The organism is Mesorhizobium sp. B2-8-1 (assembly GCF_006440955.1).
Taxonomy (GTDB): Bacteria; Pseudomonadota; Alphaproteobacteria; order Rhizobiales; family Rhizobiaceae; genus Mesorhizobium.
In genome coordinates, this window is record NZ_VFTX01000004.1 from 478,367 (window position 1) to 536,037 (window position 57,671).

The 57,671-nt window shown below is 64.1% G+C and carries 49 protein-coding genes (1 of these 49 cut by a window edge); 24 read left to right on the plus strand and 25 right to left on the minus strand.

The features are described from left to right. The 7 genes from FJ428_RS14170 to FJ428_RS14200 form a co-directional block, all read left to right on the plus strand. On the plus strand, positions 1-661 hold the 3' portion of the coding sequence (locus FJ428_RS14170) for an ABC transporter ATP-binding protein (RefSeq protein ID WP_140657414.1). 434 nt of this gene lie to the left of the window's left edge; 661 of the gene's 1,095 nt are visible here — the last part of the coding sequence; the start codon falls outside the window, past its left edge; the stop codon is at positions 659-661. Then, entirely contained in the window at positions 661-1,581 is a 921-nt protein-coding gene (locus tag FJ428_RS14175; protein WP_140522306.1) for an ABC transporter permease, read from the plus strand. Before FJ428_RS14170 ends, FJ428_RS14175 begins: the two co-directional genes overlap by 1 nt. Continuing rightward, on the plus strand, positions 1,574-2,374 hold the full coding sequence (locus FJ428_RS14180) for an ABC transporter permease (protein WP_140496194.1): 801 nt from the start codon (positions 1,574-1,576) through the stop codon (positions 2,372-2,374). The genes FJ428_RS14175 and FJ428_RS14180 overlap by 8 nt, the downstream gene beginning before the upstream one ends. Positions 2,375-2,397: 23 nt before the next feature. Continuing rightward, the gene (locus FJ428_RS14185; protein ID WP_140879595.1) at positions 2,398-3,432 is read left to right on the plus strand and encodes an extracellular solute-binding protein; all 1,035 of its coding nucleotides are present in this window, start codon (positions 2,398-2,400) and stop codon (positions 3,430-3,432) included. A 64-nt stretch (positions 3,433-3,496) separates the two neighbouring features. After that, positions 3,497-4,693, plus strand: a complete 1,197-nt coding sequence (locus FJ428_RS14190; RefSeq protein WP_140761438.1) for a serine hydrolase — start codon at positions 3,497-3,499, stop codon at positions 4,691-4,693. A 33-nt stretch (positions 4,694-4,726) separates the two neighbouring features. Then, positions 4,727-5,905, plus strand: coding sequence for a serine hydrolase (locus FJ428_RS14195; RefSeq protein ID WP_140624270.1), 1,179 nt, complete (start codon positions 4,727-4,729; stop codon positions 5,903-5,905). A gap of 121 nt (positions 5,906-6,026) precedes the next feature. After that, entirely contained in the window at positions 6,027-8,336 is a 2,310-nt protein-coding gene (locus FJ428_RS14200) for a Tex family protein (protein ID WP_140879617.1), read from the plus strand. Here FJ428_RS14200 and FJ428_RS14205 read toward each other — a convergent pair whose 3' ends face one another. Beyond that, positions 8,337-9,248 (minus strand): LysR family transcriptional regulator, encoded by a 912-nt coding sequence (locus tag FJ428_RS14205; protein WP_140496190.1) that lies wholly within the window; start codon positions 9,246-9,248, stop codon positions 8,337-8,339. It abuts the gene before it with no gap. 104 nt (positions 9,249-9,352) lie between these two features. Here FJ428_RS14205 and FJ428_RS14210 point away from each other — a divergent pair, with 104 nt between their 5' ends. The 8 genes from FJ428_RS14210 to FJ428_RS14245 all read left to right on the plus strand — a co-directional run bounded on the left by FJ428_RS14210 (position 9,353) and on the right by FJ428_RS14245 (position 21,967). After that, positions 9,353-10,549 carry an acyl-CoA dehydrogenase gene (locus FJ428_RS14210; protein ID WP_140496189.1) on the plus strand — a complete coding sequence of 399 codons (1,197 nt, stop codon included), beginning with the start codon at positions 9,353-9,355 and terminating at the stop codon, positions 10,547-10,549. 104 nt (positions 10,550-10,653) lie between these two features. Next, entirely contained in the window at positions 10,654-14,013 is a 3,360-nt protein-coding gene (locus FJ428_RS14215; protein ID WP_140879596.1) for a transglutaminase family protein, read from the plus strand. 6 nt (positions 14,014-14,019) lie between these two features. After that, on the plus strand, positions 14,020-16,431 hold the full coding sequence (locus FJ428_RS14220; protein WP_140879597.1) for a circularly permuted type 2 ATP-grasp protein: 2,412 nt from the start codon (positions 14,020-14,022) through the stop codon (positions 16,429-16,431). Between the two features lie 14 nt (positions 16,432-16,445). Continuing rightward, the gene (locus FJ428_RS14225) at positions 16,446-17,330 is read left to right on the plus strand and encodes a transglutaminase family protein (RefSeq protein ID WP_140879598.1); all 885 of its coding nucleotides are present in this window, start codon (positions 16,446-16,448) and stop codon (positions 17,328-17,330) included. A gap of 129 nt (positions 17,331-17,459) precedes the next feature. Next, entirely contained in the window at positions 17,460-18,563 is a 1,104-nt protein-coding gene (locus FJ428_RS14230; RefSeq protein ID WP_140879599.1) for a DNA topoisomerase IB, read from the plus strand. An 84-nt stretch (positions 18,564-18,647) separates the two neighbouring features. Next, complete coding sequence (locus FJ428_RS14235; RefSeq protein ID WP_140496184.1) at positions 18,648-19,022, plus strand: YciI family protein; 375 nt, start codon at positions 18,648-18,650, stop codon at positions 19,020-19,022. Continuing rightward, the gene (locus FJ428_RS14240; protein ID WP_140496183.1) at positions 19,019-20,281 is read left to right on the plus strand and encodes an RNA polymerase sigma factor; all 1,263 of its coding nucleotides are present in this window, start codon (positions 19,019-19,021) and stop codon (positions 20,279-20,281) included. The genes FJ428_RS14235 and FJ428_RS14240 overlap by 4 nt, the downstream gene beginning before the upstream one ends. Positions 20,282-20,452: 171 nt before the next feature. Further along, positions 20,453-21,967, plus strand: a complete 1,515-nt coding sequence (locus tag FJ428_RS14245) for an aldehyde dehydrogenase family protein (RefSeq protein ID WP_140496182.1) — start codon at positions 20,453-20,455, stop codon at positions 21,965-21,967. Between the two features lie 188 nt (positions 21,968-22,155). Here the strand turns inward: FJ428_RS14245 and FJ428_RS14250 are convergent, their stop codons facing one another. The 18 genes from FJ428_RS14250 to FJ428_RS14335 form a co-directional block, all read right to left on the minus strand. Further along, complete coding sequence (locus tag FJ428_RS14250; RefSeq protein WP_140879600.1) at positions 22,156-23,010, minus strand: hypothetical protein; 855 nt, start codon at positions 23,008-23,010, stop codon at positions 22,156-22,158. 381 nt (positions 23,011-23,391) lie between these two features. Continuing rightward, the gene (locus FJ428_RS14255; RefSeq protein ID WP_140879601.1) at positions 23,392-26,283 is read right to left on the minus strand and encodes a nitrate reductase; all 2,892 of its coding nucleotides are present in this window, start codon (positions 26,281-26,283) and stop codon (positions 23,392-23,394) included. A gap of 3 nt (positions 26,284-26,286) precedes the next feature. Continuing rightward, positions 26,287-26,616, minus strand: a complete 330-nt coding sequence (gene nirD, locus FJ428_RS14260; protein ID WP_140522291.1) for a nitrite reductase small subunit NirD — start codon at positions 26,614-26,616, stop codon at positions 26,287-26,289. Positions 26,617-26,824: 208 nt separating this feature from the next. Then, positions 26,825-29,275: a nitrite reductase large subunit NirB gene (gene nirB / locus FJ428_RS14265; protein ID WP_140522289.1), complete on the minus strand. Its 2,451-nt coding sequence runs from the start codon at positions 29,273-29,275 to the stop codon at positions 26,825-26,827. A gap of 4 nt (positions 29,276-29,279) precedes the next feature. Beyond that, positions 29,280-30,077: an ABC transporter ATP-binding protein gene (locus FJ428_RS14270; RefSeq protein WP_140560351.1), complete on the minus strand. Its 798-nt coding sequence runs from the start codon at positions 30,075-30,077 to the stop codon at positions 29,280-29,282. A gap of 10 nt (positions 30,078-30,087) precedes the next feature. Continuing rightward, positions 30,088-30,978, minus strand: a complete 891-nt coding sequence (ntrB, locus tag FJ428_RS14275; protein WP_140560352.1) for a nitrate ABC transporter permease — start codon at positions 30,976-30,978, stop codon at positions 30,088-30,090. A gap of 80 nt (positions 30,979-31,058) precedes the next feature. Then, positions 31,059-32,375 (minus strand): CmpA/NrtA family ABC transporter substrate-binding protein, encoded by a 1,317-nt coding sequence (locus FJ428_RS14280; RefSeq protein WP_140560374.1) that lies wholly within the window; start codon positions 32,373-32,375, stop codon positions 31,059-31,061. Positions 32,376-32,710: 335 nt separating this feature from the next. Further along, entirely contained in the window at positions 32,711-33,937 is a 1,227-nt protein-coding gene (locus tag FJ428_RS14285; RefSeq protein ID WP_181167297.1) for a CmpA/NrtA family ABC transporter substrate-binding protein, read from the minus strand. Positions 33,938-33,939: 2 nt separating this feature from the next. Further along, the gene (locus FJ428_RS14290) at positions 33,940-34,542 is read right to left on the minus strand and encodes an ANTAR domain-containing response regulator (RefSeq protein ID WP_140496174.1); all 603 of its coding nucleotides are present in this window, start codon (positions 34,540-34,542) and stop codon (positions 33,940-33,942) included. A 125-nt stretch (positions 34,543-34,667) separates the two neighbouring features. Continuing rightward, positions 34,668-35,000 (minus strand): hypothetical protein, encoded by a 333-nt coding sequence (locus tag FJ428_RS14295; protein ID WP_140496173.1) that lies wholly within the window; start codon positions 34,998-35,000, stop codon positions 34,668-34,670. 112 nt (positions 35,001-35,112) lie between these two features. Continuing rightward, positions 35,113-35,913 carry an endonuclease/exonuclease/phosphatase family protein gene (locus FJ428_RS14300; RefSeq protein WP_140549708.1) on the minus strand — a complete coding sequence of 267 codons (801 nt, stop codon included), beginning with the start codon at positions 35,911-35,913 and terminating at the stop codon, positions 35,113-35,115. A gap of 107 nt (positions 35,914-36,020) precedes the next feature. Next, positions 36,021-37,484 carry a phosphatidylserine/phosphatidylglycerophosphate/cardiolipin synthase family protein gene (locus FJ428_RS14305; RefSeq protein WP_140560354.1) on the minus strand — a complete coding sequence of 488 codons (1,464 nt, stop codon included), beginning with the start codon at positions 37,482-37,484 and terminating at the stop codon, positions 36,021-36,023. A 120-nt stretch (positions 37,485-37,604) separates the two neighbouring features. Beyond that, a complete protein-coding gene (locus FJ428_RS14310) occupies positions 37,605-38,630 on the minus strand; it encodes an ABC transporter ATP-binding protein (RefSeq protein ID WP_140496170.1) in 1,026 nt (341 codons plus the stop codon). Positions 38,631-38,638: 8 nt separating this feature from the next. After that, complete coding sequence (locus tag FJ428_RS14315) at positions 38,639-39,481, minus strand: carbohydrate ABC transporter permease (protein WP_140496169.1); 843 nt, start codon at positions 39,479-39,481, stop codon at positions 38,639-38,641. After that, positions 39,478-40,398 (minus strand): sugar ABC transporter permease, encoded by a 921-nt coding sequence (locus FJ428_RS14320; RefSeq protein ID WP_140496454.1) that lies wholly within the window; start codon positions 40,396-40,398, stop codon positions 39,478-39,480. The genes FJ428_RS14315 and FJ428_RS14320 overlap by 4 nt, the downstream gene beginning before the upstream one ends. 23 nt (positions 40,399-40,421) lie before the next feature. Continuing rightward, a complete protein-coding gene (locus tag FJ428_RS14325) occupies positions 40,422-41,666 on the minus strand; it encodes a sugar ABC transporter substrate-binding protein (protein ID WP_140496168.1) in 1,245 nt (414 codons plus the stop codon). 79 nt (positions 41,667-41,745) lie between these two features. After that, positions 41,746-42,534: an SDR family oxidoreductase gene (locus FJ428_RS14330; RefSeq protein WP_140496167.1), complete on the minus strand. Its 789-nt coding sequence runs from the start codon at positions 42,532-42,534 to the stop codon at positions 41,746-41,748. Beyond that, positions 42,531-43,289 (minus strand): FadR/GntR family transcriptional regulator, encoded by a 759-nt coding sequence (locus FJ428_RS14335; RefSeq protein WP_140496166.1) that lies wholly within the window; start codon positions 43,287-43,289, stop codon positions 42,531-42,533. The genes FJ428_RS14330 and FJ428_RS14335 overlap by 4 nt, the downstream gene beginning before the upstream one ends. A gap of 133 nt (positions 43,290-43,422) precedes the next feature. Here FJ428_RS14335 and FJ428_RS14340 point away from each other — a divergent pair, with 133 nt between their 5' ends. The 4 genes from FJ428_RS14340 to FJ428_RS14355 are packed head-to-tail and all read left to right on the plus strand — an operon-like array spanning position 43,423 to position 46,659. Continuing rightward, a complete protein-coding gene (locus tag FJ428_RS14340) occupies positions 43,423-44,562 on the plus strand; it encodes a mandelate racemase/muconate lactonizing enzyme family protein (RefSeq protein WP_224518899.1) in 1,140 nt (379 codons plus the stop codon). 52 nt (positions 44,563-44,614) lie between these two features. Further along, on the plus strand, positions 44,615-45,481 hold the full coding sequence (locus FJ428_RS14345; protein ID WP_140632677.1) for a DUF6772 family protein: 867 nt from the start codon (positions 44,615-44,617) through the stop codon (positions 45,479-45,481). Beyond that, positions 45,481-45,816, plus strand: a complete 336-nt coding sequence (locus FJ428_RS14350; protein WP_140496164.1) for a hypothetical protein — start codon at positions 45,481-45,483, stop codon at positions 45,814-45,816. The genes FJ428_RS14345 and FJ428_RS14350 overlap by 1 nt, the downstream gene beginning before the upstream one ends. A 54-nt stretch (positions 45,817-45,870) precedes the next feature. Continuing rightward, complete coding sequence (locus tag FJ428_RS14355; RefSeq protein WP_140658511.1) at positions 45,871-46,659, plus strand: SDR family oxidoreductase; 789 nt, start codon at positions 45,871-45,873, stop codon at positions 46,657-46,659. Between the two features lie 141 nt (positions 46,660-46,800). Here the strand turns inward: FJ428_RS14355 and FJ428_RS14360 are convergent, their stop codons facing one another. From FJ428_RS14360 to FJ428_RS14385, 6 genes are all read right to left on the minus strand, one after another. Then, complete coding sequence (locus FJ428_RS14360; protein ID WP_140496450.1) at positions 46,801-47,103, minus strand: DUF982 domain-containing protein; 303 nt, start codon at positions 47,101-47,103, stop codon at positions 46,801-46,803. A 153-nt stretch (positions 47,104-47,256) separates the two neighbouring features. Next, positions 47,257-47,724 carry a hypothetical protein gene (locus FJ428_RS14365; protein WP_140879602.1) on the minus strand — a complete coding sequence of 156 codons (468 nt, stop codon included), beginning with the start codon at positions 47,722-47,724 and terminating at the stop codon, positions 47,257-47,259. Between the two features lie 66 nt (positions 47,725-47,790). After that, entirely contained in the window at positions 47,791-48,255 is a 465-nt protein-coding gene (locus FJ428_RS14370) for an Hsp20 family protein (RefSeq protein ID WP_140879603.1), read from the minus strand. Between the two features lie 353 nt (positions 48,256-48,608). Then, entirely contained in the window at positions 48,609-50,378 is a 1,770-nt protein-coding gene (locus FJ428_RS14375; RefSeq protein WP_140566319.1) for a thiamine pyrophosphate-dependent enzyme, read from the minus strand. A gap of 49 nt (positions 50,379-50,427) precedes the next feature. Next, the gene (locus FJ428_RS14380) at positions 50,428-50,868 is read right to left on the minus strand and encodes a DUF2267 domain-containing protein (RefSeq protein WP_140879604.1); all 441 of its coding nucleotides are present in this window, start codon (positions 50,866-50,868) and stop codon (positions 50,428-50,430) included. A 147-nt stretch (positions 50,869-51,015) separates the two neighbouring features. Beyond that, entirely contained in the window at positions 51,016-51,618 is a 603-nt protein-coding gene (locus FJ428_RS14385; RefSeq protein WP_140879605.1) for an alpha-ketoglutarate-dependent dioxygenase AlkB, read from the minus strand. A gap of 164 nt (positions 51,619-51,782) precedes the next feature. Here FJ428_RS14385 and FJ428_RS14390 point away from each other — a divergent pair, with 164 nt between their 5' ends. The 5 genes from FJ428_RS14390 to FJ428_RS14410 all read left to right on the plus strand — a co-directional run bounded on the left by FJ428_RS14390 (position 51,783) and on the right by FJ428_RS14410 (position 57,648). After that, positions 51,783-54,170: a phosphoketolase family protein gene (locus tag FJ428_RS14390; protein WP_140879618.1), complete on the plus strand. Its 2,388-nt coding sequence runs from the start codon at positions 51,783-51,785 to the stop codon at positions 54,168-54,170. A 27-nt stretch (positions 54,171-54,197) separates the two neighbouring features. After that, entirely contained in the window at positions 54,198-55,379 is a 1,182-nt protein-coding gene (locus FJ428_RS14395) for an acetate/propionate family kinase (protein ID WP_140879606.1), read from the plus strand. A gap of 106 nt (positions 55,380-55,485) precedes the next feature. Continuing rightward, a complete protein-coding gene (locus tag FJ428_RS14400; protein WP_140556674.1) occupies positions 55,486-55,944 on the plus strand; it encodes a DUF2231 domain-containing protein in 459 nt (152 codons plus the stop codon). Further along, complete coding sequence (locus FJ428_RS14405; protein ID WP_140665759.1) at positions 55,931-57,277, plus strand: sorbosone dehydrogenase family protein; 1,347 nt, start codon at positions 55,931-55,933, stop codon at positions 57,275-57,277. The genes FJ428_RS14400 and FJ428_RS14405 overlap by 14 nt, the downstream gene beginning before the upstream one ends. 173 nt (positions 57,278-57,450) lie before the next feature. Beyond that, a complete protein-coding gene (locus FJ428_RS14410) occupies positions 57,451-57,648 on the plus strand; it encodes a hypothetical protein (RefSeq protein ID WP_140496155.1) in 198 nt (65 codons plus the stop codon). Positions 57,649-57,671: the final 23 nt, after the last annotated feature.

Below are 57,671 nucleotides of genomic sequence, written 5' to 3' on the forward strand. Positions count from 1 at the left end.
CGGCGGCCAGCAGCAGCGCGTGGCGCTGGCCCGGGCGCTCGCGCCGCAACCGAAGGTGCTGCTGCTCGACGAACCGCTCTCCGCCCTCGACTACAAGCTGCGCAAGGAGATGCAAATCGAGTTGAAGCGGCTGCAGCACGAGACCGGCATAACCTTCATCTTCGTCACCCATGACCAGGAAGAAGCGCTGACGATGTCGGACCGCATCGCGGTGATGTCGTCGGGCAAGATCCTGCAAGTCGGCTCGCCGTGGGATATCTACGACAAGCCTGCCGAACGCTTCGTCGCCGACTTCATCGGCGAGACCAATTTTCTCACCGCGGCCATATCAGGCACCGGCAACGGCAAGGCGCGCGCGACGCTCAAATCCGGCACCACCATCGAGGCGACCGTCGCCGAAGGTTTCCAGCCGAAGGACAACGCCACCGTGGTGGTGAGGCCGGAGCATGCCAAGCTGACCAAGAGTAAGGGCGACCTGTCGGGCACGGTCGACAACATCGTCTATTTCGGCACCGACACGCATATCCATGTCCAGCTCGACAGCGGCGAAGCCTTCACCGTGCGCCAGCAGAACACGCGCAGCGCCGGCTGCGGTTTCGAGCGCGGCGACAAGGTCGGCATCCTGATCGGCAACGACGCCGCGCAAGTGCTGAGGGACTGATGGCCACCGCCGAAGAAGTCGCCAAGGCAGCGGAGCGGCGCGACGTCCGCGCCCGCTGGTTGCTGTCAGCGCCGGCGCTGCTGGTCATTCTGCTCGCCGCGACCGGCCCGTTGCTGATCGTGCTCGTCTATTCGTTCCTGACGCCCGGCGCCTATGGCGACGTGAAGTGGCAATTTTCGCCGGAAGCCTGGGTGTCGGTGTTCATGGAACGCGACATTTTCGACGACACGCTGTCGCTGGCGGCCGCCCACGTCACCATCTTCCTGCGCTCGATCAAGCTCGCGGTGGTGACGACGCTGGCGACTTTGGCGCTCGGCTTCCCGACCGCCTATTTCATGGCGACGCGCAGTGAAAAGACCAGAGATCTCTGGCTGTTCCTGATCACCATCCCGTTCTGGACTAACCTTCTGATCCGCACTTTCGCTGTTCTGCAGATCATCCGCAACGAAGGCATCGTCAATACCATCCTTCTGAAGCTCGGCATCGTCTCGGCGCCGGTGCAGATCCTCTACACCGACACGGCGATCCTGATCGGCATGGCCTATGTCTACCTGCCGCTGATGGTGCTGCCGATCTATGCCAGCATGGAAAAACTCGATTTCCGGCTGGTCGAGGCCGGCTACGATCTCTACGCGACACGCTTCAAGGTGCTGCGCAAGATCATTTTCCCGCTGGTCAAACCCGGGGTCATCGCCGGCTCCATCCTGGTCTTCATTCCGGCCCTTGGCGCCTATGTGACGCCGAGCGTGCTTGGCGGCGGCAAGAACATGATGCTGTCCAACCTGATCGAATTGCAGTTCGGACAGGGCCGCAACTGGCCGCTTGGCTCGGCGCTGTCGATCACGGTCATGATCATCGTCATGGTGGCGCTGCTGGCCTATGTGCGCAACGCCGGCAAGTCGGGGGTGCGTCATGGCTAGCAACTTCTCCATCAAGCACCAGCCTGGCTTCACCGCGATCGCGGCAACCTGTTTCGTCGTGCTCTATTTGCCGATCATCGTGCTGGTCATCTACGCCTTCAACGCGGCGAGCTCGACCTCGGAATGGGGCGGGTTTTCGCTCAAATGGTTCCAGTCGGCCTGGCAGAACACGCAGGTCATCGATGCGACGATGCGTTCCTTCCAGATCGGCGCCATAGCGGCGGCCCTTGCCACCATCTTCGCCACAATGGCCGCGCTCGCCACCACGCGCACACCGCCCTATCCCGGGCTGACCTTCAAATACGCGGCCATCAACCAGCCGCTGATGGTGCCCGAAATCGTCACCGGCGTGGCGCTGCTGATCTTCTTCTCGCGCATCAAGATCTTCACCGGCTATTCCGGCCTTGGCTACCTGATCGCCGCGCATACGGCGTTCTGCATCCCGTTTGCCTACCTGCCGATCCGGGCGCGGCTGGAGAATATGGACCTGACGCTGGAACGCGCCGCTGCCGACCTCTATGCGACGCCGTGGAAGACCTTCCGCCGCATTACGCTGCCGCTTTTGTGGCCCGGCATCCTCGCCGGCCTGATGCTGGCTTTCGTCATCTCGCTCGATGACGTCGTCATCACCGAATTCGTCAAGTCGGGCGGCCAGGACACGCTGCCCACCTACATGCTCGGCCAGATCCGCCGCGGCATCACACCCGAGATCAACGCGATATCGACCGCCTTCCTGCTGCTTTCGGTCGCGATCGTCACGTTGTTTTTCTTTGTCAGCAGGAAACGAGACTGAAACCGATAATGGGAGTTAAAACGATGAACTGGAAGACAACAGCGGCCGCCATGGGGTTGGCGTTGCTCGCTTCGACGGGCCTTGCCCGCGCCGACGGCGTGCTCAACATCTACAATTGGGGCAATTACACCAGCCCCGACGTGATCAAGAAGTTCGAAGCCAAATACAACGTCAAGGTGACCATCACCGACTACGATTCCAACGATACCGCGCTTGCCAAGGTGCGCCAGGGCGGCACCGGTTTCGACATTGCCGTGCCTTCGCAGACCTATGTACCGATCTGGATCAAGGAAGGCCTCGTTCAGGAAACCGATCCGGGCAAGATGGAGAACTTCAAAAACGTGGCGCCGGAATGGGCCAATCCTGAGTTCGATCCGGGCCGCAAATACACGGTTCCGTGGGCCTGGGGCACGATCGGCGTCGTCGTCAATACCGACGCCTACAAGGGCCCGGCCAACACGTGGGGCATCATCTTCAACACGCCCGACGAGTTGAAGGGTAAGGTCAACGTCGTACCGGAGATGGGCGACGTGATGTTCGCCGCGATCAAGTATGTCGGCGGCCAGCAATGCACCAACGACAAGACGGTGCTGAAGAAAGTACGTGACCTGCTGGTGGCGGCCAAGCCGAACTGGATCGCCATGGAATACAACACCATTGAGAAGATGGGCGCCGGCGACTTCAAGGCAACCAGCGACTGGAATGGCTCGGCTTTGCGTCAGCGCCTCGCCAACCCGGCCATCCACTTCAACTACCCGAAGGAAGGCTATGGCCTGTGGAGCGACAACGTCGTCGTCCTGAAAGAGGCCAAGAATGTCGAGAACGCCAAGCTGTTCCAGAACTTCATCATGGATCCGGAAAACGCGGCCGGCCTCTCGGCCTTCCATCGTTACGCCAATGCCATCGCCGGTTCGGACAAATACATGCCGGCCGACATGAAGGACGCGCCGGAAGTCGTCATTCCGGCCGACGCCAAGCCGCTTGGCGAACTGCAGCAGATGTGCGCGTCAGAGACGCAGGAACTCTACACCAAGATCTGGACCGAACTGCAGAAGTAATCGCCGTATGACGGACCCGGCGGCACATGCCGCCGGGTCTTTTCCGTTTCCGGGAATGGCTTTCATGGACTCCTATCGCAACAGCGATCCGCGGCCGCCGATCATGCAGGGCTCGCCGCCCGCCATGGTGCCACCAAGGCTCGACTGGGACAGGCCGCCCTGGAACCGCTGGGCTTTCCAGCACATCAGGGAAATTCTGCCGACCGTCGAAGTCTGGCGCGGCAACGGCCACCGTCACCGCCTCGAACGCGCCGAGGTCGATCTCGACGGGCTGCCGGTCGAGGACAGCACGGGACGGAAGACGACGCTCGCGGGCCTGCTGGACGAGACCTATACGGATGGCTTCCTGGTGCTCAAGGACGGCAAGATAGCCTATGAGCGCTACTTCAACGGCATGGACGAGCGCACGCTGCATCTGTCGCAGTCGATGGCCAAGTCGGTCACCGGCTCGGTGTTCGGCATACTGGCCGGGCGCGGGCTGGTCGATCCGGCGAGGCCGGTGACGGACTACCTGCCGGAATTGAAGGCAACCGGGTGGGCCGGCGCCAACGTCCAGCACGTGCTCGACATGACGACGGGCGTGTGTTTCTCGGAGGAATATAACGACCGTTATTCCGACATAGGCCAGGTCGATGTCGCCACCGGCTGGAAGCCGGTGCCGCCGGGCAGCGATCCGGACTTTCGCTGGCCCGCGCACATGTTCGAGCTGATCCTGGGCTTGAAGGACATTGTCCGGCCACATGGGGCGGCATTCGAGTACCGCTCGGTCGAAACCGATGTGCTCGCGTTCATCCTGGAGCGGGTGACCGGCAAGCGGCTGGCGCAACTGGTCTCGGAAGAACTCTGGCAAAAGCTCGGCGCCGATGAAAGCGCCTGCTTCACAGTCGACAGCGCCGGCTACGCGCTGGCCGATGGCGGCTTCAACGCGACGCTGCGCGATTATGCCCGCTTCGGCCAGCTGATCCTCGATAATGGCGGCGGCATCGTGCCGGCCGACTGGATCGAGGCGACGCGCAGCGGCAGCCACGGACCGGGCTTCAGTCCAAGCCTGCCAGAGGGCAGCTACCGCAACCAGTTCTGGATCGAGAATCCCCATTCGCGGGCGCTGATGTGCCGGGGCGTGTTCGGGCAGATGATCCACATCGACTGGAATACGCGGATGGTCGTGGTGAAGCTTTCGACCTGGCCGGATTTCAGCAATGTCGCCTATTCCATGGCGACGCTGAAGGCCGTGCATGCCATCGCCGCCGCGCTGAGCTGAACCCCCACAAGACACGACCTGGAAGGAAATGCCATGACCGGCAAGACCGCGTTCGAGACCCGTTACGGCTTCCGCCGCAACCAGGTGCTGCTCGCCAACTGGCGGGAAAATCCGTTCAACCGATGGTCATTCCAGAACGTCGGCGAGCTGGTGCCGAGCGCGCGTGTCGCCGCCCTGCCGGTCAACGAGGCGCCGGCCGAGGATTTCGGCGGATTGCTCGACGAAAAGATCGCGGTGGCGAGCACGCCGGAAACCGTCGCGGCTTTTCTCAGCCGCTCGCACACGGATGCGCTGACCGTCATGAGAGGCGGCAGGATCGTCGGCGACTGGTTTGCGCCGCATATGGATTTCGGCGCCCGCCACATCATCTTTTCGATCAGCAAGTCGGTGACCGCGATCATGGCCGGCATATTGGAAGGCGAGGGCGTGTTCGATCCGGAAGCGCCGGTGACGGCCTACATGCCGGAAGCCGGCGGTTCGGCCTATGGCGAGGCTACCGTGCGGCATGTGCTCGATATGAGTGTCAGCCTCGATTTCGAAGAAGCCTATCTCGATCCCGAAAGCGCCTTTGCCCGCTACCGGCGCGCCACCTTGTGGAACCCCGGCGGCGGCACGGAAAGCCTGCGTGAATTCCTCCTGACGCTGCAGCGTCTCGCCGAGCCGCATGGCCAGACCTTCCGCTACCGGTCGCCCAATTCCGACCTGCTTGGCCTGCTGCTCGAACGGGCGTCCGGCCAGCGCTTCGCCGACCTGATGTGCGAGAAACTGTGGCTGCCGCTGGGCGCCGCCAGCGAAGCTTCGGTGGCGGTCGACATGGAGGGCACGGCGCGCACTGCCGGCGGCATCTCGGTGACGCCGCGCGATCTGGCGCGCGTCGGCGAGATGATGCGGCAAGGAGGCACTGCGAATGGCCGCCGCATCGTGCCCGAGGCCTGGGTGCGCGACACCACGGTAACCGGCGGCAGTTCTGAAGCCTGGCAGCGTGGCGCCATGCTGCCGCTGTTTCCCAAGGGCCGCTACCGCAACAAATGGTACCAGACAGGACATGAGAACGGGGCCTATTGCGGCATCGGGATCCATGGCCAGTGGCTCTATGTCGACCCCCGGACGGAAGTGGTGATCGCCAAGATGTCGTCGCAGCCCGAGCCGGTCGACGATCCGCTCGATCTCGAGATCGTCGCATTCTTCGAAGCGCTGAGCCGGATGGTCTGAGCGGCCGCAACATTAGGGCGCGCTTTCCTGTGGACCTCTGTCGCCGGCGAAACCGCGAAGGTTGGCGGGCAGGATATCTGCGCCTATGGTCGCCGCTCTTTTCGAGAAGAGCAGGAACGGCATGGCATCCGACATCAAGCGCATCGCAGCCATTATCGCGACCGAGATTACAGCGCGGCCCGAACAGGCTGCCGCTGCCATCGGGCTGCTCGACGAAGGCGCGACCGTGCCGTTCGTGGCGCGCTACCGCAAAGAGGTGACGGGCGGGCTCGACGACACGCAACTGCGCCTGCTGTCGGAGCGTCTTGCCTATCTGCGCGAGCTCGACGCGCGGCGTGACACCATCCTTGGCTCGATCCGGGAGCAGGGCAAGCTGACCGACGAGCTTGAAACCAAGCTCGCCGCCGCCGTCACCAAGGCCGAGCTGGAGGACATCTACCTGCCCTACAAGCCCAAGCGCCGCACCAGGGCGGAGATCGCCCGGGAGCGTGGGCTGGGACCCCTGGCGGAAGCCATCCTGGCCGACCGTTCGCTGGTGCCGGCGGAACTCGCACTGGCCTATCTGACCGAGGACGTGGCCGACGCCAAGGCGGGACTTGAGGGCGCGCGCGACATAGTGTCGGAGCAGTTCGCCGAGAATGCAGACCTGGTCGGCAAGCTGCGAAGCTACATGAAGGAACGCGCCTTCATGCGCGCCAGGGTGGTCGACGGCAAGCAGGAGGCGGGTGCGAAATTCTCCGATTATTTCGACCATGTCGAGCGCTGGGCCACCGTGCCGAGTCACCGCGCGCTGGCGATGCTGCGCGGCCGCAACGAGGAGGTGCTGTCGCTCGACATCGAGGTCGATGCCGACGACTCTTCACCGGTGAAGCCGGTAGAGCGGATGATCGCCAATGCCTACGCCATCGGCGGCAGCCTGCCGGGCGATCGCTGGCTGATGGAGGTCGCAGGCTGGACCTGGCGCATAAAACTATCCCTGCACCTGACGCTCGATCTGATGCGCGACCTGCGCGAACGGGCCGAGGAAGAGGCGATCCACGTCTTCGCCCGCAATTTGAAGGATCTGCTGCTCGCCGCCCCCGCCGGATCGCGGCCGACGATGGGGCTCGACCCTGGCATCCGCACCGGCGTCAAGGTCGCGGTGGTCGACGGCACCGGCAAGCTGGTGGCGACGACAACGGTCTATCCGTTCCCGCCCAGGAACGATGTGCGTGGCACGCAGGCGGAGCTCGCCAAGCTCGTTCGCCTGCACAAGGTCGAGCTGATCTCGATCGGCAATGGCACCGGCAGCCGCGAAACCGAGAAGCTGGTGTCCGACATGCCTTCCGACGGCGGGCCGAAGCCGCTCAAGGTGATCGTCAGCGAGGCCGGCGCTTCGGTCTATTCGGCTTCGGCGACGGCGGCGGCGGAATTCCCCGGTCTCGACGTATCATTGCGCGGTGCGGTGTCGATCGCGCGCCGCTTGCAGGATCCGCTGGCCGAACTGGTCAAGATCGAGCCGAAATCGATCGGCGTCGGCCAGTATCAGCACGATGTCGACCAGTACCGGCTTGGCCGCTCGCTGGAGGCGGTGGTCGAGGACGCCGTCAACGCGGTTGGCGTCGATCTCAACACGGCTTCGGCGCCGCTTCTGGCGCGGGTTTCAGGGCTCGGGGCGTCGCTCGCAGACGCCATCGTTGCGCATCGCGATGCCACCGGCCCTTTCGCCAGCCGCAAGGATTTGCTCAAGGTCTCCCGCCTCGGGCCGCGTGCGTTCGAGCAATGCGCCGGCTTCCTGCGCATCCCGAACGGCTCCGAGCCGCTCGACGCCTCGGCCGTGCATCCGGAAGCCTACGGCGTGGCCAAAAAGATCGTCGCCGCCTGCGGGCGCGATGTGCGTTCGCTGATGGGCGACAGTGCGGCGCTGAAGGCGCTCGATCCGCGCGTTTTCGTGGACGAGCGGTTCGGCCTGCCGACAGTGCGCGACATTTTGGCCGAACTGGAAAAGCCCGGCCGCGATCCGCGCCCCGGCTTCAAGACGGCAACCTTCGCCGATGGCATCGACGACATCAAGGATCTGAAGCCCGGCATGCTGCTGGAAGGCACCGTCACCAATGTCGCCGCCTTCGGCGCCTTCGTCGACATCGGCGTCCACCAGGACGGGCTGGTGCACGTTTCGCAACTGGCCGACCGTTTCATCAAGGACGCGCATGAGGTGGTCAAGGCCGGCGACGTGGTCAAGGTGCGGGTCGTCGACGTCGACATCAAGCGCAAGCGAATCGCGCTTTCCATGCGCAGGGATGGTGGCGAGGGCGGCGCATCGCGCGGCCCGCGCGACAATGGCGGCGGCAGGCCGGCGCCACGCTCGCCAGCGCCGCAGCGCCAGCCGGAGCGACCGGCGCAGCAAGGTGCGTTCGGCGCGGCGTTGGCGGATGCGCTGAAACGGAAGTAGCTACCACGCCAGAACAGCCGGGTCCTTTTCAACCTGGCTCGTCAGCCAATCTCGAAAACTCGCGACCGGCGGATGGCCGCGCTTGTCGTGCGGGACGACTAGATAATAGGCGCTGCGGCTGTGCATAGGCTGGCCGGGCGCGGGCACTAGCTGGCCGCGCTGCAACTCGCCTGAGATGAGGATTTGCGGCAGCAGAGCCACGCCCAGACCCGCCATGCAGGCCTGGGCGGCGGTGCCGAACTGTTCGAACTGCATACCCGGTCCGGTCGGCGCGCTCAGGCCCTGATGCTCAAACCATTCTGTCCAGGCGCCAGGCCGCGTCGCCATGTGCAGCAGCGGCAGACGGCCGATGTCGGCCGGCGTGGCGATGGAGCGCTCGGCGAGAAATTCGGGCGACACCACCGGGGCCACCACCTCCCGCACCAGCAGCGTCGAGTCTGCCTCGGGCCAGTCCGGCAGGCCATAATGGATGGCGGCGTCCAGCCGCTCTCTGGCGAAGTCGAAGCGGCCGACGCGGGTGACGAAGTTGATGGTGATGTCGGGATTGTTGTCGACGAAGTCTGGGATCATCGGCATCAGCCAGCGCGTGCCGAAGGTCGGCAGGATTGCGAGGTTCAGGATGCCGCTATGCCGATTACTCATCAATCCAAGCGCTGCGTCGCGCAATTGGCCAAGTGCCGAACGGACCACTTCGGCGTAGGTTTCGCCCGCCGCCGACAGCCGGACATTGCGGCTGTCGCGCTCGAACAGCCGGCGGCCAAACTGGTCCTCGATCAGCCTGATCTGCCGACTGACGGCGCCCTGGGTTAAATCCAGCTCCTGGGCTGCAGCGGTGAAACTGCCAAGCCGGGCCACCGCTTCGAAGGCGGCAAGCGCGTTGATGTTAGGCAAAAGACGACGTTGGACGCTCATGATCTATTCCTAACGCTCATTGATCGGTGAAGCAATTTCGTTTGATTTTTTCAGGCCGTGGGCCGATAAGCCGGGCTTCACCCGTTTTTAAGGATCGAGACGCCATGGCTGCCGACAAGAATGCATTCGTCTGGGAAGACCCGTTCCTGATCGAGGACCAGCTTTCGGAAGACGAGCGCATGGTGCGGGACGGGGCGGCGGCCTTCGCCGCCGACAAGCTCGCGCCGCGCATCGAGGAGGCCTATCTCAACGAAACCTTCGACACGGCGATTTTTCGCGAGATGGGCGAGGCCGGCCTGCTCGGCATCAACATTCCGGAAGAATTCGGCGGCCTCGGCGCCAACTATGTCACCTACGGCCTGGTCGCCCGCGAAGTGGAGCGCGTCGATTCCGGCTATCGTTCGATGATGTCGGTGCAGTCGTCGCTGGTGATGTATCCCATTTATGCCTATGGCTCGGACGAACAGCGCAGGAAGTATCTACCCAAGCTCGCCAGCGGCGAGTGGATAGGCTGTTTCGGCCTGACCGAACCGGATGCCGGCTCCGACCCCGGCGGCATGAAGACGCGCGCCGAGAAGACCGCCAATGGTTACAAGCTTACCGGCTCCAAGATGTGGATCTCCAATGCGCCCGTCGCCGACGTGTTCGTCGTCTGGGCGAAGCTGAAGGGCGAGAACGGCAAGGATGAGATCCGTGGCTTCGTCCTGGAAAAGGGCATGAAGGGGCTTTCGGCGCCGAAGATCGGCGGCAAGCTGTCGCTGCGGGCGTCGATCACCGGCGAGGTGGTTATGGAAGGCGTCGAGGTCGGCGAGGATGCTCTGCTGCCCAACGTGTCGGGGCTGAAGGGGCCGTTCGGCTGCCTCAACCGGGCTCGCTACGGCATTTCCTGGGGCTCGATGGGCGCGGCCGAAGATTGCTGGCATCGCGCGCGCCAGTATGGCCTCGACCGCAAGCAGTTCGGCAAGCCGCTGGCCAGCACGCAGCTCTACCAGAAGAAGCTCGCCGACATGCAGACCGAGATCGCGCTCGGGCTGCAGGCCTCGTTGCGCGTCGGGCGGCTGCTCGACGAAGGCAAGATGGCGCCGGAGATGATCTCGATCGTCAAGCGCAACAATTGCGGCAAGGCGCTCGACATCGCCCGCCAGGCGCGCGACATGCATGGCGGCAACGGCATCCAGATCGGCTATCACGTGATGCGCCATGCGCAGAATCTGGAGACGGTCAACACCTATGAGGGCACGCATGACGTGCACGCGCTGATCCTGGGACGGGCGCAGACGGGGATCCAAGCGTTTTTCTGAGGTTCGGTAGCCGTTTAAGTTAGGTGCAGCGCAACATCCGCTTGGAGAATGACGGCCAGATGTGTCAGGGTTCGGCCAGCTAAACGCCGATCTTCCGGGGCTCCATGGCAATTCTGGCCGCCGTCTATCACCTGACCCATTACAAATACGACCGGCCGGTGGTTCTTGGTCCCCAGGTGATCAGGCTCCAGCCGGCGCCACATTCGCGCACCAAAGTGCTCAGCCATTCGTTGAAGGTCGAGCCGGCGAACCACTTCGTCAATCTCCAGCAGGACCCCTACGGCAATTTCCTCGCCCGTTTCGTCTTTCCCGACCCGGTGAGCGAACTCAAGATCGAGGTCGACCTCGTCGCCGACATGACGGTCTACAACCCGTTCGATTTCTTCGTCGAGGAGACGGCGGAAAATTTCCCGTTCGAGTATCCGGAAGAGACACGCAACGACCTCGCCATCTATCGCACACCGGAACCGGCAGGCCCGCTGCTGTCGGCGTTCCTGAAAACCATCGATACCAGCCCGAAAAACACGGTCAATTTTCTCGTCGACCTCAATGCCCGGCTGCAGCGCGAAATCGCCTATATCGTGCGCATGGAGACCGGCGTGTTCTCGCCGGAGGAAACGCTGGCGGCCGCCAAAGGGTCGTGCCGCGATTCGAGCTGGCTGCTGGTGCAGATCCTGCGCAATCTAGGCATCGCCGCGCGCTTTGTCTCGGGCTATCTGATCCAGCTCAAGCCCGACCTCGTCGCGCTCGATGGGCCGGCCGGTACATCAGTGGATTTCACTGACCTGCACGCCTGGTGCGAGGTCTATCTTCCCGGCGCTGGCTGGATCGGTTTCGACCCGACTTCGGGCCTGCTTACCGGCGAGAGCCATGTACCGCTTGCCGCCACCCCGCATTTTCGCAATGCAGCGCCCATTTCCGGCATGGCGAGCTTTGCCAATGTCGAGTTCGGCTTCGACATGCGGGTCGACCGCATCGCGGAGCATCCGCGCATCACCAAGCCGTTCTCGGACGAAAGCTGGCATGCGCTTGATGCGCTCGGCAACAAGGTCGATGCGGCGCTGGCGGACGGGGATGTACGGCTGACCATGGGCGGCGAGCCGACCTTCGTGTCGATCGACGATTTCGAGTCCGCCGAGTGGAACACCGCCGCCGTCGGCCCGACAAAACGCGAAAAGGCCGATGCGCTGATCCGGAGGCTGCGCGAGCGCTTCGCGCCTGGCGGCTTCCTCCATTATGGCCAAGGCAAATGGTACCCCGGCGAAAGCTTACCGCGCTGGACCTTTTCGCTCTACTGGCGCACCGACGGCCAGCCGGTGTGGAGCGACCCGTCGCTGATCGCGCGGGAGAAAAGCGAAGCCGATATCGGTCCGAAGCAGGCCGAGAGCCTGCTGACCGCGATCGCCGGCGAGCTCGGCATCGAAACATCCATGGTCAGCGAAGCCTATGAGGATCCGGCCGAGTGGCTGCTCAAGGAAGGCAAGCTGCCGGAGAATGTCGATCCGTCCAATTCGAAGCTGGAGGATCCCGAAGAGCGCAGCCGCATGGCGACGGTGTTCGAACGCGGGCTGACCAAGCCGTCGGGCTATGTGCTGCCGGTGCAGCGCTGGAACAGCCAGGCGTCGGACCAGCGCTGGCGCTCGGAAAAATGGACGACGCGGCGCGGGCGGCTGTTCCTGGTGCCGGGCGATTCACCGGTCGGCTACCGCCTGCCGCTCGGCACGCTGCCTCACGTGCCGCCGGAGCAGTTTCCCTATATCGTTCCGGTCGATCCGTCGCAGCCGCGCGGTGCGCTGCCCGTGCGGGAGGCGATCTTGCCCATGGCGGCTCCGGCCGATCCTCAGGGCGCCGATGAAATGGCACGCCGCCAGCAGGCGGCATCGTTCACGGCCGCGACCGCCCAGCAGGACCGGGTCGAGCAGGAGATCACCGAGATCGGCGGCGCGGTGCGTACCGCGCTTTCGGTCGAGCCGCGCGAGGGACGGCTCTGCGTGTTCATGCCGCCGGTCGAGGCGCTGGAGGATTATCTTGAGCTGGTGGCAGCAGCCGAGAACGCGGCCAAGGCGATCAGGTTGCCAGTGCATATCGAGGGCTACGGCCCGCCGCATGATCCGCGCCTCAACGTCATCCGCGTCGCGCCGGACCCTGGCGTCATCGAGGTCAACATCCACCCGGCTGCCAACTGGCAGGATTGCGTGGCGACGACCACGGCGATCTACGAGGAGGCGCGGCAAACGCGGCTTGGCGCGGATAAATTCATGATCGACGGCCGCCACACCGGCACCGGCGGCGGCAACCATGTTGTGGTCGGCGGCGCGACGCCCAATGACAGCCCGTTTCTGCGCCGCCCCGATCTTTTGAAGAGCCTGGTGCTGCAATGGCAGCGGCATCCCTCCCTGTCTTATCTCTTCTCCGGCCTGTTCATCGGCCCGACCAGCCAGGCGCCGCGCTTCGACGAGGCGCGCCACGATTCGCTCTACGAGCTTGAAATCGCCATGGCGCAGGTGCCGCGTCCGGACCAGGGCAACGTGCCTTTGCCATGGCTGGTCGACCGGCTGTTCCGCAACCTTTTGACCGACGTCACCGGGAATACGCATCGCTCGGAAATCTGCATCGACAAGCTGTTTTCGCCTGATGGACCGACCGGACGGCTGGGCCTGGTGGAATTCCGTGGCTTCGAGATGCCGCCCAATGCGCGCATGAGCCTGGCGCAGCAACTGCTGGTCAGGGCGATCATCGCCCGTGCCTGGAAGAACCCGCTCGACGGCCGTTTCGTGCGCTGGGGCACGTCGCTGCACGACCGCTTCATGCTGCCGCATCATGTCTGGGCGGATTTTCTCGACGTTCTCGACGACCTCAAGCTCAACGGTTTCACGTTCCGCCCCGAATGGTTCGACGCGCAGCTCGAGTTCCGCTTTCCCTTCTGCGGCGAGGTCCAATATGCGGGCGTCAAGCTGGAACTACGGCAGGCCCTGGAGCCGTGGCATGTCATGGGCGAGCAGGGGGCCATCGGCGGGACCGTGCGCTTCGTCGATTCTTCGGTCGAAAGGTTGCAGGTCAAGACCGAGGGGCTCAATCCGGAGCGCCATGCCGTCGTCTGCAACGGCCGCATCGTGCCGATGAAGGTTGCCGACAACAGAGAAGTCGCGGTGGCGGGCGTGCGCTTCAAGGCGTGGCAGCCCGCTTCGGGCCTGCATCCGGCACTGCCGGTCAATACGCCGCTGGTGTTCGATATCTACGACCGTTGGTCGGGTCGGGCGGTTGGCGGCTGCGTCTATCATGTCGCGCATCCGGGCGGGCGCAGCTACGACACTTTTCCGGTCAACGGCAACGAGGCGGAAGCGCGCCGGCTCGCCCGCTTCGAAGCGCGCGGCCACACGCCGTCGGCCTATGTGTTGCGCGAGGAACAACCCACGGAAGATTTCCCCATGACGCTTGACCTTCGGCGTCCACCAAGATTCTGATCTGACATGGCAAAGGGGAATCACAAGCGGGTACGCGGCAAGGCGCAGATCCATCGCCTGCTGGAGCACTACCAGCCGATCGACGGCGTCGTCGACGAGATGGTCGACGCTTCGGGCAATCCCCGTCCGGCCTGGAAGCATTTCATCGAGGCGCTCGACGATCTCGGCGCCGAAGAACTCGCCCAGCGTTTTGCCCGTGCCGACCAGTATCTGCGCGACGCCGGCGTCTATTACCGCGTCTACGACAAGGCCGGCGCCAACGAGCGCGAATGGCCGCTGGCGCATGTCCCGGTGCTCATCGAGGACGCCGAGTGGGCAGCGATCAGCGCCGGCCTGGCGCAGCGCGCCGAGCTGTTCGAGGAGATCATCGCCGATATATACGGGCCGAACCGGCTGGTCGAGAAGGGCATCCTGCCGGCCGGACTGATCGCGGCGAGCCCCGAATATTTGCGGCCCGTGGTTGGCACTCGTCCGGCCGACGGCCATTTCCTGCATTTCTGCGCCTTCGAACTCGGCCGCGGGCCGGACGGCCGCTGGTGGGTGTTGGGCGACCGTACTCAGGCACCATCCGGCGCCGGTTTCGCGCTGGAGAACCGCGTCGCCACGACCCGCGCGCTGTCGGACATCTATGGCGAGATGCATGTGCATCGCCTCGCCGGCTTCTTCCGGCGCTTTCGCGATGCGCTGATCGGCATGGCCAGGGAAGCTGACGGCCGCGTCGCCATATTGACGCCTGGGCCGCTCAACGAAACCTATTACGAACACGCCTATATCGCCCGCTATCTCGGCATCATGCTGCTCGAAGGCGAGGACCTGACCGTTTCCGGGGGCAGGCTGATGGTGCGCACCGTTTCCGGGCTGATGCCGATCAGCGTGCTGTGGCGACGGCTGGACGCGGCGTTCGCCGATCCGTTGGAACTGCGCTCGGAGTCGCAAATCGGTACGCCGGGCCTGGTCGAGGCGATCCGGCAAGGCAGCCTCTCCACCGTCAATGCGCTCGGCTCGGGCCTGATGGAAACGCGCGCGCTGCTTGCCTTCCTGCCCAAGATCGCGCGCGAATTGCGGGGCGAGGAACTCGAGCTGCCCACCGTCGCGACATGGTGGTGCGGTCAGGCATCCGACCGAGCGCATGTGCTCGCCAATATCGACCGCATGGTGATCGGGCCGGCGCTGTCGACGAGGCTGGCCTTCGAGGACGACGACCAGACTAGGCTTGGCTCCGCGCTGTCGGCCGGGGAGCGGGCGGACCTGGTGGCGCGCATCGAACGCGACGGCGACGCTTTCGTCGGCCAGGAAGCGGTGACGCTTTCGACGACGCCCGTCTATGTCGGCGGCTGGCTGGAGCCGCGGCCGGCAAGCCTGCGTGTCTACCTGGCGCGCACGCCCGAGGGCTGGACGGTGATGCCGGGCGGGTTCGCCCGCGTCGGCCTGTCGCTCGATCCGACGGCGATCGCCATGCAGCGCGGCGGCCAGGCGGCCGACGTATGGGTGGTCAGCGACCGGCCGGTGGAGCGCGAGACGCTGCTGCCACAAGAGGGCGACAGCTTCAGCCGCACCAGGCCGGGCAGCCTGCCCAGCCGCGCAGCGGAAAACCTGACCTGGCTCGGCCGCTACATCGAACGCTCGGAAGACACGGTGCGCATCCTGCGCGCCTATCATGTGCGGCTCGCCGAAACTTCCGATCCGGATATGCCGCTGCTGGCCGACATCAGGGATCATCTCGAACCGTTCGGCATCGATGTCGAAACAGCGATCCCATCGGGGCTGATCGGCACGCTGGACAGCGCGGTCTACAGCGCCGGCCAGATCCGCGACCGTTTCTCGCCGGACGGCTGGCTGGCGCTCAAGGACTTGTCGAAGACCATCCATCAGTTCGCGACGACGGTGGCGCCGGGGGATGACGCGACGCGGGCGATGACCGTCATCCTGCGCAAGCTCGCCGGTTTTTCCGGCCTGCTGCACGAGAACATGTACCGCTTCGCGGGCTGGCGGTTCCTGGAGATCGGCCGGCGGCTGGAACGCGGCATACAGATCGCCAGCACGCTCGCCCGGCTGACCAGCGACAAGGCGCCGGACGGCGCGCTCGACATGATGCTGGAGATCGGCGACAGCGTCATGACTCACCGGCGGCAGTACCCTGTGCAAGCCGGCCGCCGCACGGTGATCGACCTTCTGGCGCTCGATCCGCTCAATCCGCGTTCCATCCTGTTCCAGCTCGAACGGCTGAAGGCCGAGATCGGGCTGCTGCCGGCGATCGGCGGCGAGGGGCACATGTCGCCTGCGGCCAAGGAAATCCTGCAGCTCAACACAGCCATCGCCATCAAGGAGCCAGCGGACATGACTGTGAAGGCGCTGAACGATCTCGCCGGCGAGATAGGCGGGCTCTACAGCAGCCTCGCCAAGGCCTATTTCGGTTAAGGCGACGCTCCGGCATGCTCTACGACATCAGGCTTCACCTTCACTACGACTACGCCGCCGTCGCCGGCGGCGGCCGTCACCAGGTCCGCGTGTTGCCGCCGACCATCGACGGCGTGCAGCGCGTCGTCGCAGCGTCGCTATCCTTCGCGCCGGCGCCAAACGAACGCTCGGATTTTTCCGATTTCTTCGGCAACAACGTCACCTCGATCGCCTTCCGCGACGCGCATGACGCGCTCGACATCAGGATGAGCGCGCGCGTGGCGGTGTCGCGACCGGAACCCGGGCTCGACGTGTCGCCCGATCTTAGCCGGCTGCGTCAGGAGCTCGCCGCCGTGCGCTCGCTGGCACCGGATACACCGCACCATTTCCTGGCCCCCAGCGGTCACGCCGGCATCGATGCGGCGATCACCGCCTATGCGCGCGATAGCGTCGGCGGCTCGGCCGCCGGTACGGCGATGAACCTCTGCAATCGCATCCACCGCGATTTCACCTATGATGGCGAGGCGACAACCGTGCGGACCCTGGCTGGCGACGCATTCCGGCTGAAGCGCGGGGTGTGCCAGGATTTCTCGCATATCATGATCGCCGGCCTGCGCGGGCTCGGCATACCGGCCGGCTATGTCAGCGGCTTCCTGCGCACCATTCCGCCCAAGGGCAAGCCCAGGCTGGAGGGCGCCGACGCCATGCATGCATGGGTCAAGGTGTGGTGCGGGCGCGATGCCGGCTGGCAGGAGTTCGACCCGACCAACGGCATGCGGGCCTCCAACGATCACATCACCGTCGGCTATGGCCGTGACTATTCGGATGTCGCGCCGATCGTCGGCGTTCTCAAGACCACCGGCGGACAGGTCGGAGAGCAAGCCGTCGACGTTATTCCGGTGGTGCTGGAGAAGACCTGACGTCAGGCCTGCTTGCGCAAAGCGCCTTGCAGGGTTCCGCCCCGGCGTGGCTGGCCGCCGACTTTTCGGACAGGAATGGAACCAGTGCTCGGCCCAGAGGCTTATCTACGGTGTTTCCGTGGGGCCAGCATGCTGCAGAAATCCGGATTGACTATCGACGGCGACGCCGCACCAAAGAACGGTGCTCAAATCTCTGCCGAGCACGCCGCACTGATTTATGTCAGCGATACCGAACCCGGTATCCGCCGGCTGAAATCGGGCAAGGGATTTTCCTACAGGGGACCTGATGGCGGGCCGGTCTCGGATGCCACCCGAGCGCGCATCGAGGCGATCGTGATCCCGCCGGCCTGGACGGATGTTTGGATCTCGCCCGAGGCGGACGGACATATCCAGGCGACCGGCAGGGACCAGCGGGGGCGCAAGCAATATCGCTACCATCCGCATTGGGCCGAGGAGCGCGACAGCGCCAAATATTCGAGCCTTGTCGCCTTCGCCGAAAGCCTGCCGGAGCTTCGGCGCAGGATCGACAGCGACCTGCGCCGCCACGGCCTGCCGCTCGAACGCGTCGTCGCCGCGATCGTCTGGCTGCTCGACAACACCATGATCCGCGTCGGCAACGCCGCTTACGCTCGCGACAACAAGAGCTTCGGCCTGACGACATTGCGCGACCGCCATGTCGACATCAAGGGATCGAGCCTGCGGTTCGCCTTCAAGGGCAAATCGGGCAAGGAATGGAAATTGAAGCTGGTCGATCGCCGCATCGCGCGAATCGTGCGGGGCGCGCAGGATCTGCCGGGCCAAAAGCTGTTCCAGTATCTCGACGAGGACGGCAACAGACACCCGGTGCGCTCCGAGGACGTCAACCGCTACATCCGCGAGGCCATCGGCGATGCATTCAGCTCGAAACATTTCCGTACATGGGGCGGCACCATCCACGCCGCGTCGCTGTTTGCGCAAACGGTGCTGCCCGACAGCCAGGCACAGCAGAAACGGGCGATGAACAGCGTCATCGACAGGGTCGCCGATCGGCTGGGCAACACGCGCGCCGTCTGCCGCCAATGCTATATCCATCCGCAAGTCTTCGAAGCATGGCTGCAGGGACGGCTGCTTGCCGAAATGGCGGAAGCCAACAAGCGCAAAAGGTCGATAGACGGTCTCGATGACGAGGAAGCGCTCGTGCTGCGATGGCTGAAGACGCACGAAAGCGGACCCGCGGCAACCACCGGCTGCTGAATCCACGGCGCCTCGATTTTTTTATCGACGCCGTGTCGGGATCGGTCCTAGTGTTTCGTCCTTTGACACAGAAGAGGACAAACCATGCTCTACGCGATCTTGTGCTATGCTTCCGAAGACGTCGTCTGCTCCTGGAGCAAGGAACAGGACGACAAGGTCATGGCCAACATTCTCGATGTCCAGCAGAAATACGCGGACGCCGGCCGGCTTGGCCCGGTGGCGCGGCTTTTGCCGACGACGGCGGCGACGACGCTGAGGAAGGTCAAGGGCGAATCGATCGTCATCGACGGGCCGTTCGCCGAGACCAAGGAACAGTTCCTCGGCTTCTACACGCTCGAATGCGCCGATCTCGACGAGGCGGTGGAGTTCGCGCGCGAACTTTCCGAGGTCAATCCGAGCGGCGGCTCCTACGAAATCCGGCCGGTATCCATCTTCAATCCCACTAGGGTCGCCGTATGACCGAACTTGCCTGGATCAGCTCAGCGATCAGCGCCGCCCGCCCGCAGGCGATGGGTGCGCTGCTGCGCTATTTCCGCGACCTCGATACGGCGGAGGAAGCTTTCCAGGACGCTTGCCTCAGGGCGCTGAAGAACTGGCCGCAGAACGGTCCGCCGCGCGATCCGGCGGCCTGGCTGATCTTCGTCGGACGCAACAGCGGCATCGACGCGGTGCGCAAGCGCGCCAAGCAGGCGCCGATGCCGGAAGAGGACCAGATATCTGATCTCGAGGACGCAGAGAGCGACATCGCCGAGCGGCTCGATGGCGCGCACTACCGCGACGACATATTGCGACTGCTGTTCATCTGCTGCCACCCCGACCTGCCGGCAACGCAGCAGATCGCGGTGGCGCTGCGCATTGTCTCCGGCCTTACGGTCAAGCAGATCGCGCGCGCCTTCCTGGTCGGCGAAAGCGCCATGGAGCAGCGCATCACTCGCGCCAAGGCACGTATCGCCGACGCCGGCGTGCCGTTCGAGACGCCGGGCGCGGTGGAGCGCTCGGAGCGGCTCGCCGCGGTCGCGGCCATGGTCTACCTGATCTTCAACGAGGGCTATTCGACGAACAGCGGCGAGGCGCCGGCCCGCGCGCCGCTGTGCGAGGAGGCGATCCGGCTGGCCCGGCTGCTGCTCAGGCTGTTCCAGACCGAGCCGGAGATCATGGGGCTGACGGCGCTGCTGCTTCTCCAGCATGCGCGCGCACCGGCCCGCTTCGATGCGGACGGAGAGATCGTTCTGCTCGAGGATCAGGACCGCAGCCTGTGGAGCCGCAAGATGATCGATGAGGGGCTGGCGCTGGTCGACAAGGCGCTGCGCCACCGAAAGCCCGGCCCTTACCAGGTGCAGGCGGCGATTGCCGCGCTGCATGCGCGGGCTGAAAAGGCCGAGGACACGGACTGGGTGGAGATCGACCTGCTCTACGGCCTGCTCGAACAGATGCAGCCGTCGCCTGTCGTCACCCTCAACCGTGCGGTTGCGGTCTCCAAGGTGCGTGGCCCGGAGGCCGCGCTCGCCATGATCGAGCCGCTGGAGCAGAGGCTTTCCGGCTATTTCCACTTCTTCGGCCTCAAGGGCGGGCTTTTGATGCAACTCGACCGGGGCGAGGAGGCGCGGGTTGCCTTCGATCGCGCCATCGCGCTTGCCAACACCGCGGCGGAAGCGGCCCATATACGCATGCATATCGACCGGCTGATGAAGGACAGCGCAGCGCGCACCGCAAGCTGACCCTGGTTCAATGGTCTGGCCCGGGCTTGGACCATGCCGGGGTGGCGATTTTTTCCTGAAACCGCTATTGGCACGCCAAGACAGCGCCTCCCTGCGCCTGACCGCACAGGGAACGCACGGCGCAATGCTTTGACCACGCCACATGAATGGCGGGATCTGAAAGGGACAGACATGACGATAGCGAAGGAAACCGCCGAGCTGCTGGCGAAACTGGGTGTTGCCAAGGAGGCGCTTGCCGGCGGCGACCTGATCGTGCGCAGCCCGGTGACGGGCGAGCAGATCGCGGCGTTGAGCACGATCTCACAGGCCGATGCCGCCAGGACCATCGATGCCGCGCACAAGGCGTTCCAGGCCTGGCGGCTGGTACCGGGCCCGAAGCGCGGCGAGCTGGTGCGGCTGCTCGGCGAGGAATTGCGCGCGCACAAGGCCGAACTTGGCCGGCTGGTGTCGATCGAGGTCGGCAAGATCCCCTCGGAAGGGCTCGGCGAAGTGCAGGAGATGATCGACATCTGCGACTTCGCCGTCGGTCTTTCCAGGCAATTGTACGGACTGACCATCGCCACCGAGCGCCCAGGACACCGGATGATGGAAACCTGGCATCCGCTCGGCGTGGTCGGCGTCATCTCCGCCTTCAACTTCCCAGTCGCGGTGTGGTCGTGGAATGCGGCGCTCGCGCTGGTCTGCGGCGACGCGGTGGTATGGAAGCCTTCCGAAAAAACGCCGCTGACGGCGCTTGCCTGCGAGGCGATCTACAAGCGCGCCGTCAAGCGCTTCGGCACTGATGCGCCGGAAGGGCTCGCGTCGGTGCTGATCGGCGACCGCGCCGTCGGCGAGATTCTGGTGGATCATCCCAAGGTGCCGCTGGTCTCCGCCACCGGCTCGACCCGCATGGGCCGCGACGTCGGCCCGCGCCTGGCCAAGCGTTTTGCACGCGCGGTGCTGGAGCTCGGCGGCAACAATGCCGGCATCGTCTGCCCGACCGCCGATCTCGACATGGCGTTGCGCGCGATTGCCTTTGGCGCGATGGGCACGGCGGGCCAGCGCTGCACAACGCTGAGGCGCCTGTTCGTGCATGACAGCGTCTACGACGCCTTGGTACCGCGGCTGAAGAAGGCCTATCAGAGCGTCTCTGTCGGCAATCCGCTGGAGACGTCGGCGCTCGTTGGGCCGCTGATCGACAGGGCAGCCTACGAAGCCATGCAGAAGGCGCTGCAGGAAGCGTCCGCCCACGGCGGCAAGGTGACCGGCGGCACGCGGGTCGAGAATGGCCATCCGGACGCCTACTACGTGCATCCGGCGCTAGTCGAAATGCCCAGCCAAGTGTCGCCGGTGACCGAAGAGACGTTCGCGCCGATCCTCTATGTGATGAAGTATTCCGATTTCGACGCCGTGCTTGACGAGCACAATGCGGTGGGAGCGGGGCTGTCGTCGTCGATCTTCACCCGCGACCTGCAGGAGTCCGAGCGCTTTCTCGGCGTCGACGGCTCGGACTGCGGCATCGCCAATGTCAATATCGGCACGTCGGGCGCCGAGATCGGCGGCGCCTTCGGTGGTGAAAAGGAAACCGGGGGCGGCCGCGAGAGCGGCTCCGATGCGTGGAAAGCCTATATGCGCCGCGCCACCAACACGGTGAACTATTCCAAGGCGCTGCCGCTCGCCCAGGGTGTTTCCTTCGACATCGAGTGACATTGCGGGTTCCGGCTCGGGTGACCTTGCGCACCCGGGCCGTTCTGCGGCCTGAAGTTCACTGCTGAGGGCAGTTATGCTGTCATTCTTCGTATGGTGCTGACGTCCCGCCGCCGAGGCGGTTTTTTTGTTTCAAAGGATACACAGCGGCACGGACCGCCTTCATAGCCTGGGCAGCGGCGAGTCTCTCAGTGGTCGGTGGAAAAGCATGCTGCGAAGGCGGCATCCACGATGGCCAGCTTGGCGGCCTGGACGGTCATGTATTCCTGAAAGAAGCGGTGCGAGACCCACATCACGGAATTGCCGCGCTGGCCCAGCCAGCCGATGCTGCCGAGCGCCTCGGCATCGCGTAGTTTTCGGGCGAGGTGGGTGCGCGACAGTTTGAGCCAACTGGGGAATTCCGCCACCGAGACCACGCTGGTCGGAATCCGATCTAGGCCGGCATGGTCGGGGTCGATGCCGGACATGAGCCGATCCATGACGATGCCGCCATTGTTGAGCCAGATGAACAGGGAAAAGGTCTGGTTGGGTTCGCGCACCGGTTTGGACGAAAGCAGGCCGTCGGCCACGAGGGGCTGCAGGGCGGCGAGCATATCGGGCCGCTCCAGGTATCTCGCCAGCCGGTCCGCGCCGTCGAGTCGGTCAAGGGTCCGTAGATGTGCGTGCACCCATCCGGTGAATGTCCGCACCGTGTCCGCTGTCGGCTGCAACGGGTGGGTGCGCCCGTCTCCGCCCGCGACGTATTCGGCGATGCGGTAATTCAGCATCTCCTTGATGAAAGCGTCGGCGGTGTTGCGGCTGGCGACCTTGTGCTGATGCACGAACTCGATGAAGCGCGACACCGTCAACGCGGTGCGACGGTCGCCCGGGTCGCGCCTGAAATGCATGGCAAGGCCGACATGGCCCATCAGCCAGCGCTGCTGCGTGGCGAATATGGAAGCAAGCCGCGGGCTGGCTTCGTAGATGTGGATCAGCGCCAGCGACTGCTCCTGGACGTGGCGGTGCAGATCCGGATGAGCGGCTATGTCCTCGATGTCCAGCATCCGCCTCCTTCTGGTTGGCCAAGCTTACTGCGCTCCAAGAGCGGGTCGCGTCGAAGCGGATTCATGCGACGCGCTTTTGGCTTCTTTAGTGCACGTCGTTCTCCCAAAACCGAGGTCACTCTTGGGCGACACGCATTTAGACATTTTCAGCCTTGCGCATTTGTGTCCAGATGAGACGGCTCGGACTAAAGTCCAGTTCTGTAGCCAATGATGGCGGCGAGACGTCGGCGGCAACCCCACACGGGCAAGCACGGCGCGTTCAGCGATCTTGGACAACCGCAGCTAGCCGCGGTTGTCGTCCTGCCGCCCGGCTATGATGGGCTGACGCGGGGTCCGCCGGCGCATACGCATCGGGAGGCCGCCGATGGCGGGTTCTGCCGCCTACTCGGCCGCCTGAACGCGATGTGCCTGGATGATGGCGCGGATCTCAGAGCGGCAGGAGCCGCAATTGGTGCCTGCCTTCAGCGCGGCGCCGATGGCTTCCACGTTCGTGCAGCCGGAAGCCACCGCCGCCGTGATCTGGTTGATCCCGACGTTGAAACAGGAGCAGACGGTCGCGCCGGCATCGGGCCGTTCGGCACCGGCGCGGCCGGCGACGATGCGGAAGCGCTCGCGTTGGCTGGCATGGGCCTCTTCGAGCTGCTGCGTTGCCCATCCGCGCGACACGGCGACCGGGCCGGGAGCGACGAACAGGGCGCCCGCGAGCTGTACGCCATCGAAGGCGGCGATGCGATGCTGGCCGGCATCGCGGTCGTGATAGGCGAGTATTTCGGCATCGGTCGAGGCGACGAACAGGGATTGGGCAAAAGTCGTCCAGTCGATTTTGTCGTCCGCAAAGGCGAGTTCGACCCGCCAGCCATCCCTGCAGCGGGCCACGGCCCAATAGTCGACGGCGATCGCTTCGGGCCTTTGTCGGGTCACGGCGAAGCCGAACACCATCGCGGCGAATTTCTCGATGTGCACCGCGACGTGCTTCAGTGCCGGCTGGCCGGAAACTGGGTCGGTGAGTGGCGCGGTGAGCGTGTCGAGCCGGCCCTTGGCGGTGAACTGGTCCGTCCAGTGCATCGGCGCGAAGATGCTGCCCCGGCGCTGGCGGGACGTGATCAGCGCGCGCACGAGCACGGCGCCGCGCGGGCTGGAAACGCGCGCGATGTCGGCGTCGCCGATGCCGTATCGCGCGGCGTCGTCGGGATGAATCTCGACGAAGGGTTCGGCCATATGCTGCGACAGACGCGGGCTTTTGCCGGTGCGCGTCATGGTGTGCCAATGGTCGCGGACACGGCCGGTGTTGAGGACGAGGGGGAAATCCTCGTTGGTGCGGGTTTCCATGGCAGAGCGGACGGCGATGAAGCGCGCCTTGCGGTCGGGTGTGTAGAAATTGCCGTCGGCGAAGATGCGGGTGTTCGGTGGCCCTGCTTTATCGTTCTCCGGTTGGGGCTCAGCTTGAACGTTCCCCTCCGAGAGATGTCGAGCCCAGGCGCCCCCCTCTGTCCTGCCGGACATCTCCCCCTCTAGGGGGGAGATCGGCAGTTTTGTCGACGGCGCTCGTCCTGAGATATCGGCGATTGGCGAAGGCCGTCGTGGCATCCAATCTCCCCGCTTGAGGGGGAGATGGCCGGCAGGCCAGAGGGGGGTGGCCGGGCTCGGTGCTGGCCATTGGAAAGGCGCCAGCGCGTCGTATTCCTCCCCATCGAGGCCAGCATAAACCCCAATGTCGAAATCGCGCCCACCGTCGTTTTCAAATCCCGACAGCGCGGCATGCTCGCCAAAAACCTCCGCCGGGGACGCATGCGCGAACGCTTCGCCAAAACCCATCCGCCGCGCCACTTCCGTAATGATCCACCAATCCGGCCGGGCCTCGCCAGGTGCCGCCACGAACGGGCGCTGGCGCGAGATGCGGCGCTCGGAATTGGTAACGGTGCCGTCCTTCTCGCCCCAGGCGGTGGCCGGCAGCCGGACATGGGCATGGCGCACCGTGTCTGTGTCGGCCTGCACGTCCGACACCACCACAAACGGGCAGGCCTTGATCGCTGCTTCGACGGCGTCGGCATCGGGCATCGAATCGACAGGATTGGTGGCGAGGATCCACAGCGCCTTGATCCGCCCGTCGGCGACCGCCCGGAACATGTCGACCGCTTTCAGGCCGGGCTTTTGCGCGATGTCAGGTGCATTCCAGAAGCGCTTCACGCGTTCGCGATGCCCCGAATTTTCAATCTCCATATGCGCGGCCAGCATGTTGGCCATGCCGCCGACCTCGCGTCCGCCCATGGCGTTGGGCTGGCCGGTGACCGAGAACGGCCCGGCGCCGGGCCTGCCGATGCGACCGGTGGCGAGGTGGCAGTTGATGATGGCGTTGACCTTGTCGGTGCCAGACGACGACTGGTTGACGCCTTGGCTATAGACCGTGACGGTCTTGGCGGTCGCGGCGAACAGGCCGTAGAAGCGGGCGAGCTCGTCCTCGCTCAGGCCCGTGGCGGCAGCGATGCCGGCAAGGTCGAGTGCCGAGGCGGCGAAAAGGGCTTGTCCGAAGCCGGTCGTGTGAGCGGTGATGTAGGCGCGGTCGAGCGCATTGTGCTGGCCGAGCCAGGCGAGCAGGCCGGTGAACAGGGCGACGTCGCCATCCGGTGCGATCGCCAGGTGCATGTCGGCGATATCGGATGTCATGGTGCGGCGGGGGTCGACCAGGACGATCTTCATTTCCGGGCGCTTCTCACGCGCGGCAGCTATGCGCTGGTAGAGCACGGGATGGCACCAGGCGAGATTCGAGCCGACCAGCACGATGAGATCGGCAAGCTCCAGATCCTCGTAGGTTCCGGGCACCGTGTCGGAGCCGAAGGCGCGGCGATGGCCGGCGACCGAGGAGGCCATGCAGAGGCGCGAATTGGTGTCGATATTGGCCGAGCCGATGAACCCCTTCATCAATTTGTTGGCGAGATAATAGTCCTCGGTCAGCAACTGGCCGGAGACATAGAAGGCGACCGCATCCGGCCCATGTTCGGCAATGGTTTGCGAGAAGGTCGACGCGACAAGATCGAGTGCCTCATTCCAGGAGGCGCGGCGGCCGTGGATCTCGGGGTGGAGCAGCCTGCCGTCGAGGCCGATGGTCTCGGCAAGAGCAGAGCCCTTGGAGCAGAGCCGGCCGAGATTCGCGGGATGGTCGGGGTCGCCGCGGACCGACACCTGTCCGTCCGCGGCGACCTTCGCCAGCACGCCGCAGCCTACCCCGCAATAGGGGCAAGTGGTCCTCACCTCGCGTGCTTCGCCAATCTGCATGGGTCAGGCCGCGCGGCTTGCCAGCGCTTCGAGCGCGATGAACAAACGCTCGCCCTCGATCTTCACCGGAATGGTGCGCACCGCGCCCTCGTCGGCGCCGAGCGCCTTGCCGGTCTCCAGCGAGATGACCCAATTGTGCAGGGGGCAGGTGACCGCCGCGCCATGCACGATGCCCTGGCTCAGCGGCCCGCCTCTGTGCGGGCAATGATCGTCGATGGCGAAGACCTGGTCCTCGGCGGTGCGGAAGATAGCGATCTTGCCCTGCGGCGTGGCAACACAGCGCGCGCCCCGGCGGGGGATGTCGGACAGGGAGCCGATCGGTGTCCAGGTCATTGGGTCGCCTTTATTTGATACGAATGCGCCCAGGCACCCCCCTCTGTCCTGCCGGCCATCTCCCCCTCAAGGGGGGAGATCGGCAGTTTTGCTGATGGCGTCCGTTCTGCGAAGTTGGCGATTGGCAAAGGCCGTTGTGGCATCCAATCTCCCCCCTTGAGGGGGAGATGGCCGGCGGGACAGAGGGTGGCTCGCGCGAACATCTCCATCACTCCGCCGCCTCCGCGAACCCGACCGAGGCCATCGGCCGGAACTCGTGCTTGTCCTTGCCTGACACGCGTTCCGACCACGGATCGACCTGGGCGAATTTCTGGGAAAAGACGAAGCGGTCGTAGAAGGCCTTGCGCTTGTCGCCATCGTCCATGATCTGGCGCTTGATCTCGGCGATGCCGACGCGCTTGGCCCATTTGTAGATGCGTTCGAGATAGCGGGCCTGCTCGCGGTACATCTGCGTCAGCGCCACGATATGCTCCAGCGCTTCGTCCTCGGTCTTGACCAGGCCAAGCACTTCGGTGCCCTTGATGTCGAGGCCTGCCGCACCCGCGAAGTGGATCTCGTAGCCACTGTCGACGCAGATGACGCCGACGTCTTTGCAGGTCGCCTCGGCGCAGTTCCTCGGACAACCCGACACCGCCATCTTGACCTTGGCCGGCGTCCACGAGCCCCACATGAATTTCTCGATGCGGATGCCGAGACCGGTGGAATCCTGCGTGCCGAAGCGGCACCAGTCGGAACCGACGCAGGTCTTCACCGTGCGCAGTCCCTTGGCATAGGCGTGGCCGGAGACGAAGCCGGCCTGGCCGAGGTCGGCCCACACCGCCGGCAGGTCTTCCTTGCGGATGCCCAGCATGTCGATGCGCTGGCCGCCGGTGACCTTGACCATCGGGATATCGAACTTATCGACGACATCGGCGATGGCGCGCAGTTCGGCGGCATTGGTGACGCCGCCCCACATGCGCGGCACCACCGAATAGGTGCCGTCCTTCTGGATGTTGGCGTGGACGCGCTCGTTGATGAAGCGTGACTGGTAGTCGTCCGCGTATTCGTCCGGCCAGTCGCAGACGAGATAATAGTTGAGTGCCGGCCGGCATTTGGCGCAGCCGCAGGAGGTTTTCCATTCCAGTTCCTGCATGATCGCGGGAATGGTCTTCAGCGCCTTGGCCTTGATCAGCCGGCGCACCTCGTCATGGCCGAGCGTCGTGCAGGAGCACATGGGCTGTACGGCGGCCGGGTTGTACTTGTCGCCGATGGTCAGCACCATAAGTTTTTCGACCAGCCCGGTGCAGGAGCCGCAGGAGGCCGACGCCTTGGTGTGCGCGCGCACGTCGTCGAGCGAAGTCAGCCCCTTGGCCGCGATCGCGCCCGTGATCTTGCCCTTGCAGACGCCGTTGCAGCCGCAGATTTCCGCATCATCCGGCAAGGCTGCAACGGCCGCCATAGGGTCCAGTGGGGCACCCCCCTGGTAGGACTGGCCGAAGATCAACGTATCGCGCATTTGCGATATGTCTGTTTGCTTCTTCTTGAGGTCGTTGAACCAGGCGCCGTCCGCGGTCTCGCCGTAGAGCACGGTGCCGATGATGCGGTCGTCCTTGAGCACGAGGCGCTTGTAGACGCCGGCCGCCGCGTCGCGCAGCACGATCTCCTGGCGGTCCTCGCCCTCTGCGAAGTCGCCGAGCGAGAACAGGTCGATGCCGGTGACCTTGAGCTTGGTCGGCGTGTCCATGTGGACAAAACCGGCCGCCTCGTCGCCGGCGAGCTGGCGGGCGGCGACGCGGGCCATCTCGTATAGGGGGGCGACCAGCCCATAGATCTGGCCGTTGACCTCGGCGCATTCGCCGAGCGCGTAGATGTCCGGGTCGTTGCTGCGCATGCCGGCATCGACGACGATGCCTCTGTTGACGGCGATGCCCGCCTCCTTCGCCAGCGCTGCGTTCGGCCGGATACCGACGGCCATCACCACCAGCGTCGCGGGGATGACGGTGCCGTCGACGAGTTCGACCTGCTCGACCTTGCCGTTGCCCGTGATCGCCTTTGTATTGGCCTTGGTGACAACCTTGATCCCGCGCTGCTCGACGGCGCGCTGTAACAGATAGCCTGCCGCCGGATCGAGCTGGCGCTCCATCAGCGTCGGCATGACATGCAGCACGGTGACGTCCATGCCTTGCGCGTTGAGGCCCGCGGCTGCTTCCAGTCCGAGCAGTCCGCCGCCGATGACCACAGCCTTGGCGCGCGACTGGGCCGCGAGCATCATCGCCTGGACGTCGTCGAGGTCGCGATAGGTGAGAACGCCGGGCAGGTTGTGGCCGGGCACCGGGATGATGAACGGCACCGAGCCGGTGGCGATGACAAGCTTATCGTAGGGTTCGGTGACGCCGTGGTCCGACGTGACGGTCTTCGCTGCGCGGTCGATGGCGACGATCTTGTGGCCCTTGTAGAGGGTGATGTTGTTGGCGATGTACCAGCCGTCGCCATGGATGATGATTTCTTCGTAGGCCTTCTCGCCCGAGAGGACCGGCGACAGCATGATGCGGTCGTAATTGACGCGCGGTTCGGCGTTGAAGATGGTGACGCTGTAGCGGTCCGGCGCCTGTTCCAGCAGGTGCTCCAGCATGCGCCCGGGGGCCATGCCGTTGCCGATGATGACGAGTTTTTGGGTCATGGCGTTACTCCGCGGCTTCGACGAAGCGGTGGCGTTCGTAGAGGAATTTCAGCACCGCCTCGCGGCAGTGCAGGAAGGTGCGGTCGGAAGAGAGCTCGATGCGCCTACGCGGCCGCGCCAGCGGCACCGGAAGCACCTCGCCGACGGTCGCCGCCGGACCGTTGGTCATCATGACGATGCGGTCGGAGAGCAGCACCGCCTCGTCGACATCATGGGTGATCATGATCGTCGTCGAGCCGAGCCTGGCGTGGATGTCCATCACCGCGTCTTGGAGGTGGGCTCGCGTCAGCGCGTCGAGCGCGCCGAACGGCTCGTCGAGCAGCAGGATCTTCGGCTCCATGGCGAGCGCGCGCGCAATGCCGACGCGCTGCCTCATGCCGCCGGAGATCTCGGCCGGTCGCTTGTCCCTGGCGTGCGCCATCTGCACGAGGTCGAGATTGCGCATGATCCAGTCATGCCGCTCGGCCTTGCTCTTCGAACGGCCGAAGACTTTCGACACCGCCAGGCTGATGTTCTCGTAGACTGTCAACCAGGGCAGCAGCGAATGGTTCTGGAACACCACGGCGCGTTCGGGACCGGGGCTGTCGACCTCCTTGTCCTCGAGCAGCACGGCGCCGGCGGACACTGTGGTCAGGCCGGCGATCAGGTTCAGCAAGGTTGACTTGCCGCAACCGGAATGGCCGATGATGGAGACGAATTCGCCCTTGTCGATGGTCAGCCTGATGTCTCTCAGGACCTCGCTGACCTGGCCGCCGCGGGCGAAGGATTTGTCGATATGGTCAAGTTTCAGATAGGCGGGCATCAGCGTCCCCTCACTTTGCCGTTGTGCCGCGGGTGACGAAGGCGCCGACCGCCGCGACCATGCGATCGAGGCAGAAGCCGGTGACGCCGATATAGGCGAGCGCGACGATGATGTCGGGCAGCCGCGACGAGTTCCAAGCGTCCCAGATGAAGAAGCCGATGCCGACGCCGCCGGTCAGCATTTCGGCGGCGACGATGGCGAGCCAGGACAGGCCGATGCCGATCCTCAGGCCGGTAAAGATGTAGGGCGCGGCCGCCGGCACCATGATCTTGACGAAGAATTCGAACTGGTTGAGCCGCAGGATGCGCCCGACGTTGCGATAGTCCTGCGGAATGTTGCGAACGCCCACGGCGGTGTTGATGATGATCGGCCAGATCGACGTGATGAAAATGACGAACAGCGCCGATGGGCTGGAATCGCGGAACGCCGCCAGTGAGAGCGGCAGCCAGGCCAACGGCGGCACGGTGCGCAGGATCTGGAACACAGGGTCGAGGCCGCGCATGGCCCAGATCGACTGGCCGACCAGCGCGCCGAGCGCGACGCCGACGATCGCCGCCAGGCCAAAGCCGATGGCGACGCGCTGCAGCGAGATCAGCACCCGCCAGGCGAGCCCGATGTCCTGCGGGCCGTTGTCGAAGAAGGGATGCGCGATCAGGTCGTAGGCCTCGTTCCACACTTGGCTGGGCGGCGGCAGGCTCGATGTGGGCGACGAGCAGGCGATCTGCCAGACGACGAGCATGAGGGCGATGACGATAACCGGCGGCACCAGCGTGCTGGCCAGCCTGCCGGCGATCGCGAGCGGATCGAAGCGCCGCCGCGCCTTGGCGGTGAAGGTGATGATTTCGGCCGGCTTGGCGGGGGACGCCTTCACCTTGCTGTCCTCGATAGTCTGGATCGACATGTCTGGGAAAAACTCCTTGGGCGGGTCTTGGTGAGCGACAACCGCGCTCCGCGCCATTGCGCTGGAGGCGGCCTTAGCGCCTACGCCGCGACCTTGATCTTCAGGCTGTCGAGATAGGCGGACGGATTGGCCGGATCGAAGACCTTGCCGTCGAAGAAGGTCTCGACGCCGCGCGAGGAGGACGCCGGAACGTCGGCGGCCGCCACGCCGAGGTCCTTGGCCGCCTCGCGCCACAGATCCTCGCGGTTGACCTGGTCGACCAGCGCCTTGATGTCGGTGGTCGGCGCGAACTTGCCCCAGCGTATGTTCTCGGCAAGGAACCAGGAATCATGGCTCTTGAACGGGTACGAGACGCCGCCCTTCCAGAATTTCATGTAGAGATCGGTGCCGGTGGCGACACGACCGTTGCCGTAATTGATGTCACCCTGGAGGCGGCCGATGATGTCGGCGGCTGGCACGTTCATCCATTGCCGCTTGCCGATGATGGCGGCCATCTCATTCTTGTTTTCCGCGGCCTCACACCATTGCTGGGCTTCCATGACCGCCATCAGGATCGCCTTGGTGGCATTCGGATATTTGTCGATGAATTCGGCGCGCAGGCCGAGCGCCTTTTCGGGATGCCCCTTCCACAATTCGCCCGTGGTGGCGGCGGTGAAGCCGACGCCCTGATGGACGAGCTGCTCGTTCCACGGCTCGCCGACGCAGAACACGTCCATGTTGCCGACTTTCATGTTGGCCACCATCTGCGGCGGCGGCACGACGATGGTCGAGACGTCCTTGTCGGGATCGATGCCGCCGGCGGCAAGCCAGTAGCGCAGCCATAGATCATGCGTGCCGCCCGGGAAGGTCATGGCGGCCTTGACCTCCTTGCCGGCAGCCTTCTTGGCGGCGAAGGCCTCCTTCAGCTTCGACGCGTCGAGGCCGACGCCGGTGACGGCATATTCCTGCGCGACCGAAATGCCTTGGCAGTCGTAGTTGAGCCGCGCCACGATCGCCATCGGCAGCGGCTGGTTGTTCTGCGTCACCTTGCCGGTGTGCATCAGATAGGGCATGGGCGTCAGGATATGGGCGCCATCGATGCCGTTGGCGGCACCGCCGAGCATCAGATTGTCGCGCGTCGCGCCCCAGGAAGCCTGCTTGAGCACTTCGACATCGGGCATGCCGAATTTGGCGAACAGGCCCTTTTCCTTGGCGACCATCAGCGGCGCGGCATCGGTCAGCGCGATGAAGCCGAGCTTGGCGCCGGTGACTTCGGGAGCGGAGGTGGCGGCATAGGCGCCGGAGGGGAAGAGCTTGCGGGCGGCCACGAACAAGCCTGCCGTCATGGCGCTGCTGATCAGGAAATCGCGGCGCGTCACATCACCGAGCGATGTACCGGTGCCGAGCCATTTCTTCATCGTCTTCTTCATCATCGTCTCCGGTTGAACGGGAAAACAAAAAAGCCGCCGGCCAGGTCTTCGCGTCCGGGAATCCGGATCGCGTCTTGACCTGAGCGGCAGCTTTGCCTGTGGGCGCCCGCCATTGGACGCCTGTTCCGTGACCCACTAAGGGTCCGGTTATTTCAATGCAGGAACCGTGCCAGTCTCGCCTTAGAAAGGAATTTCGAATGAATTCAGCTGAATAGCCGATTCACGGGCAGATCCGGCCACCAGGTGACAAGGCCAAACATTGGTCAGCTATGCGATCAGTCCGCATAAATTTTGTGCAATGCACAAGAATGGCGCGGAAATGATCACCCTTGCCGCTGCGCCCCGATATAAGCGTCGATCTGGTCCGGATCGAAGATGCGGCCGTCGAAGAAACCGTCGGGGCCGAGCACCAGGCTTGCCCCGGCCGAGCCGACGGGCGTTGCGATCTTCAACGCCCCCTCGACCTTGGCATTGGCGCCCGGCAGCGCTACGCCGAGTGGCTTCAGCGCCGCCCGATAGAGGTCGGGCCGGTAGCAGTCGCGGGCGACGGCGAGGTTTTCAGGCGTGTGCGCGATATCGCCCCAGCGCACCATCTGGGTGTAGAACCACAGCGCATGGCTCTTCCAGGGAAAGTTCGCCGCCTTGTCGAACGGAACGAAGAAGTCCTCGACGTTCCGCTCGGCGCCGCTGCCGAGGCGGAGATGTCCGGTCAGGACCGGCATCTGGATTTCGGCGGACTGGCCAAGGAGGCCGGGCTGCGCCATCAGCGCCGCCAGTTCGCCTCGATTGGCCGGGTCCTGGCACCAGCGGGCGGAGTGGTGCAGTGCCCTGAGCAGCGCCGCCAGCGCCTCCGGCTGCGCTTCGGCCCAGGCCTTGCGCGCACCGATCACCTTTTCGGGACTGTTGCGCCACAAAAGCGCCTTGACGGTGACGATGTGGCCGGTGCCGGCCGCGACGGACGCACTGTTCCAGGGTTCGCCGACGCAATAGCCGTCGATGCGGCCGGCGGCCAGCGCGTCGGCCATGAAGGGCGGCGGCACGATGACGATCTCGATCTCACCGTCGGGGTCGATGCCGCAGGCGGCGAGCCAATAGCGCAGTTCGTAATTGTGCCCGGAATGCGGATGCACGACGGCGAAGCGTAGCGGGTCGCGGCCGGCCGCCGCGCGTTCGCGGATAAACGCGCCGAGCGCCGCGCCGGCGCGGGCCGGATCGAGATCCGATACGGCGCCGTGCGCCGCCATGCCTTCCCAGACGGCGTTGGAGATGGTGACGCAATTGCCGCCGAGGCCGAGCGAAAAGGGCACGATCGTCTCGGATGCCAGCGGCGTGAGCCCGAGGTTGCAGGCGAGCGGCATCGGCCCAAGCATATGGGCAAGGTCGAAATGGCCAATGGCGATGCGGTCGCGGATGTTGGCCCAGGAGGTTTCGCGGTGGAGGACGAGATCGACGCCTTCGCGCGCGGCAAAGCCCATTTCGCCGGCCGCGACCAGCACGGCGCTGTCGAACAGGGGCATGAAGCCGGCGGTGATCTGATGCGCAGCTGTCATGCTCATTCATCCTCCAGCGGCCCGAGCAGCCCGGCTGTCGTCACCAGGCTATGGGCGATGTCGCTGATCTTGCGGTTCTGGTTCATCGCCGTCTTGCGCAGCAGCGTGTAGGCCGCGTCTTCGCTCAGACCCCGCGATTTCATCAATATTCCCTTGGCGCGGTCGATGACCTTGCGGTTCTCGAGTTCGCTGCGCGCTTCCTCCAGTTCGCGTGCCATGCGAGAAAAGGCGTTGAAGCGGCTGACGGCCATGTCGAGGATCGGCTTCACGCGTTCCTGCCTGAGGCCATCGACGACATAGGCGGACACGCCGGCATCGACCGCGGCCTCGATAGAGGCCTGGTCGGAACGGTCGACGAACATGGCGATCGGGCGCTTCACCGCGCGCGACAGCTGGAACATGTTCTCCAGCATGTCGCGGTTGGGATTTTCGAGGTCGATGACAATCACGTCGGGTTCGATCTCGGCGATGCGGCGCGCAATGCCCGCCACGTCATGGACGACGGTCACCCGCTGATGGCCGGCCTCGCGCAGTCCCGCCTCGATGATCGAGGCGCGGATACGGTTTTCGTCGATCACCAGGACGGCTAGGGAGGATAGGACCATGCCCCGCATTGTGGGCAAGGTCGCGGAATTGTGCAATGCGGCATAGCCAGTGCAGCAGAAGGGGCGTGGCCGCAGCTTACCGCATTGCAATCAGGCCACGCAGATGCACTTCAGCGATCCTCGGGTCAGGTGCAGACACGAACCTCTTCGATCACCCTGTGATGGTGGCGCCAGTGTTTCACCAACTCGATGTGGCAGCGGTGGTGACGATGGTAGCGGCGGTATTCGCGGTCGCTGTAACGAACATCGCTGTCCTCGTCGTCGTTATAGCGATTGTCGATATAACGCTGGCGATCGTGATGGCGGCGCACGACGACCTCGCCATTGTCATAGTCGTCGTCGGGCGAATACTGGGGCTCGTCGCCGGACTGGATGGTGACGCTCGCGGCCTGCGTCGGCGCAATGACGGAAGCCGAAGCGGCCAACGCCATCATCGAGGCCAGGAAAAAGCTTCTCATGTCTCGTCCTCCTGTTGTCCAAGCCATATCAACTCGCAAAAGGAGCCGCCGTTCCGATACCGCCCTACACGCTTTCCAACGCGGTCGACATCAAGGCGTTATCGGCGCGTGGCTACAGGCGGACAAAGGCGGTCAGCGGCAGATGGTCGGAGGCGACCCGCGACAGCGGCGTGTCATGCGCTTCGACGGCCGCGATCATTCCGTGCCGGTTGGCCATGATGCGGTCGAGCGCCAGCAGGGGCAGGTTCGAGGGGAAGGTGGGAACAGCCGGAGGCAACGGTCCAAACGTCAGATGCAGCGTGTTCAGCGCGGAGCGGTTTCCGAGGCGCCATTCGTTGAGGTCGCCGAGCAGCAGCGTCGGCTTCTCGTCGGGGCTGTTCATGATATCCAGTACGACCTGTGCCTGCTGCGACCGCGAACGGCGCAGCAGGCCCAAATGCGCCGCGATGACGCGCAGGGACTGGCTTCCGTCGAGGTCGATTTCTGCCACCAGAGCGCCACGCGGTTCCAGCCCGGGAAGCCTGATCTGATGCACGTCGCGCACGACGCCCTTTTTGAAAAGCAAGACGTTGCCGTGCCAGCCATGGCCCTTGCCGGTTGCCGAAATCGGCACCGGCACCAGGCCGGTTTCCAGTTCGAGCCGGGACAGGTCGAGAAGTCCGGTCCGGTCGCCGAAACGATTGTCCGCTTCCTGCAGGGCGATGACATCCGGGTCGATCTCGCGGATGACGCGACTGGTGCGCTCGGGATCGAACTTGCGGTCGACGCCGATGCATTTGTGGACATTGTAGGAGGCGACCAGCGTTCCGGTGGCGTCCGCCTTGTTGGTCGACGTGGCATTGGCCTTCCGCATCCGCTTGTCGCGAATGGACAAAAGCATGCTTGCCGGCAGGCTGCGCCCGTTCACCCGCATCGTTTGCCCGCCATTCCTGCTGCTTGCACCATGCACCTCAAAAAATAGAACCTTTCGGCATCTGTTCCATCATCGATTTCAAGCTATCTGGCAAACACGTCCTTTTGTTAAAGATAGGGCGAGCCCAGCCACAGGATGCGATCGAACAGACGGATGACGAATGGCCGCGCCCGCAATGCTTCCAGCGTGACAGGGACGGCCGTCTCGATCGCCGCCGCGATCCGCTTTTCGACCTCGCTGGCGAAGCCGGCGTCGAGTACCTCCAGGTCGATCTCGAAATTGAGCCGTAGCGACCTGGCGTCAAGGTTGGAAGACCCGATATAGGCCCATGCGCCATCGATCGAAAGCAGCTTCGAATGGTCGAAAGGTCCTTCCGTGCGCCAGACGCGGCAATAGTGCTTCAGAACCTGGTCGAATTGCGCCGTCATCGCACGGTCGACAAGGAAAAGATTGTTCACCGCCGGCACCACGATATCGATTTCGACACCGCGTCTTGCCGCGGTCGTCAGGGCGCTGATCAGTTCGCGGTCCGGCAGGAAATAGGGCGACATGAGGCGGATCGATTTGCGCGCGACGGAGAAGGCGCCGATCAGCAGCTTGTGATTGGTCTCGACGCTGGCGTCCGGGCCGGACGCGACCGCCCGCACCAGCATGGGCGTGGCGGGCGCCGGCGACAGCGGGGCAATTCGCCAGGCATCGCCCGTCAGCGCCTCGTTGCTGGCGAAACGCCAATCTTCGGCGGCAACCGAAAAGAGGTCGGCTACCACTGGACCGGTCACGCGAAAATGCGTGTCCCTGGAACTGTTGGAGCCGGCAAACTCGGCGGAAAAGCCCTTGCGAATGTTCATGCCGCCGGTAAAGACAACCGTGCCGTCGACCACCAGGATCTTCCGGTGGGTCCTCAGATTGGCATAGGGCAGGTGCAGGCCCATGACGATGTTGCCGTTGAAGAGCCCGGCGGTGATGTCGGCGCCGCGCAGGTGGCCCAATATGCTGGGCACGGAATAGCGGGCGCCTACGGCGTCGATCAACACGCGCACGCTGACGCCGCGGCGGACCGCCCGGGCAAGGGATTCCACGAAGAGCAGGCCGACGGGGTCATTGTCGAAAATATAGGTTTCGAGCAGGACGCTGCGTTCGGCGCCGTCGATGGCCGCACACATCGCGGTATAGGCTTCGTCGCCTGTTTCCAGGACCGTGATGGCATTTCCCGGATGAAGCGCGCGCCGCGCCACCCTGTCGCCCAGCGTCCTGAGGCCGATGAAGCGCGGCCCGTATCGTTCGACGATCAGGGCCTCCTCGGCGGCAATGTCGCGGTCGTGCCTGGCGGACGCCAGATCGCCGGCAAGCGAGCGCTGTGCGCTGATCGAGGCGCGCCGGATGCGGTTGATGCCGGCCACGGCATAGATCAGCACGCCCAGGATCGGCGACAGCACCATCACGCCGACCCAGCCGGTGGCGGCCCGGACGTCCTCCTTGGTCATGACGGCATGGGCAATGCCAACGCTGGCGATCATCACCGAGATGATCGCCAGGATTTGAGGCCAGTGAGTCGTCAGGCTCTGCAGCATGGCCGGAACTATCCAGCGAGCGGGTACAGAAGGCAATGCGGCGGGTCATTCGCCCGTTCTCATGCTTCCGCGGGTTATCGCGTCCGCACGCCGGCTACGCGCTGGCCATTCCTGATCGCGTCAGACCGCGCGGCCCTCGCCGTCGAAGAAGTGCAGGTTCGTCGGGGCTGCGTCCAGGCCGATCTCGGCGCCGATCTCGGGCGCCGTTCCTTGATTGTGGATGACAAGACAAGTCTGGCCCGCGTCCAATTCAACGTGGATGAGCGTGACGGCGCCAGTGTATTCGGCAAGCTTTACCTTGCCGCGCAGCGTGGCGGACGAAGGCTGGGCCAGCGACAGGTGCTCGGGCCGAACGCCGATCGAGACGGCCGCCGCAGGCACGGACGCCCCGTGGGTGATTGGCCGTCCATCGGCGAGCGGCAGGATGTTCATCTTCGGGCTGCCGATGAACTGGGCGACGAAAATGGTTCGGGGGCTGTCGTAGAGCTCGCGCGGTGAGCCGACCTGTTCGATCTTTCCGTCGCGCAACACCACGATCTTGTCGGCAAGCGTCATGGCCTCGATCTGATCGTGGGTCACGTAGATCATCGTCGTCGACAGGCGCTGGTGGAGCGCGGCGATCTCGGAGCGCATGTGCACACGCAGTTCGGCGTCGAGGTTCGAAAGCGGTTCGTCGAAAAGGAAGACGTCGGGATTGGCGACGATGGCGCGGCCGATGGCCACGCGCTGGCGCTGCCCGCCCGACAGCTGACGCGGGAAACGGTCGAGCAACGGCTCGAGCTTCAGCGTCGCGGCGGCCTCCGAGACGCGCCGGGCGCGCTCGCCGGCCGGCACTTTGCGGACCTTGAGGCCGAAGCCCATATTGTCGCGGACGGTCAGGTGAGGGTAGAGCGCGTAGGACTGGAACACCATGGCCACGCCGCGCCTGGCCGCCGGAACCTCATTGACCAGACGGCCGCCAATGTGGAGTTCGCCCTCGCTGAGATGCTCGAGGCCGGAGATCAGCCGCAACAGCGTCGACTTCCCGCATCCCGACGGGCCGACGAAGACCACGAACTCGCCATCCTCGATCTCGAGATCGACGCCACGGATCACCTCGACCGTTCCGAACCGCTTGCGGATGTCCTTGAGCAGAAGCTTTGTCATGACTCCCCTTATCCCTTGACGCCGGAGAGGGCGAAGCTCTCGATGATCTGGCGCTGGGCGATCAGATAGATGATGAGGATGGGAACCACGGCCAGGCTCGTCGCCGCCAATTGCAGGTTCCACAAGGGCAGGCCGTAACTGTCGTTGAAGTTGGACAGCGCCAGCGGCAGCGTGAATTTTTCAAGCGAACTGAGGAAGATCAGCGGTTCGAGGAACAGGTTCCACGAATGCAGGAAGGTGATGATCGCAACCGCCGCAAGCGCCGGCCGCGCCATGGGCAGGGCGATCTTCAACCAGACGCCGAAGCGCGAGAGGCCGTCCATCTTGCCGGCCTCTTCGAGTTCCCTGGGCAGCGCCAGGAAGAACTGACGCATCAGGAAGGTCGCCACCACGCCCTGCGGGCCGAAGACCGGCAGAAGGATGAGCGGCCAGTGCGTGTCGATCAGGCCCATGGCGCGGATCAGGAAGAAATTAGGGATGATGGTGACCTCTTCCGGCACCATCAGTGCCATCATCAGGAACAGCATCAACAGCCCGGCGCCGGCAAAGCGGATGCGCGCCAGCGCGTAGCCCGCGAGCGAGGCGATGAACAAGGTCAGCACCGTCACCGTCGCGGCGATGTAGAGCGAGTTGAAATACTGCCGCGCGAAGGGCTGATAGGTGAACACTTCCGCGAAGTTCTCGAAGCGCCAGACGCGGGGAATCAAGGTCGGCGCGCCGAAGATTTCGGTGGTGCTCTTGAAGCCGCCGGAAATCATCCACAGGAACGGGAACACGAAGGGCACGGCCAAAAGCAGCAGCGCCATGGTCCAGCAGATGCGATAGAGAATCTCGGTCCGGCGCTGGGTCACTCCATCTCCTTCCGCCGCAACATCACCTGCACGAGGGTGAGCGCCATCACGATGACGAACATGATCAGGGCCAGCGCGGCCGCGTAGCCGACGTTGAAGAATTTGAAGCCTTGCTGATAGATGTAGAAGGCCAGCACCAGGGTGCCGTTTTCCGGGCCGCCGCCGGTCATCTGGTAGATGTGGTCGAACACCTTGAACGAGCCGATCGTCGTCAGAACCATGATGACCAGCGTCGTCGGGGCGAGCAGCGGCCAGGTGATCATGCGAAAGACCTGCCAGCGCGAGGCGCCTTCCAGCGCCGCTGCCTCCTCGTAGTCGCGCGGTATCGATTGGAGCGCGGCGATGTAGAGGATCATGTTGAGGCCGACCATCTTGATGACTCGGGTGACGATGACGGCCGCCATCGCCCAGTTGGGCTCGCGCAACCAATTCGGGCCATCGATGCCGATCCAGGCGAGCATCTGGTTCACGGCGCCGCCTTCGCCCTGCAGCATGAATTTCCAGACGATGGCCCAGGCGATTGCCGATGTGACCACCGGCGCGAAGAAGACCGTGCGAAAGAAGACGACACCGAAGAACGGCCGCGAAAGCGCCAGCGCGAGGGAGAGCGCCAGCGCCATGTTCAGGGGAACGAGCCCCAGCGCGAAGATCACGGAATTGCGCACGACATGCCAGAAGTCGGGGTTCTCCAGCAGCGCATTCTGGAAATTGCGAAGCCCGACGAAGGTCGCCTGCTGGCTGAGCAGGTTCCACTCGGTCGTCGAATAATAGAAGATGGCGACCAGCGGCCCAAGGAAGAAGACCAGGAAGCCGATCAAGGTCGGGCTGACGAACAGCCATGCCTCCAGCATCTCCCTGGCCTTCAAGCTCAGCCACGGCGCGCTGGCAGGGCGCGCCGCATTGTCCCGGGATGCCATGCCGGCCATGAACCGAAATCCTGTCAGAGCAATGGCTGAATGGCGGCGCAGACGCCCTTCAGCGCCTCTTCGACATTGGCGTCGGCCCGCCACAGCGCGTCGACGCGCGGCGCCATCGCGGCGAATATCTGCGGCACATGCTCATGCGAAGGGTGAACGCGGCCGTTGACGATCGCTGCGGCGACGCTTTTCATCTGCTCGGGCGGGATCAGCTTGTTGGAGTTGACGAAGGCGTCGCTCTCCAGGACGCTCTTGCGGGCCGGCGGAAAGAACTGGGCCATGACAGCCACATTGTCCTTGCTGGTCATGTCGGCCACCAGTTGCGCGGCAAGCTCCTTGTTCTTGCCGGACGCAAAGACTGTCAGCGCGGCCTGGCCGATGACCGGAGCTTCGCCGGCGGGTCCCGAAGGCAAGGGGGCGATGCCCCATTTGAAGCCTGCCTCGGGCATCTTCGAGGCTCGCGAGATCTGGTTCACGGTCATCGCCGAATTGCCGGAGAAGTAGTCGCCCTGCTCTCCCGGCGGCACGATCGACCTGTCCTTGAACACCATATCATGGAGCTGCTTGATGGCAGCCACCGCTTCAGGCTTGTCGAGGCCGCACTGGCCGTCGGCCCACAGATCACCGCCGTAAGCGCGCACGGGCGGCAGCAAGGCGTGCGTCATACGCGATGCGTAACCTTCGCCATCCTTGAATTCGAAGCCCCATTTGCCGGGATTGGCCTCGGTGATCTTCTTGGCGACCTCCTGGAATTTCTGCATGTTCCACTCGCCCTTCGCGGCGAGCTGGTTGGGATCTTCGACACCTGCTTTGTCGAACATGTCCTTGTTGTAGTAGATCAGGAAAGGCGAGGTGGAGAAGGGCACGCCGTAGACCTTGCCGTCCTTCTGCCAGAGCGCCATGGCGGGCTGGGAGAAATCGTCGAAATTGTATCCCTCGGTCGCCTTGAGCGTCGGGCCGATGTCCATCAGCAGCCCGGCGTTCTCGAAGGCGGGTGCGGCATCCTCCATCATCCAGGCGATGTCGGGGGCGTTGCCCCCGGCGACCTGGAAAGTGAGCTTCTGCGTGTAGTCGGCGACCGGAACGGTCTCGAACTTCACCGTGACGCCCGGATGCTTGGCGATGAAGCCCTGGGCGATGCCGTTCAGCATCTTGAGGTGGGCCTCGCTGCCCGTCCACACGGTCACTCGGAGTTCCTGGGCCAGCGAGTGCGCCGACAGGGCGCACAGCGCCAAGGTCGATAGTGCAAGTTTGATTGCGGTCTTCATGGTTTCCTCCCGAAACGCCGATGGTCCAATCAACAACTGCGGGCGCGCAACGAACGGGCCGGCAGGCGGCGGCGACTTGTCATGCTGTTGTCCCCGGCAGCGCGCTGGGCGCGTCGCCGATCGTCCAGCCGCCGTCGACGGGCAGGTCAGCCCCGGTGACGTAGCGGGCGGCGTCGCTGCACAGAAAAACGAAGGCGCCGACGAGGTCGTCGGCCTGGCCGTGGCGGCCGGCGGGAATCTTCGCCGCGACCGCTTGGCGGAAGGCTGCGTCCCGGTAGCGCTCGGCGGTTGCCTCCGTCTCGATCGCGCCGGGCGATACCACATTCATGGTGACGCCATGCGGCGCAACCTCGCGTGCCATGGCGCGCACCGCCGTAAGTTGCGCCGCCTTCAGCGAAGCATAGACGATTGTTTCCGCGCGCGGACGCCTCGCCATCACGCTGCCGGTCGCGACCACGCGTCCCCACCCGCGCTTGGCCATGGCGGGAACGAGCCGCGTGGCCAGGGTAAGCAGGGCCGTGAAGTTTGCCGCCACATGGGCCTGGATATGCGCTTCGTCGATCTCGCTCCATGCACGGCGCCGCTCGATCGCGCCGTTCGAGACGAGGATGTCGATGGGCCCGGCGCCGGCGGCTTCATCGGTAAAGGCCGACATTGACTTGCTATCGGTGAAATCGGCCTCGAGAACCGCGGTGCCCGGGCCGATAGCGGCAGCCGTTTCGCGCGCGCCGGCGGCGTCACCGAAGTGATGCAGCGCGACGCTGGCGCCATGCTGCGCCAGGGCGATCGCAACCGCGCGCCCGATGCCGGAGCTGGCGCCGGTCACCAGCGCCCGCCGTCCGGCAAGGGAAAAACGGTCCTTGCTCACGGCGACGGCTCCCCGAGCTTGCCGGCCACCTCGAACGAGGCGATGTCGGCCGCGTCGAAATGCTCGTGAATGCGCCGGTCCGCGAGATCGGTGTCGCCCGCCATGATCGCGTCGTAGATCGCCTGGTGCCGTTCGACGGTGGCCCGCCAATCCGTTTCCGTGCGGTTGGAGCGCTGGGAGAACAGTTCCGAAACCTCGCGTTGGACAGACCGCATCCCTTCCATCTGAATACGGATCATGGAGTTGCCCGTGGCCGTCGCGAGGCCGAGGTGGAACAGAATGTCGGCTTGCGTGAAATCGCCAGGCCTCCCGATGCCGGCGTGCATGTCGAGCACGGCCTGGCGCATCATTTCCAGGCCGCGCGGATCGCGGCGCTCGGCGGCCAGCCTGGCTATGCCAACCTCGATGACGCGGCGCATCTCGTTGGCTTCCTGAAGCCGCGTCAGGCTCGAACGGACCGCATAGGCGTAGATGCGCTCCATCGGCTCGCCGCTAAGTGCCTTGGCGCGGGCAACTTTTCCTTGCTGGGTCGAAACGAGGCCGGCGCTGGTCAACTGGCGCAGCGCCTCGCGTGCGATGGGCTTGGAGACGCCGAATTCCCGGGCGATCTCGCCTTCCGGCGGCAGCGCTTCGCCAGGCGCGATGCGTCCGTCGAACAACGCCGCGGCGATCGCATCCGAGACGCCGTCCGCGAGGCGGGAAGGGCTCGCGAGTTTCGCGGAGAAAATCGGCTTGCGTGCTTCGTCCAGGGGCATTCGGAATCCTTTCCGAGCTCACTAGCACGGTTTTCCCAAACATAGCAACTAAGTTTTTTGGTTGCTAAGTTTACAAGTGAAAGCTATGAAGGCGGTGCGAGAGGACCAAGGGAGAAATCTGGAGCCGATGCACGTGAGCGATCCAATCGCGGCGGGGCCGCTGAAGATTGCCGAGGTGATTGCCCATCCCCTCAGCCAGACATTGCCCCGGCCCACGGTCACGTCCTGGGGCGTCTATGAAAAGGTCTCGCTGGTCCTGGTCGAAGTGCGCACGAGCGAGGGCATTGTCGGCGTAGGCGAAACCCTGGCGCGGTTCTCGCCCAAGGCTTATGTCGAGCTGATCGAAAGCTCGCTCAAGCCGCGCCTGCTCGGCCAGGACGCGCGCAACATCGGCGCCCTATGGCAGTCCATGCGCCGCGCGCTTTCGGGCAGGGCGGGCGGCGTGCTGATTGAGGCCATCGCCGGCGTGGACATCGCGCTATGGGATATATTGGGCAAGGCGACCGGACAGCCGATCGCGAAGCTTCTCGGCGGTGTCGGACGCGACCGCATCGACGTCTATGCCGCCGCGGTCAACTGGGTCGACGACGATGCCGCCGACGCTGAACTCGATCGTTATCTCGGCGAGGGCTTTACGCGCATCAAGGTTAAGATGGCGCGGCCCGTGCGCGAAGCCTGCAAACGGATCGAGCGCATCCGCAAGCGCGCCGGCGATGCGATCGGGCTCTGCGTCGATGCGAACTGGGCCTACAATCTGGACGAGGCGGTCGAGGTAGGTCGTGCGCTTTCGGCAAACGGCTATTTCTGGTTCGAGGAGCCGCTGCAACCGGAAAACGAGCAGGGCTACGAGGAACTGCGCCGGCGCTGCGACGTGCCGCTGGCCGCGGGCGAGAGCAATTTCACGTTGGACCAGGCGCAGCGCCTGATCGCCAACCGGACGCTGTCCGTGCTGCAGCCCGACGTGGCGCGCGCGGGCGGCATCTCCGAGACGCGTCGCATGGCCGACTACGCCGCGGCGCATGATGTCCGCTACGCGCCGCATATCGGCATGTCGGGCATCGTCTGCGAGACCGCAAGCGTCCATCTGTCAGCCGCGATGCCGAACTTTGGCGTCATGGAGTGCGAGTGCGACGCCAGCCCGTTCAAGGCCAGCCTGGCCGATCTCGCGCCCGGTTGCGTCAGGCAGAAGAACGGCACGCTCGACGTCCCGCAGAAACCCGGGCTCGGCATCGAGATCGACTGGGACGCCGTCAAGAAACTGAAAGCCGGATGAGGCCGAGATGAAGAACCAGGTTCCAAACCAGGGCGCTGACCTCGCCGAGGCGATGCGGCTGGCGTTGTTGCGCGCGGACCCCGCGCTCAGCCGCTTCGACCCGCTGCCGCGGATATTGTCGTTCGACGATTTCGCGCGCGGCCATTGCGGCTGGTCGCAGCTTGTCGGCAACTATGAGGACGATCTGGACACCATGCTGCCGGGCTACGCGCAGCATACCAGCGCCATGCTGTCGACGCTCGCGCACTGGGACGCCGGCTCACACGGGGGGATGGATTCATCCTATGCGTTGAAGGTTGCGACACGTCCCCTGCCGGGAGCCCGCAACGTCGCCATCAAACGCCACACATTCAGGAAGCGCGGACCGATCCGCTTCGAAATGTATTTCACCTTCAAGCCCGAAGCCAATGCGCTGAAGCTTTCCGAAACCGATGTGCGCTCCGTCGGCTTCCTGTTCGACCTGCAGGGCGGAGATCAGGATGGCAACAGCGATCGGGTCATGCCGCATCTGCGCTTTTTGAACGCGCTCGACGGCCAGCACTTGCAAAAATGGCAATACAAGCGCGAGACCGAGAAGATCATCCCGATCGGCAGCGACGACAAGACGATCAGCCACTATCACCTGTCGCCGGAGGGATGGCTCGACCTTCCCGGCGGATCGCAGCGCCTGTGCTACAACGAGATCCCCACCAAGGTGAACTGGACTTATCTGTGCTTCGATTTCGATCTGGAATCGATGACGGCGCTCGGGCTGCGCTGCAACGATCGCAGCTTCGATCTCTCGGGATTCGATTCGATCCGCATTCCGGCGATGAAGAACCTGTGGTGCATGCTCAATTTCGGCCTCTTCGCTGAAACCGACGTTGCCAAACGGGCCTTCCTCTATGTCGATTCCATCTGCATTTCCGGAGACTTCTGATGCTGCCCGAGAACATCACCGCGGTCGTCTCGCGCAACGAGCGCTGGCGCGGCGAGGCCGCCAGCGAGCCTTACGAGGCAGGATGGGCGCGCGAGGCGATCTTCTTCGTGCGCGCGTTGAAGCAACCTGTCGGCCCTGCGGCAACGGCGTGGATCGAGATCTCGCCGGATGGAATGCACTGGCTGCGCGAAGGCACCGAGTTTGTCATGCCGGCCGAGCGCGACGGCATGGCAATGGCGCGGCTTAGCCATTTTGGCAACTGGCTGCGCGTCGCGGCGCGTTTCGACAGCGGCGCGGAGTGCAGCGTGCTCGTGACGCTGCACCTGAAGGCCTGAACACGCCGTGCCAAACCTTGCCGCCGGCCAACCCTTACTGTTCACGGAGACATCATGATCGATCCCTATCCGACGTTTGCCCAGGACAGTTTTGCCGGCAAGACCGTGCTGGTGACCGGTGCCGCGAGCGGCATGGGTTTCGAGACCGCCCGTGCCTTTCTCTCCAAGGGCGCCGAGGTCGTGATGTGCGACCGCGATACCGAGGGGTTGGCGAAGCGCCATGACGAATTGAGCGGAACGGCCGGGACACCACCGCACAAGGTGGTGGCCGACATGGGCGACCCCGACAGCATCGCGCGCATGTTCGACTATTGCGACGCCAAGCTGGCGCGGCTCGACAACGTCGTGACCTGCGCGGCGATCATCACTGCCAAGAGAATCGCGGAGCAGGATTGGGCGCACTGGCGGCGCGTCCTCGGCGTCAATCTGCTGGGCACCTTCTTCACCGTCCAGGGGGCGGTGCAGCGCATGCAAGGCAATGCCGGCGGGGGGAATATCGTGTGCGTGGCCTCCGACGCCGGTGTGCATGGCGGCGGCGGGCTCATCGCCGACACCGCCTATGCGGCGTCCAAGGCCGGCACGCTGTCGCTGGTGAAGTCGGTTGCGCGCGAATTGGCGGGAAAGAAGGTGCGCATCAACGCCCTCAATCCGGGGCCGACCGATTCGCCGATGCATTCCCATATCGACCAGGCTCTCAAGGACCGCATCGCGGCCAATTTGCCGATGCGCCGCATGGGCCGGCCCGACGACATGGCCGCCGCGATCCTATTCCTTTGCTCGGACGCCGCGAGCTTCGTCTATGGCGCGGCGCTCGACGTTGATGGCGGCTCGATGTTCCGCTGACCGGCACCGCCAAGCATGGTGACCGGCGTTAGCACCGGTCACCGCGCCCTGCCGGCGGCACGACCTACGGAATTAGGCGCTCTCCATGACTTTGCTCGGAACCTGACATACTTGAAACCGAAGGTTCGGCGAACGTTCTCCTCAGGCGGAAATGCCGCCTCTGCCCGTCTTGATCCCCGCCATCCAGGGTATGGAGGTCGAGACGTCTTCAAGGATCCTGGCCGAGCGCGCAAAGCCGGCAAAAGCATCGCGTGCCAGCGAGGCTGGGACATGGCCGTCATAGGCGCGTTGACACGCGCGCAGGGCGGTTTCGAAAATCGGGCCTCTGCGGTTCCGGGGCCAATTCTGCAGAAACTCGAATGCATCTTCGAGGCACGCTACTTCCTCGATCATGAAATCCCCGTTCTTCACCAGAACAGGCTGCTCGAACATTTTGTCATTCATGAATTTCCTCCATTGGCTGGATGCTTTTGAGGGGTTGGACCCAACCCCTTCATTGGGGCAGTTCATCGTTTCACGAGACGCCGAACTGCTCTAACCGTCTGTTTCCACGTAATTTCCAGGGAAAAAGCGGTATGCGCTTTTCTCGGGATTGCTCTAGGCTGCTTCAGGTTCCGGCAGGGAAAATGCCCCGCCACCGCCTGCCCTCGGCGGGATCGCCGCGCAGACCGGGCTCGGAGGTGGATCGTCATCATCGTCTTCACCTCGGATGCCCGCGATCCAGCGGGACCAACTCCCTCGACGGAAGCGGCCGAAAGAACGCCGCTGGGACCGAGACGCCGCCCTGTGCGGCGGATGCCCTTGCTCGCGCTCACCCAGTGCCTTCAGCGCGCGAAGGATCTCATCCACATTCATGACCGAGCCGTCATCCAGCCTGCGCAGCGACGGAGCGTCGTCAACCGCATGCGCGTCCGAGGCCCATGAGGCAAGCAAGGCACGCTTCGCCTCAAGGCTCATGGTTGAGCAGTTGAGAACGTCGCCGGGGTTTTTCGGCACCGGCGAGACGTCGATGCGGGTCGGTTTTCTTGTGCCGGCTTGAAGAAAGATATCAGCTTCGCTTGTCATCTCCGTTCTCCGCAATCTTGGCTTCCCGGCGTTGCCGGGAGGCGGACCGCAGGTTGTTGCGACATTCTAGGCCGCCTTGCGCGACACATCCTGGCTTATCGACTTCGTTGTATTTTCAGGGTCGCGGACGCCAATCTCGATGCGACGCGGCTTGAGTTCCTCGGGCACCTCACGCACGAGCTCGATGGCGAGCAAACCGCAGTTCAGCGTCGCAGCCTTCACCCTTACGTGGTCGGCCAGCCTGAAGGCCTGTCTGAAATTACCTATCGCAAGGCCTTGGTGGAGAACTTGCCGCTGCTCTGGATCGGGCTTCTTGCGTCCGGTAACGCACAGTTCGGCGCCGTTCTGCACGAGTTCGAGCTCGTCCAGGTCGTAGCCTGCTGCCGCCATGGTGATGCGGTAATTGTTCTCATTCTTCTTTTCAATGTTGTAGGGAGGCCAGTCCGAGCGAATGCTGCTGTCGAGCATGTCGAAAAGACGGTCGAAGCCGACCGTCGTGCGGTAAAGGGGTGCAAAATCCACGCTTCTCATATCCATATCCTCCGAAAAGCAACATGGGACGCCGCAGGTGTCGCGACGCCTTTTTCATCGAGCCGAAGCCTCGACGCGAAACGATCTGGGAACGGCCAGAAATCTCTTCAAGAGGGGTCCCAAAATTTTTTGATGCTAAGTTGCCATGCAAGAACAGTGGCTTGCGGTAGTTCTGCCGCACGACCCTTTCACTCTTGCAACAGCAGGATCTGCCCCGAAGCGGTACATGGCCCGAGACTTCCGCGATGGTCGGGGCGCCGATACCGATCGCACGGACTCGGCAGAAGTATCCCTATGCAGTGTCGCCGCGCACGTCGCCATCCGTCGCGGACGTGGGGCGAGATCGGCTGTGCCTACGCTTCCTCGGAAACTTCGCTCATCATGGACTTCAGCGGTTCCTCGCCGACATTGTCCTCGATCTGGTCGTGTCCAGGCGTGTCCGGCAGCGCCTTGCGGAAATTCCTCGCATAATCTGGCGGCATCCTGGGCGGCATCATTGGCTCATAGGCGTCCACGACGGCCTCGATGATCACCGGTCCCTGCGTGGCGAAGGCCGCCTCAAGCACGCCCTCGACCTCTTCCGGCCGCGAGACGCTGTAGCCGATGCCGCCCATGGCCTCGGCGGCCATGGCGAAATCGATGGGCTGCAGCTCGCAGCCGAATTGCGGATTGCCAAGGAACATCATCTGCTCCCAGGCGATCTGGTTCAGCATGCCGTTCTTGAGCACGAGGACCTTGAGGGGAATGCCGTGCCGTACCGCGGTCGAGAATTCGCCGAGTTGCATGGCAAGCCCACCATCGCCAACCACTGTGAAGATAGGCCGCCCCGGAAAGGCAATGCCGGCGGCAATCGCATAGGGAAGGCCGCAGGCCATAGAGGCGAGCGCTCCAGAAACCCCGAATGCCTGTCCGGCCTTCATGTCGATGTGCCTGGCAGCCATCTCGGTATTCTGTCCTGAATCGGCTGCCAGGATCGCGTTCTCGGGCATACGCCTGCCGAATGCCTTGACCACGAGTTGCGGCTTCAGCGGCACATCCGGCTTGGCTTCGGATAATGCCATTGCATCGCGCCAGCGGGTCATTTCCTGCCGCGCCTTTTCCAGGAAGGAGCGGTCGCTCTTGCGCTCGAGGCGTTCGTTGAGAAGACGCAAGGTGTCGGCGGCATCGCCTACGAGCCCTGCCTCGACGGGGTAGCGCAGGCCGATCCTCTGCGCGTCACGGTCGATCTGGACGCCGCGCGCCTTGCCGGGTTCGGGATAGTATTCGATGTAGGGGAACGTCGATCCGACAATCAGCAGGGCGTCGCATTCGCTCAGCGCATCCTGCGAGGCGCGGGTGCCGAGAATGCCGATGCCGCCAGTCGTATTCGGATGGTCATCAGGGAGCACGGCTTTGCCGAGCAGCGCCTTGGCGACGGGCGCCGCCAGCAGGTCCGACGCGCGTTCGAGTTCTTCGCGTGCGCCGAGTGCGCCGCGCCCGGCCAGGATAGCGACTTTTTTCGCCGCATTGAGAATCTCAACCGCCTGGTCGAGCTGGTCGGCAGCCGGAAGCCGGCTGCCTTCGAACCATCGATCGGGGGTGTGGGAGGGCCGGTTTCGCTTCGAGCGGTCCGCCTCGGGCAACTCGTTTTCCTGTACATCGCTGGCAATCGACAGATGGGCGACGCCGCGCCGGGCAAGAGCCGAGCGGCAGGCGAGACCCGCCAGGTTTTCCATGTGGGCGGCATCGGAGACCTGCGCGTTGAAGATCGCGACGTCGTTGAAGGCGCGGGTCAGGTCGACGTCCTGCTGCGTAAAAGTCTCGATAAGGTCGTGGAACTGCATGCCGGTGATGGCAAGCACGGGAGCCTGGTCGAGCTTGGCGTCATAGAGGCCGGTAAGGAGGTGTGTGCCCCCCGGTCCCGAGGTGGCCAGGCAGACGCCCAACCTGCCGGTCCATTTGGCATAGGCGCACGCCATGAAGGCGGCAGATTCCTCGTGCCTGACCTGGACGAACCGGATGCGGTCCTGACGGGTGCGCAACGCCTCCATGATGCCGTTTATGCCGTCGCCCGGCAGGCCGAAGACGACCTCCACTTTCCAGTTGATCAGCGTGTCGACGAGGATTTCGGCGGCATTGGGCATGGCGGATTTCCTTTATTGAGCACGCCGGCCTCTCGAACCGAGAGGAGGTTCAGTGTTTCGTATCGGGATCGGGACAGAACTGCCGTACGTCCGCAGGCAGCGAGGCGCGGATCTTTCTGATCTGGCCGGGGTCGATATGATGAAAGAGGACTTTGAAGACCGATTGAACCGCAGCTTTCGGGTCGACGGGACGCGTATCGTCCATGCCCTGCTCAACGGGGCCGAGAAACTCTTCCAGGGAACGGCTCTTTTGCGGCATGCGTGACGGCTCGAACTGCTCATAGTAGGTGCCGCGCACGAGCAGCGGCAACTGCGCTCCAAGATGCGAAGCCATGTCGACCGGAAGCCGGTCCCTGACGGTGCGCAAGACGACGCCGAGCAGGTGCCAAGCGAACTGGCGATCCTGTCCGTAGTCGGCCATGATCTCGTCCAGCCAGACATTGGTGGTTTGGGTGGTCTTGTCGAAAATCTCGAGTCCGGTAGCGCTCATCGCCGCCTCCTCAATCGAATCGCTCACCCGCAAAACCCGTCGGCAAAACCATCGGTGGCAGGGAAAGTTTCATGCCCGGCCGAAATTTCTTCGCTTCGGCAGTTTACGCGAGACGCTGCACCGGCTGTCGCAGTCGCTGTCCGACAATCACAACGGCCGGAGCGTCCGCAACGTGATCGAATAGCGATGCTCTTTCACCGGCGGTATGCTGTGCTCCCACTCGGTCCGCGAGGCGCCCGCCATCAGATATGCGGATCTCGGCTCGACCGTGACGGTTTCGCGGTCCCATTTCGCACCGTTCCTGCGGCGCAGGCGGAAACTGCACGCAGCCAACAGCGACACTCCGGCGACAATGCCGAAGTGCGGCTTGTCGCGATGCCATCCGATGCCGGCGCCCGGTCGATATTCGTTGATCAGGACCTGCACGAAATCGGTGGCAGGCAGGCCGGCAAAGCCGGCTACCTTGTCCCTCAAGGGCAGCAAGAAACCTGGTATGGGCGGCGCCTCCATCACCTGGCGCCGCTCATAGTCGTAGCGCAGGCCGAAGCCTGCCACGCGCCTATTGGCGAGATAGCCGTGGAAATCGAATGGCTGGAAGGGCAGGCTCTCGAGTTCCCGCACCAGTTCAGCTTCCTGCGCCGGCGTGATCAGTTCGGGCCGGTAACGAAATCCTTCCGGCAAGCTGTCGGGCGCACCAAAGAGGTCGTCCTGGCGAGGGTCCGTGGGATTGCTGGATCCGGGCGATGGCATCGCCTTTAGATGGTGAAATCCGCGGCTGAGACAAGATTTGCCCGGCCGGCCGCGTAAGGCGGCTCGCATTTCATGGGAACCTCGACTTCGCTGTCGGATTATTCAATGCGGGCGGCACGCATCGTATTTCAACCAGCTTTGCCAAGGAGAAACTCGTGCGGGCAATGCGTAGCCGGCCTGAACAAGGAGAGCTCGATCTTATCGACCGTTATTGGCGGGCGGCGAATTTTCTGTCGGTCGGACAGATCTATCTGATCGACAACCCGCTGCTGAAGGAGCCGTTGCGGCCGGAGCACATCAAACCTCGCCTGCTTGGCCACTGGGGGACCACGCCTGGGCTGAATTTCATCTACGTCCATCTCAACCGCATCATCAGGCAGCGTGATGCCGACGTGATCTACATTTGCGGCCCAGGCCATGGTGGACCGGGGATGGTCGCCAATACCTATCTCGAAGGGACCTACAGCGAAATCTATCCCGAGGTCAGTCGCGACGAGGATGGGCTGCGCAAGCTCTTTCGCCAATTCTCCTTTCCGGGCGGCATCCCGAGCCATGCCGCCGCGGAAACGCCGGGGTCGATCCATGAGGGCGGCGAACTCGGCTATGCGCTGGCTCACGCCTATGGCGCCGCGTTTGACAATCCGGACCTCGTCGTGGCCTGCGTGATCGGCGACGGCGAGGCGGAAACGGGGGCGCTGGCAGCCTCCTGGCATTCGAACAAATTCCTCAATCCGGTCCATGACGGCGCTGTCCTGCCGATCCTTCATCTCAACGGCTACAAGATCGCGAATCCGACGGTGCTCGCCCGGATCGAGGTGCAAGAGTTGCGGAGCCTGCTGGCTGGATATGGCTATGAACCTTTTTTCGTCGAAGGCGACGAACCACGGGCGATGCACCGGCTGATGGCCGAAACGCTCGATACGGTCTTCGATCGGATCGATGAAATCCAGAAGGAAGCGCGCGAGACCGGCAGAGTGGATCATCGGCCCCGCTGGCCGATGATCGTGCTGAGAAGCCCGAAGGGGTGGACCGGTCCGAAGGAGCTGGATGGCAAGAAGGTCGAGGGGTTCTGGCGCGCGCACCAGGTGCCGATCACCGACCCGCGAAACGATGCAGGCCATCTCGCAGCTCTGGAAAGTTGGATGCGGGGCTATCGGCCCGAGACGCTTTTCGATGAAGCGGGCAGGTTTCGAAACGAGCTACAGGCCCTGGCGCCGGACGGCGAGCGGCGCATGGGCAGCAATCCACATGCCAATGGAGGGATGCTCAAGCAGGAGTTGCGATTGCCGGATTTCCGCCACTTCCGGGTCGCGGTCCCGAAACCCGGCGGCGCAAGGGCCGAGGCGACGAAGCTCATGGGAGCGTTCATCGAGGAGGTCATACGGCTGAATGCCGATGCCCGCAATTTCAGGCTCATGGGACCGGACGAGACATCGTCAAACAGGCTGGACGCCGTGTTCGACGCGACCGAGCGCGTCTGGATGGAAAAGATCGAGCTTTATGACGAGCATCTGGCGCGCGACGGCCGCGTCATGGAGGTGCTGAGCGAACATCTTTGCCAAGGCTGGCTGGAAGGATACCTGCTGACCGGCCGGCACGGCCTCTTCTCATGCTACGAGGCGTTCATCCACATAGTCGATTCCATGTTCAACCAGCACGCCAAATGGCTGAAGGTCTCGCGTGAACTTGTCTGGCGGCGGCCGATCGCGTCGCTCAACTATCTGTTGACCTCCCATGTGTGGAGGCAGGACCACAATGGTTTCAGCCACCAGGATCCCGGCTTCGTCGATCTCGTCGCCAACAAGAAGGCGGACATCGTGCGCATCTACTTCCCGCCGGATGCCAATACGCTGCTCTGGGTCACGGATCACTGCCTGCGAACCTACAATCGGGTCAACGTGATCGTTGCCGGCAAGCAGCCGGCTTCCCAGTGGCTGCCGATGGACGACGCCATACGTCATTGCGAGGCCGGCATCGGGATCTGGGATTGGGCGGGAACCGAGCGTGGAGAAGAGGATCCCGACGTGGTGATGGCCTGCGCGGGAGACGTGCCGACGCTGGAGACGCTCGCGGCTGTCGACCTTCTTCGCCAGGCGATACCGGATCTCGCCATACGCGTCGTCAACGTAATGGACCTGATGGCGCTGCAACCCAAGGAGCAGCACCCCCACGGCCTGGCGGACGCGGAATTCGACAGGCTGTTCACGACCGGCAGACCGGTGGTCTTCGCCTACCACGGCTATCCCTATCTCATTCACCGGTTGACCTACAAACGGGCCAATCACGACAACTTCCACGTTCGCGGCTACAAAGAAGAGGGCACGACGACCACGCCCTTCGACATGGCGGTGCTCAACGAACTGGACCGTTTTCACCTAGCCATCGAGGCGATCGACCGGGTGCCGGGGCTGAGCGCCAGGGCAGCCGATGCGAGGGCCCGATTTGCCGACGGCCTGAACGAGCACACGCGCTATGTTCGCGAACATGGCGAGGACATGCCCGAGATCCGGAACTGGGCCTGGCGCGACAAAGCGGGCGCGGCGGATGGTTAAGGCTGTGCCCGCCGGGGAGTGCCGCTCGTGACCAGCGCAATACTCGCCCTCAATGCAGGCTCGTCCAGCCTGAAGTTCGGCCTGTTCAAAGCTGGATCGCAAGAGGGGCCAGTGCTCAGGCTGAGCGGCGCATTCGAAGGCCTGGACGACGAGCCAAGCCTCGTCGCCAAGGACGCGTCGGGCAAATCCATCTTCAAACGCTCCGTCAAGCCGGCGCGCCCGCCCGTAGAGGTTCTCCTGCGGGACTTGGTCGATGTCCTCGATCCGTATCTTGCGCAGGCTCCGCTGAGCGCGGTCGGCCATCGCATCGTCCATGGTGGCAAGCGGTTTTCGACTCCGGTCCTGCTGACCGGCGAGATCGTCGAGGCGCTCGACGCGCTGGCGCCGATGGCACCGCTCCACCAGCCGGCCGGCCTGGCGCCGGTTCGTGCGATCTCCAAACTGCTGCCCGGCCTACCCCAGATCGGTTGCTTCGACACCGCCTTTCACCGCACGCTGGAGCCGCCCGTCAACCGCTATGCGCTGCCGCGCGAGTTCGAGGAAAGCGGGATCCGCCGTTACGGCTTCCACGGCCTTTCCTACGAATTCGTCGCAGGCCAGCTGCAGGCGCTTTCGCCCGGACTCCGGGGCAAGCGTTGCGTGGTCGCGCATCTCGGCAGCGGATGCAGCCTGTGCGCCATGCGCGAAGGCAGAAGTCTCGACACCACCATGGGGTTCACCGCGCTTGACGGGTTGATGATGGCCACGCGGCCGGGCGCCATCGACCCCGGCGTGCTTCTCTACCTTCAGCAGGCGCACGGCATGTCCGTGAAAGAGTTGGAGACCTTGCTCTATCACAAGTCCGGCCTGCTCGGCGTTTCGGGAGTGTCGGCAGATGTGCGGACCTTGCTTGGCAGCAAGGATCCTCGTGCGGCAGAGGCGATCGATCTCTTCACGTTTCGGATCGCCCGCGAGATCGCGGCGATGGGAGCCACGCTCCAGGGCTTCGAGGCGCTGCTGTTCACGGGAGGGATCGGAGAGCATTCCTGGCAGATCCGTGAAGCCGTTTGCGAGCGCCTGCGATGGCTGGACGTGTTGCTCGACGCGAATGCAAACCGGTCGGGAAAAGAGCGGATCACCGGCGAGGGCAGCGCGGTCGATGTTTACGCAATCGCCACTAACGAAGAATTGATCATCGCCCGCCAGGTGCTGGCGACCGTGCCGATCTGACCGCTGAACTCGGTCCGCGGCGACCCGCCGGGACCATCAGGCAGGAACCTCCGGCCTTGGGGATTGTTTATGGGCCAGCCAAGAGTTGATATGGAAGGACTTCCTCATGGCAAGGGAGAATCCGGCTTCCACGGCCAGCATCGCCGGCCATCCCATCCATCCGATGCTCGTGCCCATTCCCATCGCCTGCTTCGTCGGCGCATTGCTGACGGACCTGAACTACTGGCGGACGGCGGAGATGATGTGGGCGAATTTCTCCGCCTGGCTGCTGACGGTCGGCGTGATCGTGGGCGTGCTGGCCGCCATTGCCGGCCTCACCGACTTCCTGGGCGATCGCCGGGTGCGCGCACATAAAACCGCGTGGCTGCACATGCTGGGCAATGCGGTGGCGGTCATACTGTCCTTCTTCAACATGCTCATACATACCCGTGATGCCTGGACCTCGGTGATGCCGACAGGCCTTATCCTGTCGGCGCTGGTGGTACTCATCCTGATATTCACCGGCTGGCTGGGCTGGGCCCTTGTCTACCGCCACCACGTGGGAGTGGCCGATGAAACCGTTTGATCGATCCGGCAAGCGACGCGCTTATGGTACAGGGCTTGCGTTCCTTTGCTTTGCGACGCTCGGCGCCGCGGGCTGCAGCAACGATGCCGCCGACCCAAGCACTCAGATAGGCCCCAACCCGAATTTGCCGGAGATAAAGCAATATCTGTTCCCGCCGATGCATCTTGCATCCGTGGTCGGCTGGAAGAAGGATGAAACGCCGACGGTAGCGCAGGGCCTGCAGATCCATGCGCTGGCGACCGGGCTTCAGCATCCGCGCTCGCTCTACATCCTGCCGAACGGCGATGTGCTGGTCGTCGAATCGAAGGCCCCGCCGGAACCGCCAGCCAAACGGCCGAAGGATATCGTGATGGGCCTGATCGAATCGCTTGTCACCTCGGGCGGCGATACGGGACCGAGCAACCGCATCACCTTGCTGCGTGACAGCAATGGCGACGGCGTGCCTGACGTCCGGGATGTGTTCCTTGATCACCTGAATTCGCCCTTCGGCGTCGCTCTGGTGGGAAACGACCTCTACGTTGCCAACACCGACGCGATCATGCGCTATCCCTACAAGCCAGGCGAGACCAAGATCACCGCGCCGGGCGTCAGGTTGACGGAATTGCCGGGCGGTCCGATCGATCACCATTGGACCAAAAGCCTCGTCGCCAGTCCGGACGGTTCGTTGCTCTATGTCGGCGTCGGTTCGAACAGCAACATTACCGAAAACGGCATCGGCGCGGAAAAGGACCGCGCCGCGATCTGGGAGGTGGACAGGGCCACCGGGCGATCTCGCATTTTTGCCAGCGGATTGCGCAATCCCAACGGCTTGAGCTTCGAGCCGCAGACAGGAGCACTCTGGACCGTCGTCAACGAGCGCGATGAACTGGGGCCAAATCTGGTGCCGGACTATATGACTTCGGTGAAGGAAGGCGGCTTCTACGGATGGCCGTACAGTTACTACGGCCAGCATGTCGATCCCCGGGTAATGCCGCAACGCCCGGATCTGGTCGCCAAGGCTATCGTTCCCGATTATGCGCTGAGTTCGCATGTGGCACCATTGGGCATGGCTTTCTACACCGGAACCAGCCTGCCGCAGACATACCGGGGCGGCGCCTTTGTCGGCGAGCACGGCAGCTGGGACCGTCCCGGGCTGAATGGCTACAAAGTCGTCTTCGTGCCATTCAGCGGTGGCCGCCCGAGCGGCATGGCTCAAGACGTCGTCACAGGCTTCCTCAACCACCAGGAGGAGGCGCGTGGTCGGCCGGTCGGCGTTGCCATCGACAAAACCGGAGCGCTGCTGATCGCGGACGATGTCGGAAACACAGTGTGGCGCGTCACACCCTCGGCGTGATGATCGCTGCTTGAGGCATGTCGCTCTCCCGCCGGTCGGCATCAAGCTCGGTCCGCCTTCGTCCCTTTGGCAGGATGTCACGAAATATTACGTGAGGGAACGTCGGCGCCGAAATCTGCATTCTCCGGGGGAGACGACCGTCGTCTCGAAGTTGGATTGAAAGGAGAATTACCATGCCCAATCAAGGTGGTAGCCACGAGCAACATGTGAAGGCGGGCCAGCAGAGCCACAAGAACACGGAAAACAAGAACCGCCAGCAGCAACAGGCCGCAGGCAATAATGAGCGGCAACAGGGCGACGGCTCCAACATGCGGGGCGGCTCGCACGAACAACATGTAAGAGCGGGCCAACAGAGCCACAAAAACCGCTAGGCATTTCAGCCAGGCGCGCTGAC

Bases quoted from the DNA above. Each gene is read 5' to 3' on its own strand.
- FJ428_RS14335 (WP_140496166.1), bottom strand. From the start codon at position 43,289: ATGCCCCTGGACGAAGCACGCAAGCCGATTTTCTCCGCGAAACTCGCG.
- FJ428_RS14180 (WP_140496194.1), top strand. From the start codon at position 1,574: ATGGCTAGCAACTTCTCCATCAAGCACCAGCCTGGCTTCACCGCGATC.
- FJ428_RS14325 (WP_140496168.1), bottom strand. From the start codon at position 41,666: ATGAAGACCGCAATCAAACTTGCACTATCGACCTTGGCGCTGTGCGCC.
- FJ428_RS14195 (WP_140624270.1), top strand. From the start codon at position 4,727: ATGACCGGCAAGACCGCGTTCGAGACCCGTTACGGCTTCCGCCGCAAC.
- FJ428_RS14365 (WP_140879602.1), bottom strand. From the start codon at position 47,724: ATGACAAGCGAAGCTGATATCTTTCTTCAAGCCGGCACAAGAAAACCG.
- FJ428_RS14390 (WP_140879618.1), top strand. From the start codon at position 51,783: ATGCGTAGCCGGCCTGAACAAGGAGAGCTCGATCTTATCGACCGTTAT.
- nirB (WP_140522289.1), bottom strand. From the start codon at position 29,275: ATGACCCAAAAACTCGTCATCATCGGCAACGGCATGGCCCCCGGGCGC.
- FJ428_RS14210 (WP_140496189.1), top strand. From the start codon at position 9,353: ATGGCTGCCGACAAGAATGCATTCGTCTGGGAAGACCCGTTCCTGATC.
- FJ428_RS14240 (WP_140496183.1), top strand. From the start codon at position 19,019: ATGACCGAACTTGCCTGGATCAGCTCAGCGATCAGCGCCGCCCGCCCG.
- FJ428_RS14270 (WP_140560351.1), bottom strand. From the start codon at position 30,077: ATGCCCGCCTATCTGAAACTTGACCATATCGACAAATCCTTCGCCCGC.
- FJ428_RS14375 (WP_140566319.1), bottom strand. From the start codon at position 50,378: ATGCCCAATGCCGCCGAAATCCTCGTCGACACGCTGATCAACTGGAAA.
- FJ428_RS14255 (WP_140879601.1), bottom strand. From the start codon at position 26,283: ATGCAGATTGGCGAAGCACGCGAGGTGAGGACCACTTGCCCCTATTGC.
- FJ428_RS14385 (WP_140879605.1), bottom strand. From the start codon at position 51,618: ATGCCATCGCCCGGATCCAGCAATCCCACGGACCCTCGCCAGGACGAC.
- FJ428_RS14220 (WP_140879597.1), top strand. From the start codon at position 14,020: ATGGCAAAGGGGAATCACAAGCGGGTACGCGGCAAGGCGCAGATCCAT.
- FJ428_RS14185 (WP_140879595.1), top strand. From the start codon at position 2,398: ATGAACTGGAAGACAACAGCGGCCGCCATGGGGTTGGCGTTGCTCGCT.
- FJ428_RS14280 (WP_140560374.1), bottom strand. From the start codon at position 32,375: ATGAAGAAATGGCTCGGCACCGGTACATCGCTCGGTGATGTGACGCGC.
- FJ428_RS14250 (WP_140879600.1), bottom strand. From the start codon at position 23,010: ATGCTGGACATCGAGGACATAGCCGCTCATCCGGATCTGCACCGCCAC.
- FJ428_RS14310 (WP_140496170.1), bottom strand. From the start codon at position 38,630: ATGACAAAGCTTCTGCTCAAGGACATCCGCAAGCGGTTCGGAACGGTC.
- FJ428_RS14225 (WP_140879598.1), top strand. From the start codon at position 16,446: ATGCTCTACGACATCAGGCTTCACCTTCACTACGACTACGCCGCCGTC.
- ntrB (WP_140560352.1), bottom strand. From the start codon at position 30,978: ATGTCGATCCAGACTATCGAGGACAGCAAGGTGAAGGCGTCCCCCGCC.
- FJ428_RS14320 (WP_140496454.1), bottom strand. From the start codon at position 40,398: ATGGCATCCCGGGACAATGCGGCGCGCCCTGCCAGCGCGCCGTGGCTG.
- FJ428_RS14300 (WP_140549708.1), bottom strand. From the start codon at position 35,913: ATGCGGGTGAACGGGCGCAGCCTGCCGGCAAGCATGCTTTTGTCCATT.
- FJ428_RS14290 (WP_140496174.1), bottom strand. From the start codon at position 34,542: ATGGTCCTATCCTCCCTAGCCGTCCTGGTGATCGACGAAAACCGTATC.
- FJ428_RS14410 (WP_140496155.1), top strand. From the start codon at position 57,451: ATGCCCAATCAAGGTGGTAGCCACGAGCAACATGTGAAGGCGGGCCAG.
- FJ428_RS14200 (WP_140879617.1), top strand. From the start codon at position 6,027: ATGGCATCCGACATCAAGCGCATCGCAGCCATTATCGCGACCGAGATT.
- FJ428_RS14215 (WP_140879596.1), top strand. From the start codon at position 10,654: ATGGCAATTCTGGCCGCCGTCTATCACCTGACCCATTACAAATACGAC.
- FJ428_RS14370 (WP_140879603.1), bottom strand. From the start codon at position 48,255: ATGAGAAGCGTGGATTTTGCACCCCTTTACCGCACGACGGTCGGCTTC.
- nirD (WP_140522291.1), bottom strand. From the start codon at position 26,616: ATGACCTGGACACCGATCGGCTCCCTGTCCGACATCCCCCGCCGGGGC.
- FJ428_RS14355 (WP_140658511.1), top strand. From the start codon at position 45,871: ATGATCGATCCCTATCCGACGTTTGCCCAGGACAGTTTTGCCGGCAAG.
- FJ428_RS14380 (WP_140879604.1), bottom strand. From the start codon at position 50,868: ATGAGCGCTACCGGACTCGAGATTTTCGACAAGACCACCCAAACCACC.
- FJ428_RS14245 (WP_140496182.1), top strand. From the start codon at position 20,453: ATGACGATAGCGAAGGAAACCGCCGAGCTGCTGGCGAAACTGGGTGTT.
- FJ428_RS14205 (WP_140496190.1), bottom strand. From the start codon at position 9,248: ATGAGCGTCCAACGTCGTCTTTTGCCTAACATCAACGCGCTTGCCGCC.
- FJ428_RS14285 (WP_181167297.1), bottom strand. From the start codon at position 33,937: ATGACAGCTGCGCATCAGATCACCGCCGGCTTCATGCCCCTGTTCGAC.
- FJ428_RS14405 (WP_140665759.1), top strand. From the start codon at position 55,931: ATGAAACCGTTTGATCGATCCGGCAAGCGACGCGCTTATGGTACAGGG.
- FJ428_RS14230 (WP_140879599.1), top strand. From the start codon at position 17,460: ATGCTGCAGAAATCCGGATTGACTATCGACGGCGACGCCGCACCAAAG.
- FJ428_RS14175 (WP_140522306.1), top strand. From the start codon at position 661: ATGGCCACCGCCGAAGAAGTCGCCAAGGCAGCGGAGCGGCGCGACGTC.
- FJ428_RS14190 (WP_140761438.1), top strand. From the start codon at position 3,497: ATGGACTCCTATCGCAACAGCGATCCGCGGCCGCCGATCATGCAGGGC.
- FJ428_RS14350 (WP_140496164.1), top strand. From the start codon at position 45,481: ATGCTGCCCGAGAACATCACCGCGGTCGTCTCGCGCAACGAGCGCTGG.
- FJ428_RS14345 (WP_140632677.1), top strand. From the start codon at position 44,615: ATGCGGCTGGCGTTGTTGCGCGCGGACCCCGCGCTCAGCCGCTTCGAC.
- FJ428_RS14360 (WP_140496450.1), bottom strand. From the start codon at position 47,103: ATGAATGACAAAATGTTCGAGCAGCCTGTTCTGGTGAAGAACGGGGAT.
- FJ428_RS14400 (WP_140556674.1), top strand. From the start codon at position 55,486: ATGGCAAGGGAGAATCCGGCTTCCACGGCCAGCATCGCCGGCCATCCC.
- FJ428_RS14305 (WP_140560354.1), bottom strand. From the start codon at position 37,484: ATGCTGCAGAGCCTGACGACTCACTGGCCTCAAATCCTGGCGATCATC.
- FJ428_RS14235 (WP_140496184.1), top strand. From the start codon at position 18,648: ATGCTCTACGCGATCTTGTGCTATGCTTCCGAAGACGTCGTCTGCTCC.
- FJ428_RS14295 (WP_140496173.1), bottom strand. From the start codon at position 35,000: ATGAGAAGCTTTTTCCTGGCCTCGATGATGGCGTTGGCCGCTTCGGCT.